Origin of the sequence: Streptomyces sp. JJ38 (assembly GCF_019303475.1) — a bacterium.
In the GTDB taxonomy this organism is placed as follows: Bacteria; Actinomycetota; Actinomycetes; order Streptomycetales; family Streptomycetaceae; genus Streptomyces.
Window position 1 is genome coordinate 1 of the sequence record NZ_JABLSI010000074.1, and the last position, 45,931, is coordinate 45,931.

40 protein-coding genes, 8 tRNA genes and 1 pseudogene are annotated in these 45,931 nt (G+C 73.2%); 24 read left to right on the top strand and 25 right to left on the bottom strand.

What is annotated here, in order from left to right:
- Positions 1–358, top strand: a pseudogene (locus HPT28_RS25315) (hypothetical protein); the annotation flags it as partial.
- Here HPT28_RS25315 and HPT28_RS25320 read toward each other — a convergent pair.
- A complete protein-coding gene (locus HPT28_RS25320) occupies positions 326–961 on the bottom strand; it encodes a MarR family transcriptional regulator (RefSeq protein ID WP_308119520.1) in 636 nt (211 codons plus the stop codon). The pseudogene HPT28_RS25315 and the gene HPT28_RS25320 overlap by 33 nt on opposite strands.
- A 98-nt stretch (positions 962–1,059) precedes the next feature.
- On the opposite strand from HPT28_RS25320, the gene HPT28_RS25325 reads away from it, so the two are divergent.
- The 6 genes from HPT28_RS25325 to HPT28_RS25350 all read left to right on the top strand — a co-directional run bounded on the left by HPT28_RS25325 (position 1,060) and on the right by HPT28_RS25350 (position 7,447).
- Positions 1,060–1,992, top strand: a complete 933-nt coding sequence (locus HPT28_RS25325) for an ABC transporter ATP-binding protein (RefSeq protein WP_219094113.1) — start codon at positions 1,060–1,062, stop codon at positions 1,990–1,992.
- Positions 1,989–3,665, top strand: a complete 1,677-nt coding sequence (locus HPT28_RS25330; protein ID WP_257579420.1) for an ABC transporter permease — start codon at positions 1,989–1,991, stop codon at positions 3,663–3,665. The genes HPT28_RS25325 and HPT28_RS25330 overlap by 4 nt, the downstream gene beginning before the upstream one ends.
- 235 nt (positions 3,666–3,900) lie before the next feature.
- The gene (locus tag HPT28_RS25335) at positions 3,901–4,548 is read left to right on the top strand and encodes a hypothetical protein (protein WP_219094115.1); all 648 of its coding nucleotides are present in this window, start codon (positions 3,901–3,903) and stop codon (positions 4,546–4,548) included.
- A gap of 26 nt (positions 4,549–4,574) precedes the next feature.
- Positions 4,575–5,249 carry a class F sortase gene (locus HPT28_RS25340; RefSeq protein WP_219094117.1) on the top strand — a complete coding sequence of 225 codons (675 nt, stop codon included), beginning with the start codon at positions 4,575–4,577 and terminating at the stop codon, positions 5,247–5,249.
- A 127-nt stretch (positions 5,250–5,376) separates the two neighbouring features.
- Entirely contained in the window at positions 5,377–6,747 is a 1,371-nt protein-coding gene (locus HPT28_RS25345) for an aspartate aminotransferase family protein (RefSeq protein WP_219094119.1), read from the top strand.
- Positions 6,748–6,757: 10 nt separating this feature from the next.
- On the top strand, positions 6,758–7,447 hold the full coding sequence (locus tag HPT28_RS25350) for a GntR family transcriptional regulator (protein ID WP_219094121.1): 690 nt from the start codon (positions 6,758–6,760) through the stop codon (positions 7,445–7,447).
- A 38-nt stretch (positions 7,448–7,485) separates the two neighbouring features.
- On the opposite strand, the gene HPT28_RS25355 is transcribed toward HPT28_RS25350, so the two are convergent.
- From HPT28_RS25355 to purD, 4 genes are all read right to left on the bottom strand, one after another.
- Positions 7,486–8,412: a phosphoribosylaminoimidazolesuccinocarboxamide synthase gene (locus HPT28_RS25355; RefSeq protein ID WP_219094123.1), complete on the bottom strand. Its 927-nt coding sequence runs from the start codon at positions 8,410–8,412 to the stop codon at positions 7,486–7,488.
- A gap of 130 nt (positions 8,413–8,542) precedes the next feature.
- Positions 8,543–10,033, bottom strand: a complete 1,491-nt coding sequence (locus HPT28_RS25360) for a N,N-dimethylformamidase beta subunit family domain-containing protein (RefSeq protein ID WP_219094125.1) — start codon at positions 10,031–10,033, stop codon at positions 8,543–8,545.
- Between the two features lie 183 nt (positions 10,034–10,216).
- Complete coding sequence (locus tag HPT28_RS25365) at positions 10,217–11,875, bottom strand: hypothetical protein (protein WP_219094127.1); 1,659 nt, start codon at positions 11,873–11,875, stop codon at positions 10,217–10,219.
- A gap of 410 nt (positions 11,876–12,285) precedes the next feature.
- Positions 12,286–13,557: a phosphoribosylamine--glycine ligase gene (gene purD, locus HPT28_RS25370; protein ID WP_219094129.1), complete on the bottom strand. Its 1,272-nt coding sequence runs from the start codon at positions 13,555–13,557 to the stop codon at positions 12,286–12,288.
- A gap of 310 nt (positions 13,558–13,867) precedes the next feature.
- On the opposite strand from purD, the gene HPT28_RS25375 reads away from it, so the two are divergent.
- Complete coding sequence (locus HPT28_RS25375) at positions 13,868–14,605, top strand: SLATT domain-containing protein (RefSeq protein ID WP_219094131.1); 738 nt, start codon at positions 13,868–13,870, stop codon at positions 14,603–14,605.
- Positions 14,606–14,662: 57 nt separating this feature from the next.
- Here the strand turns inward: HPT28_RS25375 and HPT28_RS25380 are convergent, their stop codons facing one another.
- The 7 genes from HPT28_RS25380 to HPT28_RS25410 form a co-directional block, all read right to left on the bottom strand.
- Positions 14,663–15,319: a hypothetical protein gene (locus HPT28_RS25380; RefSeq protein ID WP_219094133.1), complete on the bottom strand. Its 657-nt coding sequence runs from the start codon at positions 15,317–15,319 to the stop codon at positions 14,663–14,665.
- A gap of 131 nt (positions 15,320–15,450) precedes the next feature.
- A tRNA-Gly gene (locus HPT28_RS25385) sits at positions 15,451–15,523 on the bottom strand.
- A gap of 124 nt (positions 15,524–15,647) precedes the next feature.
- Positions 15,648–16,415 carry an ABC transporter permease gene (locus HPT28_RS25390; protein WP_219094135.1) on the bottom strand — a complete coding sequence of 256 codons (768 nt, stop codon included), beginning with the start codon at positions 16,413–16,415 and terminating at the stop codon, positions 15,648–15,650.
- Entirely contained in the window at positions 16,412–17,392 is a 981-nt protein-coding gene (locus HPT28_RS25395; RefSeq protein ID WP_219094137.1) for an ABC transporter ATP-binding protein, read from the bottom strand. The genes HPT28_RS25390 and HPT28_RS25395 overlap by 4 nt, the downstream gene beginning before the upstream one ends.
- A gap of 169 nt (positions 17,393–17,561) precedes the next feature.
- A tRNA-Gly gene (locus tag HPT28_RS25400) sits at positions 17,562–17,634 on the bottom strand.
- Between the two features lie 74 nt (positions 17,635–17,708).
- A tRNA-Gly gene (locus HPT28_RS25405) sits at positions 17,709–17,780 on the bottom strand.
- A gap of 178 nt (positions 17,781–17,958) precedes the next feature.
- Positions 17,959–18,276, bottom strand: a complete 318-nt coding sequence (locus HPT28_RS25410; RefSeq protein ID WP_219094139.1) for an Lsr2 family protein — start codon at positions 18,274–18,276, stop codon at positions 17,959–17,961.
- 385 nt (positions 18,277–18,661) lie between these two features.
- On the opposite strand from HPT28_RS25410, the gene purS reads away from it, so the two are divergent.
- The 3 genes from purS to purL are packed head-to-tail and all read left to right on the top strand — an operon-like array spanning position 18,662 to position 21,854.
- Positions 18,662–18,931 carry a phosphoribosylformylglycinamidine synthase subunit PurS gene (gene purS, locus HPT28_RS25415; protein WP_219094141.1) on the top strand — a complete coding sequence of 90 codons (270 nt, stop codon included), beginning with the start codon at positions 18,662–18,664 and terminating at the stop codon, positions 18,929–18,931.
- Positions 18,928–19,608 (top strand): phosphoribosylformylglycinamidine synthase subunit PurQ, encoded by a 681-nt coding sequence (purQ, locus tag HPT28_RS25420; RefSeq protein WP_219094143.1) that lies wholly within the window; start codon positions 18,928–18,930, stop codon positions 19,606–19,608. The genes purS and purQ overlap by 4 nt, the downstream gene beginning before the upstream one ends.
- Positions 19,605–21,854, top strand: a complete 2,250-nt coding sequence (purL, locus tag HPT28_RS25425; RefSeq protein WP_219094145.1) for a phosphoribosylformylglycinamidine synthase subunit PurL — start codon at positions 19,605–19,607, stop codon at positions 21,852–21,854. The genes purQ and purL overlap by 4 nt, the downstream gene beginning before the upstream one ends.
- 96 nt (positions 21,855–21,950) lie before the next feature.
- On the opposite strand, the gene HPT28_RS25430 is transcribed toward purL, so the two are convergent.
- Entirely contained in the window at positions 21,951–22,481 is a 531-nt protein-coding gene (locus HPT28_RS25430; RefSeq protein WP_257579422.1) for a PH domain-containing protein, read from the bottom strand.
- A 77-nt stretch (positions 22,482–22,558) separates the two neighbouring features.
- Between HPT28_RS25430 and HPT28_RS25435 the strand changes: the two genes are divergently transcribed.
- The 3 genes from HPT28_RS25435 (at position 22,559) to purM (ending at position 26,376) form a co-directional block, all read left to right on the top strand.
- Positions 22,559–23,374: a maleylpyruvate isomerase family mycothiol-dependent enzyme gene (locus HPT28_RS25435; RefSeq protein WP_219094147.1), complete on the top strand. Its 816-nt coding sequence runs from the start codon at positions 22,559–22,561 to the stop codon at positions 23,372–23,374.
- Between the two features lie 212 nt (positions 23,375–23,586).
- A complete protein-coding gene (gene purF / locus HPT28_RS25440; RefSeq protein ID WP_219094149.1) occupies positions 23,587–25,149 on the top strand; it encodes an amidophosphoribosyltransferase in 1,563 nt (520 codons plus the stop codon).
- A 105-nt stretch (positions 25,150–25,254) separates the two neighbouring features.
- Positions 25,255–26,376, top strand: coding sequence for a phosphoribosylformylglycinamidine cyclo-ligase (gene purM / locus HPT28_RS25445; protein WP_219094151.1), 1,122 nt, complete (start codon positions 25,255–25,257; stop codon positions 26,374–26,376).
- Positions 26,377–26,688: 312 nt separating this feature from the next.
- Here purM and HPT28_RS25450 read toward each other — a convergent pair whose 3' ends face one another.
- Both HPT28_RS25450 and HPT28_RS25455 read right to left on the bottom strand, forming a co-directional pair.
- Complete coding sequence (locus HPT28_RS25450; RefSeq protein WP_219094153.1) at positions 26,689–26,937, bottom strand: DUF3073 domain-containing protein; 249 nt, start codon at positions 26,935–26,937, stop codon at positions 26,689–26,691.
- 291 nt (positions 26,938–27,228) lie between these two features.
- A complete protein-coding gene (locus HPT28_RS25455) occupies positions 27,229–28,380 on the bottom strand; it encodes a Glu/Leu/Phe/Val dehydrogenase dimerization domain-containing protein (protein WP_219094155.1) in 1,152 nt (383 codons plus the stop codon).
- 354 nt (positions 28,381–28,734) lie between these two features.
- Between HPT28_RS25455 and HPT28_RS25460 the strand changes: the two genes are divergently transcribed.
- Positions 28,735–29,562, top strand: a complete 828-nt coding sequence (locus tag HPT28_RS25460; RefSeq protein ID WP_219094183.1) for a hypothetical protein — start codon at positions 28,735–28,737, stop codon at positions 29,560–29,562.
- A gap of 520 nt (positions 29,563–30,082) precedes the next feature.
- Positions 30,083–30,289: a developmental transcriptional regulator BldC gene (gene bldC, locus HPT28_RS25465; protein WP_027749187.1), complete on the top strand. Its 207-nt coding sequence runs from the start codon at positions 30,083–30,085 to the stop codon at positions 30,287–30,289.
- A gap of 460 nt (positions 30,290–30,749) precedes the next feature.
- On the opposite strand, the gene HPT28_RS25470 is transcribed toward bldC, so the two are convergent.
- From HPT28_RS25470 to HPT28_RS27255, 6 genes are all read right to left on the bottom strand, one after another.
- The gene (locus HPT28_RS25470) at positions 30,750–31,325 is read right to left on the bottom strand and encodes a DUF6274 family protein (RefSeq protein WP_219094157.1); all 576 of its coding nucleotides are present in this window, start codon (positions 31,323–31,325) and stop codon (positions 30,750–30,752) included.
- Between the two features lie 156 nt (positions 31,326–31,481).
- Positions 31,482–31,556 (bottom strand) — tRNA-Asp (locus HPT28_RS25475).
- A 118-nt stretch (positions 31,557–31,674) separates the two neighbouring features.
- A complete protein-coding gene (hrpA, locus tag HPT28_RS25480) occupies positions 31,675–35,826 on the bottom strand; it encodes an ATP-dependent RNA helicase HrpA (RefSeq protein ID WP_219094159.1) in 4,152 nt (1,383 codons plus the stop codon).
- Between the two features lie 186 nt (positions 35,827–36,012).
- Complete coding sequence (locus HPT28_RS25485) at positions 36,013–36,279, bottom strand: Txe/YoeB family addiction module toxin (RefSeq protein WP_219094161.1); 267 nt, start codon at positions 36,277–36,279, stop codon at positions 36,013–36,015.
- Positions 36,276–36,557: a type II toxin-antitoxin system Phd/YefM family antitoxin gene (locus HPT28_RS25490; protein WP_219094163.1), complete on the bottom strand. Its 282-nt coding sequence runs from the start codon at positions 36,555–36,557 to the stop codon at positions 36,276–36,278. The genes HPT28_RS25485 and HPT28_RS25490 overlap by 4 nt, the downstream gene beginning before the upstream one ends.
- 610 nt (positions 36,558–37,167) lie before the next feature.
- A complete protein-coding gene (locus tag HPT28_RS27255) occupies positions 37,168–37,290 on the bottom strand; it encodes a hypothetical protein (RefSeq protein WP_257579423.1) in 123 nt (40 codons plus the stop codon).
- Between the two features lie 429 nt (positions 37,291–37,719).
- On the opposite strand from HPT28_RS27255, the gene HPT28_RS25495 reads away from it, so the two are divergent.
- Complete coding sequence (locus HPT28_RS25495) at positions 37,720–37,881, top strand: hypothetical protein (protein WP_219094165.1); 162 nt, start codon at positions 37,720–37,722, stop codon at positions 37,879–37,881.
- 396 nt (positions 37,882–38,277) lie between these two features.
- On the top strand, positions 38,278–38,430 hold the full coding sequence (locus HPT28_RS25500; protein WP_219094167.1) for a hypothetical protein: 153 nt from the start codon (positions 38,278–38,280) through the stop codon (positions 38,428–38,430).
- A gap of 83 nt (positions 38,431–38,513) precedes the next feature.
- On the opposite strand, the gene HPT28_RS25505 is transcribed toward HPT28_RS25500, so the two are convergent.
- From HPT28_RS25505 to HPT28_RS25520, 4 genes are all read right to left on the bottom strand, one after another.
- Positions 38,514–38,590: transfer RNA gene (locus tag HPT28_RS25505), tRNA-Phe, on the bottom strand.
- A gap of 22 nt (positions 38,591–38,612) precedes the next feature.
- Positions 38,613–38,687, bottom strand: a tRNA-Asp gene (locus tag HPT28_RS25510).
- A gap of 38 nt (positions 38,688–38,725) precedes the next feature.
- Positions 38,726–38,798 (bottom strand) — tRNA-Glu (locus HPT28_RS25515).
- A 155-nt stretch (positions 38,799–38,953) separates the two neighbouring features.
- Positions 38,954–40,732 (bottom strand): metallophosphoesterase, encoded by a 1,779-nt coding sequence (locus tag HPT28_RS25520; protein WP_219094169.1) that lies wholly within the window; start codon positions 40,730–40,732, stop codon positions 38,954–38,956.
- Positions 40,733–40,807: 75 nt separating this feature from the next.
- Here HPT28_RS25520 and HPT28_RS25525 point away from each other — a divergent pair, with 75 nt between their 5' ends.
- The 6 genes from HPT28_RS25525 to HPT28_RS25550 all read left to right on the top strand — a co-directional run bounded on the left by HPT28_RS25525 (position 40,808) and on the right by HPT28_RS25550 (position 45,648).
- On the top strand, positions 40,808–41,161 hold the full coding sequence (locus tag HPT28_RS25525) for a metallopeptidase family protein (RefSeq protein WP_219094185.1): 354 nt from the start codon (positions 40,808–40,810) through the stop codon (positions 41,159–41,161).
- Positions 41,158–41,769 (top strand): CrcB family protein, encoded by a 612-nt coding sequence (locus tag HPT28_RS25530; protein ID WP_308119523.1) that lies wholly within the window; start codon positions 41,158–41,160, stop codon positions 41,767–41,769. Before HPT28_RS25525 ends, HPT28_RS25530 begins: the two co-directional genes overlap by 4 nt.
- On the top strand, positions 41,766–42,140 hold the full coding sequence (gene crcB / locus HPT28_RS25535; RefSeq protein WP_219094171.1) for a fluoride efflux transporter CrcB: 375 nt from the start codon (positions 41,766–41,768) through the stop codon (positions 42,138–42,140). Before HPT28_RS25530 ends, crcB begins: the two co-directional genes overlap by 4 nt.
- A 457-nt stretch (positions 42,141–42,597) precedes the next feature.
- Positions 42,598–43,197, top strand: coding sequence for a hypothetical protein (locus HPT28_RS25540; protein ID WP_219094173.1), 600 nt, complete (start codon positions 42,598–42,600; stop codon positions 43,195–43,197).
- A 290-nt stretch (positions 43,198–43,487) separates the two neighbouring features.
- Entirely contained in the window at positions 43,488–45,482 is a 1,995-nt protein-coding gene (locus HPT28_RS25545) for a DEAD/DEAH box helicase (RefSeq protein ID WP_219094175.1), read from the top strand.
- A gap of 93 nt (positions 45,483–45,575) precedes the next feature.
- Positions 45,576–45,648, top strand: a tRNA-Lys gene (locus HPT28_RS25550).
- The last annotated feature ends 283 nt before the right edge of the window (positions 45,649–45,931 follow it).

Here is a 45,931-nt window from a genome sequence, read left to right on the forward strand (position 1 = left end):
GGTCGCGGCCGGGGGGTCGGGGCGGGTGCTGGGCCCGCTCGGGCGGCGGGCGGCGCGAATGTGGCCGGGGCGGCGCGCCTCGGTGCCGCTGCCCCGGCTCCGGGTGGAGGCCGACGGCGTGCTGCTGGCCGATCCGGGGCGCCCTGTGGTGGAGGTCTCGGTGCGCACCGAGCCGGGCGGCGCGGGCGGTGGGCTGGCGGAGGTGGTGGTGCGGCCGGCGAACGCGGCCCGGGTGCCGTCGGGGGAGTCCCCGGTGCGGGCGCGGGCGCGGGCCGTGACCGTCTCGGGCCCGGAGTTCCGCACCCGGACGTGGACGGTGTCGCCGTCAGCCGTCCGCCTCACCCTCCCCGCGTCCTGACCCGGGCTCCGGACGGTCGGCGTCCTGCTGTTCGCGCCGCTCGCGCCACCGCTCCATGACGCCGTGCAGCTCGTCCCGCAGATAGGCGAGGAACTCACCGGTCTCGGCGACGCGGCGGCCCGCGGGGGAGCCGGGCTCCAGTGCGGCGAGGCCGCTCTCGAAGGTGTTCAGCCAGCGGTTCATGAGGGCTTCGCGGCTGGTCAACGACTCGTACCAGACGTCGGCGTGCAGCCGGTAGCGCTCGCGGCGGGAGCCGGGGACGCGCTCGCGGGTGAGCATGTGGAGCTGCCCCAGGTAGCGGACGGCGCCCGAGACGGCGGCGGGGGAGATCCGCAGCCGCCGGCCCAGCTCGGCGGAGCTGAGCGCGCCCTGTTCGGAGACGAGCAGGCAGGCGAAGACGCGGGCGGCCATGCGCTGCATGCCGGCCTCGGTCAGGTCGCCGGCCAGCCGCTCGACGAAGGCCGCCACCGGGGCGGAGTACTCGGCGTGCACCCCCGCGTCGTCGTCGGCGCCGGCGCGGTGGGCTTCACGAGGGCCTTCCTGCGGGTCCTCGCGTGGGTCCTCGCGTGGGTCCTTCGGGGCATCAGTGGATTCAGGGGACACGTAGATCATCTTCGCAGGTGAGTGGCGGTGGGGGCGAGGGCGTCTTTTGACGCTCTCCTAACTTCACAAATTTCTGAAACAAGCGTACCGTCGCAGCCATGGTGAACGCGATCTCCACATCCGGGCTCGTCAAGACCTTCGGTCGCACCCGTGCGCTGGACGGTCTCGACCTCACCGTGGCCAGGGGGGAGGTGCACGGCTTCCTCGGGCCCAACGGCGCCGGGAAGTCCACGACGATCCGCGTGTTGCTCGGGCTGCTGCGCGCCGACTCCGGGGCCGCACAGCTGCTCGGCCGCGACCCGTGGCGGGACGCCGTGGCCCTGCACCGCCGGCTGGCCTATGTGCCGGGCGACGTCGAGCTGTGGCCGAACCTCACCGGCGGAGAGGCGATCGACCTGCTGTCCTCGCTGCGCGGCGGCGTCGACCGGCGGCGCCGCGACGAGCTGCTCGAACGCTTCGACCTCGACCCGGCCAAGAAGGGCCGCAGCTACTCCAAGGGGAACCGGCAGAAGGTGGCCCTCGTCGCCGCGCTCGCCTCCGACGCCGAGCTGCTGCTGCTCGACGAGCCCACCGCCGGCCTCGACCCGCTGATGGAGGCCGTCTTCCAGGAGCTCATCGGGGAGGCGAAGGCGGCCGGCCGCACCGTCCTGCTCTCCAGTCACATCCTGGCGCAGGTCGAGAAGTTGTGTGACCGCGTCAGCATCGTCCGGCTCGGGCGGATCGTGCAGTCCGGGACGCTCGGCGAGCTGCGACACCTCACCCGCACCACCGTCGAGGCGGAGACGGAACGCCCCGTCCCCGGCCTCGCCGACCTGGAGGGCGTGCACCACCTGAGCGTCGAGGACGGCCGGGTGCGCTGCGCCGTCGACGGCGGCCGGCTCGACGAGGTCGTCCGGCTGCTCGCCGCCGCCGGGGTCCGCAGCCTCGTCAGCCACCCGCCCACGCTGGAGGAGCTGATGCTGCGCCACTACGGCGACCGCGTGCACGACACCGCCGCGGACGCCGCCGAAGCCTCGGAGAGCGGACGATGAACACGACGACCCATCCCGCCCGCGGCGCCCGCACGGAACCGGCGCGCCCCGAGCGCACCGGCACCCTCACCGGCACCGGCAGGCTGCTGCGCTTCGCGCTGCGCCGGGACCGGGTGCGGCTGCCGGTCTGGATCCTCGCCCTGTCCCTCGGCACCCTCCTCACCGCGACCAGCCTCCGCGACCTCTACACCACGCCCGCCTCCCGCCGCTCGGCCGCCGAGACGATGGGCAGCCCCGCGGCCCTGGCCACCTCGGGGCCGGAGCACTACCTCACCGACTACACCCACGGCGCCATGCTCGGGCACCAGATGCTCGGGTTCACCGCCGTCCTCGCCGCCCTCCTCGCCGTCCTGACCGTCACCCGGCACTCCCGCGCCGAGGAGGAGAGCGGGCGCGCCGAACTCGTCCGCTCCGCCGTCGTGGGCCGGCACGCGCCGCTCGCCGCCGCGCTGGGCACCGCCACCGTGGCCATGGTCGCCCTGGCAGCGGCCCTGGCCCTCGTCCTCGGTACGGCCGGCATCCCCGACATCGACTGGGGCGGTTCCCTGCTGTACGGCGCCGCGCACGCGGCCGTCGGGCTCGTCCTGGCCGCCGTCGCCGCCGTCACCGCGCAGGTCACGCCGCACTCCCGGGGCGCCTCCGGGCTCGCCTTCGCGGTGCTCGGCCTCGCCTACGCCCTGCGTGCCGTGGGCGACGTGAGCGGCGCCGACGGGGGCGGTGGCGCGCTGTCCTGGCTCTCGCCGATCGGCTGGGCCCAGCGCACCTACGTGTACGTCGACGACCGCTGGTGGCCGCTGCTGCTCGCGCTCGCCGTCGCCGTCGCCACCACGGCCCTGGCGGTACGGCTCAGCACCCGCCGCGACCTCGGCGCCGGGCTGCGGCCCGCCCGCGGCGGGCCCCCGCGCGCGGGGGCCGCGCTCCTCCACCCGCTCGGCCTCGCCTGGCGCCTGCAGCGCGGGCTGCTGCTCGGCTTCTGCGTGGCGCTGTTCCTGCTCGGCGCCTCCTACGGCTCCGTCCTCGGGGACGCCGAGGACATGCTCGACGACATCGCCGCGGTCGAGGACGTGCTGGCCGAGATCGGCGGCGCGAGCGTCGTGGAGTCCTTCGCCGCGATGGTCATGATCGTGCTCGCGGTGATCGCGGCCGTGCACGCCGTGCTGGCCGCCGCCCGGCCCCGGGCCGAGGAGACCGGCCGGCGCGCCGAACCCCTCCTGGCCACCCCGCTCTCCCGCGCCCGCTGGGCCGGGGGCCATCTGGCCGTCGCGCTGGCCGGTGGCACCCTCGTCCTGCTCGCGGCCGGGCTGGGCTTCGGCACGCTCGGCGCGGCCACGGCCGGGGACGCCGCTCTGGTGCCGGAGCTGACCGGCGCGGCCCTGGCGTACGCGCCCGCCCTGTGGGTGACCGTCGGCGTCAGCGCGGTGCTGTTCGGCTGGCTACCGCGCGCCCTGCCGCTGGCGTGGGCGGTGCCGCTGTGGGGCTTCGTCGTGGACTACCTCGGCCCGATCCTGCAGCTGCCCGACTGGCTGGCCCGGCTCTCGCCGTTCGGCCACGTGCCCAGCCTGCCCGCCGACCCCGTGGCCTGGACTCCGCTGCTGGTGCTGACGCTGCTGGCCGCCGCCCTCGTCGCCCTCGGGCTCGCCGGGCTGCGGCGCCGGGACCTGGACACGACCTGACGCGCCGTCCGCTCACCGGGTCCTCCCGCGCGGCCCCGGGGCGCGGGCCGAACTGACGAGCCGTCGGGCGGGTTTCCCGGGACGCGGCGCCCCCTGATGGCTCAAGGCGGCACCCGGCGGGAGGTATCCGGGGTGCGACGCGCCCGGGCCGCTGTTCGCATGGGGACCAGGCGCGCGGTCACCGCTCGGGAACGGCCCCTGCACGCGCGCCCTCAGACCGGAGGTCACACTCCTGATGCAGAAGATGCGAACCCTCGCCACAGCGGCCGCGTCCACCGCGCTCGTCCTCGGGATGGCCGCCCCGGCCTTCGCCGGCGGCGACACCGGCGGTCACGGCGGCCTCAAGCTCCACCCCTCGTCCGGCGGCCCGGGCACGGTCGTCAAGGTGAAGGCCCTGTGCCGGGACGGCGGGCACGGCACCGTCGCCTCGGACGCCTTCGAGTGGAGCCAGGCCCACACCGACGGCCGTCACCACCACCGACACCACCACGACCGGCGTCACCACGACGGCGAGAACAACATCGAGAACGACGTCGAGGTCAACGGCGACGACGGCAGGAACACCGGCGGCGACCCGCACCGCGACCACCGCCGCCACAAGGTCTTCGCCACCGCCAAGGTCATGCACGAGGGCCTGACGCCGGGCAAGAAGTACGAGGTGACCGGCTACTGCAAGAACCACAAGCGGCTCACCGGCACCTTCACCTTCACCGGTGGTGTCGGCGGCGCGGCCAACGCCGGCCTCGGCGGCCTTGCGGCCGAGTCGAAGTCCGCCGCTCCCAGCGCCACCACGGCCGCCGCCGTCGCCGGTGGCCTGGCCGTCACGGGAGCCGCCGGGTACTTCCTGGTCTGGCGTCGCCGCACCGGCGGGGACCAGGCGTGAGCCGCCCCCGGATATCCCGGATACCCATGACGACGCGTCAGCAGCGGATCGCGGCGGGCGGTCGCCGTCTGGAGACGGTGGCCGCCGCCGTGACCGTGCTCGTGGCAGGAGCACTGTGCGCGGCCGTGCCCGAGGGCGGCGGAGAAAAGCGGGACGCCGCCCGCGCTTCCGGGATCACGATGGTCGCCGAGGGCGTCTCGCGCCCCGGGGCCGTGGACGCCGAGTCGCCCGAGGCCGACTACCCCGTCATGCCCCGTTCGGCACCGACCCGGCTCTACCTTCCGCAGATCGGCGCCGACATCGAGGTCTTCGGTGCCGACGCCGAGCCGGACGGCACCCCACCCGTCCCGGACAAGGACGACGCCGACCGGGCCGCGTGGTGGCGCGGCGGGCCGTCGCCCGGCGAACAGGGGCCCGCGCTGCTCATCGGTCACCTCGACAGCAAGAAGGGGGCCGCGGCCTTCGCCGGGGTCGGCTCGCTCGAACCGGGAGCCGAGGTCGTCGTCGAGCGCAAGGACGGCTCCACGGTGATCTTCGCCGTGGACTCGGTCGAGCAGTACCCGAAGGACGACTTCCCCAACGAGCGGGTCTACGGCCCCACCGAGAACCCGCAGCTCCGCCTCATCACCTGCGGCGGAACCTGGACGAAGAAGGACGGCTATGACGCGAATATCGTCGCCTTCGCCAGCATCAAGGGCTGACACCCGCGAGCCCGGCCCGGACGCCGCCGGCCACCCCAGAGGTGACGGCGGCGTCCGCATGCCGGAAGACCGGCCGGATACGCTGAAGCCCCACACCCGGTGACGCGAGCTGTGAGGTACGCAGACCATGAGCAACACGCCCGCTGACAAGGCCACCGTGAAGGCGGCCGACCGCGCGCACGTCTTCCACTCGTGGTCCGCGCAGGCCCAGCTCGACCCGCTGCCCGTCCGCCGCGCCGCCGGCTCCTACTTCTGGGACTACGACGAGCACCGCTACCTCGACTTCGCCTCCCAGCTCGTCAACGCCAACATCGGCCACCAGCACCCCAAGGTCGTCGCCGCCATCCAGGAGCAGGCGGCCACGATGTGCACCGTCGCCCCCGGCTTCGCCGTCGACGTCCGCTCCGAGGCCGCCCGGCTCGTCGCCGAACGCATGCCGGGGGACCTGGACAAGATCTTCTTCACCAACGGCGGCGCCGAGGCCGTCGAGAACGCCGTACGCATGGCCCGTCTGCACACCGGGCGGCCCAAGCTGCTCAGCGCCTACCGCTCCTACCACGGCGCCACCAGCACCGCGATCAACCTCACCGGAGACCCGCGCCGCTGGGCCAGCGACACCGGCACCGCGGGCGTCGTCCACTTCCGCGGCCCCTATCTCTACCGCTCCTCCTTCCACGCCACCACCGAGCAGGAGGAGTGCGAGCGCGCCCTCGCGCACCTGGAGGAGACGATCGCCCTCGAAGGGCCGCAGACCATCGCCGCCGTCATCCTGGAGACGATCCCCGGCGGCTCCGGCATTCTCATCCCGCCGCCCGGCTACCTCCCCGGCGTGCGCGAGATCTGCGACCGCCACGGCATCGTCCTCATCCTGGACGAGGTGATGGCCGGATTCGGCCGGGCCGGCGCCTGGCTCGCCCTCGACCACTACGACGTCACCCCCGACCTCGTCACCTTCGCCAAGGGCGTGAACTCCGGCTACGTCCCGCTCGGTGGCGTCGCGATCTCCGCGAAGATCGCCGCCGACTTCGACGACCGCCCCTACCCCGGCGGCCTCACCTACTCCGGCCACCCGCTCGCCTGCGCCGCCGCCGTCGCCACCCTCGACGCCATGGCCGAGGAGGGCATCGTCGAGCACGCCGCCCACATCGGCGCCACCGCGCTCGGCCCCGGCCTGCGGGCGCTGGCCGAGCGCCACCCCGCCGTCGGCGAGGTCCGCGGCACCGGCGTCTTCTGGGCCGTCGAGCTCGTGCGCGACCGAGAGACGCGCGAACCGCTCATCCCCCTCCAGCCCACCGGCGACGCGGGCCGCCCCATGGCCGAGTTCACCGCCGCCTGCAAGCGGAACGGCCTGTGGCCGCTGGTCGTGGGCAACCGCCTGCACGTCGTCCCGCCCTGCACGATCAGCGAGGCCGAGGTGAAGGAGGGGCTCGCCGTCCTCGACGAGGCCCTCGCCCTCGCCGACGCCCACACCACGGCCGGGGCCGCGCCCGCCGCGTAGGGTGTCCGCCATGCCGCCCGCCCCCATCACCCGAAGCACCCTGCGCGAGCAGCTCGCCGAAGCCCTGCGCGACGAGGTGCTCGCCGGACGGCTCCCGGCCGGACGGTCCTTCACCGTCAAGGAGATCGCCGAGCAGTACGGCGTATCCGCCACCCCGGTACGGGAGGCCCTGGTGGACCTCTCCGCCCAGGGCCTCCTGGACACCGACCACCACCGCGGCTTCCGGGTGCGGGAGATCACGCTCGCCGACTTCACGGCCATGGTCGAGGCCCGCACCCTCGTCATCGAGGGTGTCTTCCGCGCCGCGGTGGCAGACGGTTCCCTCACCCGGACCGAGGCCGGAGCGGAGGCCGGGGCCGTCGCCTCCGTCCGGCGCCGCGCGGAAGCGGCCCGCCGGGCCGCCCTCGCTGGCGACCTCGACATCCTCATCGGCTACGACCTGCGGTTCTGGCGCGAGCTGGGCGAGTTCGTCGGCAACCGCTACGTCGCCGACTTCCTCGACCGGCTGCGCATCCAGACCTGGGTCTTCACCGTCCCGCTGCTGCGCGCCCGCGGCGAGCTGCGCGGCCTGCTGTGGGCCGGGCACCTGGACCTCGTCGCGGCCCTGGAGGCGGGCGACGCGACGACGGCGCGGCGCATCCTGGCCGAGTACAACACGCACGCCCTGGAGCTCGGGCGCTCCCTGGCCACGACGCCCTGACCCGCCCCGCCCCGCTCCGCGGCTCCCGGCGGAACCGGCTACGACCAGGGCAGGCCGGTGAGGCGCTCGTACGCCTCGACGTACTTGGCGCGCGTCTGCGCGACGACATCCTCCGGCAGCGGCGGCGGGGGCTGCTCACCACGCCGGTCCCACCCCGAGGCCGGAGAGGAGAGCCAGTTCCGCACGAACTGCTTGTCGTAGGAGGGCTGCGTCTGCCCCGGGCGCCAGGCGTCGGCCGGCCAGAACCGCGAGGAGTCCGGCGTCAGCACCTCGTCGGCCAGCACCAGCTCGCCGTCCCCACCGTCCGTGCCGCTCTCGCCCGCCGCGAAGCCGAACTCGAACTTGGTGTCCGCCAGGATGATCCCGCGCTCGCGCGCGGTGTCCCGGGCCCGGCCGTAGACGCCGAGGGTCAGCTGCCGCAGCCGGGCCGCCGTCTCCGCGCCCACTCGGTGCGCGACCTCCTCGTACGACACGTTCTCGTCGTGCTCGCCCACCTCCGCCTTCGTCGCGGGGGTGAAGATCGGCGCCGGCAGCTCGGAGCCGTCGACCAGGCCCTCGGGCAGCGCCAGCCCGCACACCGTCCGGGTGGCCTCGTACTCCACGAGACCCGAGCCGGTCAGATAGCCGCGCGCCACGCACTCCACCGGAACCATCCGCAGCGAACGGCACACCATGACCCGGCCCGCCCAGTCCGCCGGGGCGCCGGGCGGGACGTCCGTGGAGAGCACGTGGTTCGGCACCAGGTCGGCGAGCTGCTCGAACCACCACATCGAGAGCTGGGTGAGGATGCGGCCCTTGTCGGGGATCTCCGTCGGCAGCACCCAGTCGAAGGCGGAGATCCGGTCGCTGGCGACCATCACGAGGTTGCCCGCCCCGTCACGGTAGAGATCGCGCACCTTCCCGGTGTGCAGATGCTCCAGACCCGCTACCGCTACGGGTTCGGGCTTCTCGACGAATCCGGACACCAGTCCTCCATGGAGTGTGCGACGAACACCGGCGATTCTCCCGCACGCCGCGCCGTCCGGCGTGCGGGGGTGGGCCGGGCCGGGGAGCCGCCCCCGGCGACCGGCCACCGGGTACCCGGCGCCGGGGACGTCAGCCGCGCTTGCAGATGCGGTCCAGCAGATTCGCCGTCGCCCGCTGGACGCGCGGGTCCACATGGCCGGGGCGGTCCAGCGCGGGCGTCCACGCGAACGTCCCCGAGCTGAAGACCAGCGCCCCGCTGGCCGCCCGGTAGAGCGAGGTCTCCTGGTGCCGACGCGCCCCTCCGGCGTCCCGGTACGGGGAGTGCGCCAGCAGGATGCGGTCGGTGTGGGCGGGCAGCGGGGCCCGCGGGAAGTAGCGGTCCGCCTCGCCCGCCACCAGGCCGGCCAGCTCCTCGCCCTCGGCGGCCCCGGTGCCGCCCCACAGCCAGTGGTCCGCGTTCCGCACGACCAGCGGGGCCGGCGCGGGCACCGCCCCCGCGTACTGGATGCCCAGCAGCGCCTGCTCGGGCTCGCCCTGCTCGCGCCACAGCCAGGCCCGCCCCGGGCCCCGGCGCTTGCGGCAGCTCAGCAGCCGGTCCGGCTCACCGGAGGGCAGCCTGCCCAGCTCGACCCGCCAGTACATGGTGTTGGCGGACAGGAACACCAGGGACGTGCCGCAGTCCCGGGCGCGGGCCACGGCCCGGCGCATGGGCACCGTCCAGTACTCGTCGTGCCCGGCGAAGACGACGCCCCGGTAGTGGGCCGGATCGACCCGGCCCGCGTGCAGGTCCCGGGCCTCCGCGTACGCCAGGTCGTAGCCGTGGCGCTCGGCCCAGCGGACGAAGTCGTAGGAGTGGCCCACGTGCAGCGGCAGCCCGGCCCCGGCGTAGGGGCGGTCGAAGCTGACGGTGACGGCGGCCTCCCGCTCCCCGAGCAGCCGCCCCTGCTCGTCCCACGCGTGGTAGAGGCTCGCCCCGGTGCGGCCGTCCTCCGGGAAGAGGTTGTAGGCCTGCCAGGTGATGTCGGGCAGCACGAGCAGCAGCTCGGCCGGGCGGGTGTCGCGCACGGTGAACGGGATGTGGGAGCGGTGGCCGTCGGCCGTGGTGAGGACGGCGACGTGGGCGCCGGTGCTCCAGTCCGACGGGATCGGCAGCCGCCAGGACAGCCACCAGTGGTGGCACGAGACCGTCCGCTCGGCGACGAGCGGCGGCGGCTGGACCGTCCCGGACAGCCGCGGACTCGTGGTGATCTTGGTGGCGCCCGCGCCCCCGTAGTGTCCGATCCGGTAGACGTCCACGCCGAACGGCTGCGGCGGATTGACGGTGACCCGGAAGTCGACGGACTCGCCCGGCGCCACCGAGCCCGTCGACACGAAGCCCTTGATCTGGCACGCCACGTCGTCGACGCCCTGGGTGGCCCGCCCCGAGGAGCCCCGCTGGACGGGCAGGACGCGCCCGCTCGCGTCGAGCGTCTCGCGGTCCACGTACCAGGGCACGACCCGGCCGTTGTCGAAGTAGTGCTCGCCCTCCCGCAGCCACGGCAGGGGCCCCTTGCCGAAGGGGTCCGTCACCGCGTGCGCGAGCGCGCCCGACTCCCACCGCCGGATCTGCTCCACCGCCATGGGAATCCCCTCCCTCACCGGCTCCTGGCCACCAGCAAGCACATCACATCGTGCACCGGTGCGGTCACCGTTCGTCGCGATTGGTTGCGCCCAGCGGGCGCGTCCCCGGCCCGCGCCCCGGGCCCCGCGTCCCAGCCCCAGCGCGCGGGCGCGTCCACGGGCCGCCCGGCGGGCGCCGGTTGCTCAGCCCAGCCGGACCGGAGCGTCCGTCGGAATACCGGCCGCCGTCAGCCAGCCCCGCAGCGGGGCGCCGTCGCCCTCCTCGGCCAGCGCGAGCGCCGGCTGCCGCAGATCGGCGCGGCGTTCCCCCTCGATGAGCAGGGCCGGGCCGTCCAGCCAGTCGAGCCCGGGGGCGCCGCTGCCGCTGTCCACGGCGGCGCAGCACACCACGGCCACCACGTGGTCGGCCAGCAGCTCCCCGGCCCCGCGCACGGCGGGGGCCGGCAGCCCCAGCGGGGCGGAGTCACCGGTGGCGTCCGGTATCAGGCCCGCCGTCCCCGGGGGCGGCGGCGGGGGGCGGCGCTCCGCACGCGCCGTGTCCGCCGTGATCCGGGCGGCGACCATCCCCCGCGACTCCTCGTCCGCAAGCCGGGCCAGCACCCGCTCCAGCGTGGACCCGCACCCGTGTCCGCGCCCGCCGCCCCGCACCCGTCCGTCCCCGCCCGGGGGGCCCGCGCCCAGGGACGCCCGGTGGCCCGGCGCCCCGTACCGCTCGGCCGGGACAACGCTCGGGGTGCGCTCGGCCGGCTCCGGGCCCTCCGTGGCGTCCAGCGCCGAGAAGAGCCGGGCGGACTCGGTGCGCCAGATACGGTCCACCACCTCGCGCGGGTAGGCCGGCCAGTCCACCGGGGACCAGCCGGGGCCACCGGGGGCGGGCGCGCCGTAGAACAGCTCGGCGGCCAGCAGGGACACCTGCTCGTCGATCGCCCCGGGCTCCTCCAGCAGATCGCACGCGGGACGCTCGCCCAGCCTGGAGGCGAAACCCTCCGCCATCCGGTCCCGCCGGGACAGCTCCGTGAGCGCCGAGACCACGCCCACGTCCAGCCGCGAGGGCCAGCGGCCAGTGCGCCAGGCGGGCAGCGCCACCCGCGTCAGCAGCCGGTCCCAGCCCGCGTAGGCCAGACCCACCTGCTCCTGGGCGAGCATCCGCAGCCCGTGGTCGACGCTCTGCGCCCGGCCCGCGGCCGCCGCGGCCACCAGGCGCTCCATCTCCGCCGCGTGGCCGCCCGCCGCCCGCAGCAGCATGCGGGCGAGCCGCCCGATGCGGGGGTGGACCGCCGCGGCGTCGAGCGCGCGGACGAAGCGGCGGGCCGCGGCGATGTCGGGATGCGCGGCCGGGCCGGTGCCGGCGACGACGGGCGCGAGCAGCGCCCGCAGCTCGGAGATGCGCATCCACCACAGGAACGGCGAGCCGATCACCAGCACGGGCGGGGCGGACCCGGAGCGGCCGGGCTCCTCCAGCCAGCAGTCACAGTCGGGTGTCAGGGCGATGGCCGAGGGCACCGGAACGTCGAGCCGCCCGGCCAGCTCCCGCACCATGCGGTACAGCTCGGGTGCCGAGGACTCGACGACGGGCACGGCCGGCGCCGAGGCGGTGCGCGCCCGCGCGATGACCACCGTGACCGCGGCCCCGGCGATCGCGACCACCACGGCCAGCAGCACGGCGGGCAGCCGCAGCCCGGCCCAGCTCCCGCCCAGGTGACCCGTGCTCACCGCGGTGAGCAGCACGACGGCCGCCGCGGTGGGCAGCAGGGCGACGGCGAAGGCCGCGCCGCGGATGCGCAGGACGGCCAGCGCGTGCTCCCGCGCCGACCGGGCCCCGCCCGCTCCCACAACTGCCATGGACCGCTCACCCCCTGCCGGGACGACCTGGGTACCTCGGTATGCACCCACTGTCGCACCGGGCTCCGACATCGCAATGTGCGGTGGGCCAGTCGATCGACTGGCCCGGACGCCACGTGGATGTGCCACGTCGTCGAGCGTGCGGACGTGGCGCGACGTGCGGCGACGCTGTCGCGACGCCCACGGCGCGGCGGCGGCCGCGCGCCGACCACGAGGCTCCTGGCCGCGTGGCGGTCACGTGCCGACCACATGACGACCGAACGTCCGCGACGCTCGGTGCCCGCCGCGCGGAACCCTAGTGCGGGGTGCGTACCGGCGTCAGCAGGTCCTGGGTGACGGTCACTCGATGGAATGGCTTTGGGGAGAGGTATTGCCCATCGGGCGGTGCCGTGGGTGCCCCGATTGCCCCGTTATCGCACGTCCTGCTCCGCCGCCTTCCGGGCGATGTCCGTGCGGTGGTGGGAGCCCTCCAGCGTGATCCGGCCCACGGCGCGGTAGGCCCGCTCCCGGGCTGCGGCCAGGTCCGCGCCGGTCGCCGTCACCGACAGGACGCGCCCGCCGGCGCTCAGGACCCGCCCGTCCTCGGACCGCCGGGTCCCGGCGTGCAGCACGTAGGCGTCCGGCGCGTCCTCGGCCGCCACCTCGTCCAGGCCGCCGATCGGGTCCCCGGTGCGCGGAGAGGCCGGGTAGTCCTTCGCCGCGACGACGACGGTGACGGCCGCGCCGTCGTGCCAGGCCAACGGCGGGAACGCCGCCAGCTCGCCGGTGGCCGCGGCGTACAGCAGGCCGGACAGCGGCGTCCTCAGCCGGGCCAGGACCGCCTGCGTCTCCGGGTCGCCGAAGCGGGCGTTGAACTCGATGACCCGCACACCGCGCGAGGTCACCGCCAGACCGGCGTAGAGCAGGCCCGAGAACGGAGTGCCGCGGCGGCGCAGCTCGTCCACGGTGGGCTGGAGCACCGTCCGCCGCACCTCGTCGACCAGCCCCGGCTCGGCCCACGGCAGCGGGGAGTAGGCGCCCATACCGCCGGTGTTGGGGCCCTCGTCGGCGTCGTAGGCCCGCTTGAAGTCCTGCGCGGGCTGGAGGGGGACGACCGTCTCGCCGTCGGTCACCGCGAAGAGGGAGACCTCGGGACCGTCGAGGAACTCCTCGATGACGACCCGCTCGCAGGCCAGCGCGTGGGCCCGGGCGGCGGCCAGGTCCTCGGTGACGACGACGCCCTTGCCCGCGGCCAGGCCGTCGTCCTTGACCACGTAGGGCGGGCCGAAGGCGTCCAGCGCCTCGTCGACCTCCGCCTCGGTGGCGCACACGTAGGCCCGGGCGGTCGGGACCCCGGCCGCGGCCATGACGTCCTTCGCGAAGGCCTTGGACCCCTCCAGCTCCGCCGCCTCGGCGGAGGGCCCGAAGACGGGGATGCCACGGCGGCGCACGGCGTCCGCGACCCCGGCGACGAGCGGGGCCTCGGGGCCGACCACCACCAGGTCGCCGGAGCCGAGCCCGAGGGCACCGGCCAGCTCGGCGACGGCCGTGCCGTCGAGGACGTCGACCGTGTGCGCCATCGCCACCTCGGCGATGCCCGCGTTCCCGGGAGCGCAGTGCAGTTCGGTGACGTCGGGGTCGAGGGAGAGGGAGCGGCACAGGGCGTGTTCGCGGGCGCCGCCGCCGATGACGAGGACCTTCACGGGCCGAAGCCTAGTCGCCGCCCCCGCGCCCGGCGGCAGGCGGGCGGCCGCGAGGGCGGGCGGCACCCGGCGGGCGGGCGGACGGCCGCGCGGTCCGCGTGGCGCGCACCCGGCGACAGCGGTGGCCGTGGCGGCAAGCGGGGGGCCACGGCTTCACCCACCCTTTCGGGTGAGGCGCTGGGGGATGCCTTACCTGACCGCAAGCCACTTCCGGGCGGAAACGGCCGCGAGGCCCCTGATTGGCCCTGTCGCCCGCGATAGGAAGGGTGCCTCGTGAGGTGCGAGAGCGTCCTGTGGTTGGGAGTGGCGGGTGAGTCAGCCGGAAATGCAACCCGGGGGTGGCAGGCGGGAGGGCCGGGGCGAAGTGCTCGGGCGCACCTTCCCACTGGGGGACTGGGGGGAGCCGGCCGAGCGGCTCGACGAGCTGTACGAGTGGGTGGAGGAGGGCGCGCTCGCCGTCGTCGACTGGTACCTGGCCGACCGGGCGTGGAAGCGCCGCGGCGCGCGGGCCCTGCGGACGGGCGCCGCGCTCGGCGCCGCGGCGGGCGGGGTGCTGCCCGTGCTCGAACTGAGCGGCGTCCTCGCGGGGGTGGGAGCCTGGGGCTTCCTCGCCCTGCTGGGGGCCGCGCTCTGCCTCGGCGCCGACCGCTGGTTCGGCTGCACGGCCGGGTGGATGCGGGACCTGTGCGCCGCCCAGGCGGTGCAGCGCAGGCTGGAGACCCTCCAGTACGACTGGGCGGCGGAAGCGGTGCGCGAGGTGCTCGGCCCGACGGAGGGCTCGGCGGGCGAGGCGGCCGAGCGCTGCCTGACCATGCTGCGCCGCTTCACCGAGGACGTGACGGAGCTGGTCCGGGTCGAGACCGTCGACTGGATGGTGACGTTCCGGCCCGGGCCGGTCTCGCGGTTCACCCAGAGCCCGGCGTCGGCGGGATGGACGGCCCCCCGCAGTGAGCCGTCCGGCCCGGGCGGCCTCCCGCGCTTCCCGGTGCCGCCCCCGGGCGCCCGCCCCAACATGCCCCGCCAACGCCCCCCGGAGAACCCCCGCTGACCCTTCCCGGTCGCCGCGCGGCGGGCGAACACGCCAACGTGCCGGGGTGTTTGACGGTCAGGAGAACAGGATCATCGAGCCCTGGGCGAGGCTGCGGGTGGCGGCCGCGTGCAGGCCGAGCCAGACGTGGACCTCGCGGGCGAAGGGCCCGTCGGTGGAGCCGGGGGGCGGTGCGGCGGCGGGCTCGCTCAGCTCCGTCGGGCCCGCGGGCGGCGGCGGGGCGGGCGGCGGGTTGTCCGGGTCGAGCCCGAGGGCCGGGGCCACCGCGTGCAGTTCGCGCAGCAGCCCCTGGCTGGACCCGAGCGGCCCGCCTGACTCCTCCAGCTCCTCGCCGGTCAGCGGCTCCGCGAAGTCGACGGGGACGTAGGCGCCAGCGTGGTCGTAGTGCCACACCAGGTGTGACCGGCGGGCCGTGTCCTCGAACATCTCCAACAGCTGCTCGTAGTCCCCGCCGAGGGAGTCCACGGGCGTCACCTGGAGCCCGTGGAGCTGGAGCAGGTAGGCGCGGCGCAGGAAGTGCAGGGCGTCGTAGTCGAACCCGGCGACGGGCGCCACGTCCCCGGACAGCCCCGGCATGTACCCGTGCACGGGTACGGGGGGCAGCCCGGCGCGGTGCAGCGCCTGGTCAAAGACGGCGATCTCCTCGGCCAGCGGGTTGTCGGGGCTGTGGCACAGCACGTCGACGAGGGGGACCAACCAGAGATCACAGGCCAAGGTGACTCCAAGGGCGCTCAGATGCGGTGACGCCGGGTGTCGGTGGCGTCATCGGGCGTCGTCCCGCCAGCGTAGTGCCGAAGGCGATCACGGCGAAGGGCCCCGGCACAGCCGGAGCCCTTGACCTGCGGAGCGGACGACGAGGCTCGAACTCGCGACCTCAACCTTGGCAAGGTTGCGCTCTACCAACTGAGCTACGTCCGCCTGCGCCCCACGGCGCGCAGCCGAGTATATGCCATCGGCCACGCCCCGTGCCGCCCCGTTCCCGGTGGTCGGGCGAGCGCCGGACGCGCCGCCTCCGCGCGGGGCGCGGGCGGTCCGCCGTCGCTCAGCGGCGCGGCTCCCAGCGGAACCAGCGGCGGACGGCGAACACCGCGAACGCGGTCCAGGCCACCGCGAGGCCCACGGCGAGCGCGACGTCGCCGCCGGTGCCCTCGCCGAACCAGCCGTACCGGACCAGCTCCACGACCGGGGTGAGCGGCAGCAGCCGGGCGACGTCGGCGACGGCGTCCGGCATGACCTCCAGCGGCACCATCAGCCCGGAGCCGAGGAAGGAGAGCATCATCAGCGGCATGACCGTGATCTGCGCGCTCTCCGGGCTCCGGGTCAGGGCGGAGGTCGCGGCGGCCAGGCCGGTCATCATCACCGTCCCGAGCAGCAGCCCGAGGAGCAGCACGTCGGCGCGCCCGGGCAGCGGTATGTCGACCACCGCCACCCCGGCGGCGATCAGCAGCAGGCACTGCACGAGTCCGATGAGCACCGAGGGCAGCGCGGTGCCGCCGAGGATCTCCACGTCCGAGGACTCGCCCGTGCGCAGCCGCTTGAGCACCAGCTCCTCGCGCCGCGCGACGTACGCGGAGACCAGGTTCGCGTAGACGGCGATGACGAGGACGACGCCCAGGCCGCCGGAGAGCACCAGCCCGCCCGCGCTGAGCGCGGTCGCCTCCACGAGGGAGTCGGACAGGGACATCCGGAACGTGAAGACGAGCAGGAGGGGCACCAGCAGGGCGGTGAACACCGCGCTGCGGTTGCGCAGGAGCAGCGTCAGCTCGGCCCGGCCGAGGGCTCGCATCCGTCCCAGAGCGGCCGTGGTCATGCCGTCACCTCCGCCTTCTCCCGCCCGTCGGCGTGTCCGGATCCGCCGGCGGGAGGGGCCTCGTCCCGGCCGCGGGCGATGTCCAGGAACGCCTCCTCCAGCGAGGCCGACCGGGCGTCCAGGCCGGAGAGCGTGACATCCTCCCGCCGGGCCCACAGCAGCAGTTCGGTCAGCTCCTCCTGAAGGTGCCGGGTGCGGATCTCCACCCGGCCTTCCTCGACGGTGGCGGTCGCGGGCAGGGGCAGCCGCTCGGCCGCCACGTCCTCGGGCAGGGTGAAGCGGATGCGGGAGGGCCGGGCGGCGGTGACCTCGGCCGGGGTGCCCGTGACGACGATGCGTCCGCCCCGCATGATCGCCAGCCGGTCGGCCAACTCCTCGGCCTCGTCGAGGTAGTGGGTGGTGAGGACGACGGTGGTGCCGTCGGCCCGCAGCTCCCGCACGAGCCGCCACGTGTCGCGGCGGCCCTCCGGGTCCATGCCCGTCGTCGGCTCGTCCAGGAACAGCACCTCGGGGCTGCCGAGCAGGGCGAGGGCGAGGTCGAGGCGGCGCCGTTCGCCGCCGGAGAGCTGCTTGATCCGCACGCCCGCGCGCTGTTGGAGCCCGACGAGCTCCAGCGCCTCGGCTGGCGGACGTGCTCCGGTGGTGACGCCGGCCCACATGCGGGCCGTCTCGCGGACGGTCAGCTCCGCGGGGAAGCCGCCCTGCTGGAGCATGATGCCGATGCGCGGGCGGACGGCGCGGCGCTCGGCGTAGGGGTCGTGCCCGAGGACGCGGACGCGGCCCCGGGCCGGGCGTTCGAGGCCCTCCAGCAGTTCGACGGTGGACGTCTTGCCCGCGCCGTTGGTGCCGAGCAGGGCGAACAGCTCGCCGTGCGCCACCGTGAAGTCCAGCCCGCGCACGGCGTCGAAACCGCCCGCTCCCCTGGGGCCGTAGCGCCGCCAGAGCCCTTCCGCCTCGATCGCATGTTCCGCTCGCATCGAGCCAGCCTCCCCGTCGGCGGCGGGGGTGTGCAGTGCTGGACGTCACACCCGCCGAAAACCTGGACCTGGGGCGGGGAGGCTCGGGGAGGAGGGAGAGGGTGAAACCGGGTGCGACAATGCGAGAAGCCCCTGCCAGCTGTGAACTGGCCGGGGCTTCTCACTCCGGAGCGGACGACGAGGCTCGAACTCGCGACCTCAACCTTGGCAAGGTTGCGCTCTACCAACTGAGCTACGTCCGCACGCATCCACTCGGCTTTCACCGAGTGGCGCATCAGCTACTCTACCTGATCGCTTGGACCACTTGAGTACGCGGAGCGGGTGACAGGGATTGCACACTGCGCCTCCCTCTTGGAAAGAGGGCGCTCTACTACTGAGCTACACCCGCGTGACCTGCGATTTCGGGCCTTTCCGGCCCGCCCTCGCGGCGTGCTCCAGACTGTAGCGGATCACCCCGGGGATCGTGCAAGTCGAGGACGGGGTCCGGTTCCGGCGGTGCGCTCCCGCTCCCGTGCCGGGCGCCCGGCACCGGGCGGCGCCACCCGGCGTCGGCTGGGGGGCTCGGCTCAACTCGCCGCCGTGAACGCCTCGTAGACCTTCTTCGGGATGCGGCCGCGCGCGGGCACGTCGTACCCGTGGGACCGGGCCCAGGCGCGGACCGTCTGCGGGTTGGGTGCGACGGAGGTGCGCTGGTACGTCCTCCCCGACTTCGAGCGCTTGCGGCCGGCCCGCACATAGGGGGCGAGGGCGCCGCGCAGTTTCTTTGCGTTTGCCGTGTTGAGATCGATCTCGTACGACTTCCCGTCGAGCCCGAAGGCGACCGTCTCAGCGGCTTCACCGCCTTCCAGATCGTCGGAGAGTGTGACCACAACACGCTGTGCCACGGATATGGGTCCTTCCTCGTCATGAGTTCGGCAAGCGGTGTTCAAATCCGCGCTGACATGCGGGGACGTCGCGCGTGCGAGATGAGCGGATACCGCTTATTCCGTTGTCTGGCCGACATCATCGCATTGTGCGGGCCAGGAAAGAAGCCCGGGAAATTCGGTTCGCGTGTCCGGCCGCAATCGGACCCTACGTTTCTCCGCTCGGTGCGTGCAGGGTTTCCGCGCCCCGAGATGTGAACGTGATAAATGGGCACGGATATCTACTCGCGTAGATTCTCTCGCCCGGTACGCTGAACCTGCGGTCGCGCAGGAACCGAGGGGCTCACCGACGCCCCCGGCGGACGCGGCACCGGGCAGCCAAGCACCAACACCACCGGGAGTACCTGTGGCTCGCGTCGTAGTCGACGTCATGCTCAAGCCGGAGATCCTCGACCCCCAGGGACAGGCCGTGCAGCGCGCGCTGCCGCGGCTGGGATTCGAGGGCATCACGGACGTGCGTCAGGGGAAGCGTTTCGAGCTGGACGTGGAAGGGCCGGTGGACGACGCCGTCCTCGCCCGCGTCCGTGAAATGGCCGAGACCTTCCTGGCCAACACCGTGATCGAGGACTTCACCGTGCGTGTGGAGGAGCCCGCCGAGGAAGGTGCCCCGGCATGACGACGCGGATCGGGGTGGTGACCTTCCCCGGCTCCCTGGACGACACCGACGCGCTGCGGGCCGTCCGCATCGCCGGTGCCGAGCCGGTGAAGCTGTGGCACCGCGACACGAGCCTGCACCAGGTCGACGCCGTCGTCCTGCCGGGCGGCTTCTCCTACGGCGACTACCTGCGCTGCGGCGCCATCGCCCGCTTCTCGCCGGTGATGGAGACGGTCATCGAGCAGGCCCGTGACGGCATGCCCGTCCTCGGCATCTGCAACGGCTTCCAGGTGCTGTGCGAGTCGCACCTGCTGCCCGGCGCGCTCACCCGCAACGACCACCTGCACTTCGTCTGCCGCGACCAGCGGCTCCGGGTCGAGAACGCGGACACCGCCTGGACGCGCGACTACGCCGCCGGGCAGGAGATCACCGTCCCGCTGAAGAACGGCGAGGGCGGCTACGTCGCCGACGAGCGCACGCTCGACGCGCTGGAGGCGGAGGGCCGCGTCGTCTTCCGCTACCTGGACGGCAACCCCAACGGCTCGCGGCGCGACATCGCCGGGATCACCAACGAGGCCGGGAACGTGGTCGGCCTCATGCCGCACCCCGAGCACGCGGTCGAGGCCCTCACCGGCCCCACGACCGACGGCCTCGGTTTCTTCACCTCCGCCCTCAAGACGCTGGTGGACGCACGATGACCCTCGACACCGTCAAGCACGCGACCGAGACCCCCGACGCCGCCCAGCCCTGGGCCGAGCTGGGGCTCAAGGAGAACGAGTACGAGCGCGTCCGCGAGATCCTCGGCCGCCGCCCCACCGGCGCCGAGCTGGCGATGTACTCGGTGATGTGGTCCGAGCACTGCTCCTACAAGAGCAGCAAGGTCCACCTGAAGCAGTTCGGCGACAAGGCCTCGCACTCCGACGCGCTGCTCGTCGGCATCGGTGAGCAGGCGGGCGTCGTCGACGTCGGCGAGGGCTACGCGGTGACCTTCAAGGTCGAGTCGCACAACCACCCGTCCTACGTGGAGCCCTACCAGGGCGCCGCCACCGGCATCGGCGGCATCGTGCGCGACATCATCGCCATGGGCGCCCGACCCGTCGCCGTCATGGACCCGCTGCGCTTCGGCGCCGCCGACCACCCCGACACGCGGCGCGTGCTGCCCGGCGTCGTCGCCGGCATCGGCGGCTACGGCAACTGCCTGGGCCTGCCCAACATCGGCGGCGAGGTCGTCTTCGACTCCTGCTACCAGGGCAACCCGCTGGTCAACGCCCTGTGCGTGGGCGTGATGAAGCACGAGGACATCCACCTGGCCAAGGCCAGCGGCGTCGGCAACAAGGTCATCCTCTACGGCGCCCGCACCGGCGGCGACGGCATCGGCGGCGCCTCCATCCTGGCCTCCGAGACCTTCGACTCGTCCAAGCCCTCCAAGCGGCCCGCCGTGCAGGTCGGCGACCCGTTCCAGGAGAAGCTCCTCATCGAGTGCACCCTGGAGGCCTTCGCCGAGAAGCTCGTCGTCGGCATCCAGGACCTCGGCGCCGCGGGGCTCTCCTGCGCCACCTCCGAGCTGGCCTCCAACGGCACCGGCGGCATGCGCGTGGAGCTGGACGACGTGCCGCTGCGCGACGCGACCCTCTCGCCCGAGGAGATCCTCATGAGCGAGTCGCAGGAGCGCATGTGCGCGGTCGTCGAGCCGGAGAAGGTCGAGCGCTTCCTCGCGATCTGCGAGAAGTGGGACGTGACGGCCACCGTCATCGGCGAGGTCACCGACGGCGACCGGCTGGAGATCTTCTGGCACGGCGAGCAGATCGTCGATGTCCCGCCGCGCACCGTCGCCCACGACGGCCCGGTCTACGAGCGCCCGATGGCCCGCCCCGAGTGGCTGGACGCCCTCCAGGCCGACGCCGCCGAGGCGCTCGCCCGCCCGGCGAACGCCGAGGAGCTGCGCGAGCAGGTCCTCAGGCTCGTGGGTTCGCCCAACCAGGCCGACAAGTCCTGGATCACCTCGCAGTACGACAAGTACGTGCTCGGCAACACCGTCCTGGCCCAGCCCGAGGACTCCGGCATGATCCGCGTCGACGAGGAGTCCAACCTCGGCGTGGCCGTGTCCACCGACGGCAACGGCCGCTACGCCAAGCTCGACCCCTACGCGGGCGCCCAGCTCGCCCTGGCCGAGTCCTACCGCAACGTCGCCGCGACGGGCGCCACCCCGCTCGCCGTCACCGACTGCCTCAACTTCCCCTCGCCGGAGGACCCGGCGGGCATGTGGCAGTTCGCCGAGGCCTGCCGCGGGCTCGCCGACGCCTGCCAGACCCTCGGCACCCCGGTCACCGGCGGTAACGTCTCCCTCTACAACCAGACCGGCGACGTCGCCATCCACCCGACGCCCGTCGTCGGCGTGCTCGGCGTCATCGACGACGTCACCCGGCGCACCCCGATGGCCTTCGCCGAGGAGGGTCAGCTCGTCTACCTGCTCGGCGACACCCGGGAGGAGCTGGGCGGCTCCGCCTGGTCGCAGGTCGTGCACGACCACCTCGGCGGCCGGCCCCCGGCCGTCGACCTGGAGCGCGAGCGGCTGCTCGCCGAGATCCTCGTCTCCGCCTCGCGGGACGGCATGATCGACGCCGCCCACGACCTGAGCGACGGCGGGCTCGTCCAGGCGCTGGTCGAGTCCTGCCTGCGCGGCGGCACCGGCGCCCGGCTGGTCACGCCCGACGGCCTGGACCCGTTCGTGTTCCTGTTCTCGGAGTCGGCCGGGCGGGCCATCGTGTCCGTGCCGCGCAGCGAGGAACTGCGCTTCACCGACATGTGCGCCGCCCGCGGTCTGCCCGCGCTCCGGATCGGCGTCCTGGACGGCGACGCGATCGAGCTTCAGGGGCAGTTCACCCTGCCGCTGGCCGAGCTGCGCGCGGTGCACGAGGCCACCATCCCCGCGCTGTTCGGCTGACCCGGACGCGCGGACGCACGCGCAGGAGGGCCCGCCCGGCGTCCGGGCGGGCCCTCCGCGGCGTCTCGGGGCGAGCGGCGTCCCGGCGAAAGCGGCTCAGCGCAGGGGCGGCGGGAACGCGTCGGTGCCGCCGCGCTGCTCCTCGTCGACCTGCCGGTAGATCATCGCCTTCAGCCCCTCCGGGTCCGGCACGTGCCGCAGGGTCATCAGACCCTGCTCCGAGGCGGACTGGATGGTGAGCGTCCCGTAGCGCATGATCCGCTGCCACAGGTTCGCCCGGAAGGACACGTCGTTCACCCGGACCAGTGGAATCGAACGGCCGGACTTGGTCAGGAACCCCGAGCGCTTGTACATCCGCTTCGTCGTCAGGATGTACAGCGTCGAACGCCACTTCAGCAGCGGGATCAGCCACCACCACAGCGAGGCGAGCACCGCCGAGCCCAGGACGACGTAGACGGCGCCGTCGCTCCAGTCCTCCCCCGAGGGGACGGCCCACAGCAGCAGCCCCGCGACCAGCCACACCACGCACAGCAGCAGGAACTCGCTGACCATCTCCGTCCAGTGCTGACGGGTGACGTGCACCAGTTCCTCGTCTTCCGCCAGATGACGTTCCGCGATGCCTGCCATGCCGGAATCCTGGCACACGGCACCGGCTCTGCCTATGGCGACCGGGGAGCGGGGGCCCTGGCCGTTACGCTCCTGCCATGCCGTCAGCAGCCTCCCGTAAGCCCCGCGCCTACGATCCCCTCCGGGTGCGCAACGCGCTCGCCGCGCAGGCCGAGACGGTCCGCGCCGCAGCGCACGGCGTCACGGCCGAACAGCTCGCCCGCCCCACCGCGCTGCCCGGATGGGACGTCAGGCACCTCCTCGTCCACCTGGCCGGCCAGATCGACGCCGTGCCGCGGCTGCTGGCCGAACCCGCGCCGACGGCCCGACGGCCGGAGACGAGCCTCAGCGCCTGGGCGCTGTCCACGGCCGGAATCTCCGAGCAGCTGGACGCCCGCACCCGCGAGGCCACCGCCGGTATCACCACGCCGGAGGACGTCGCCGCCGCGATCGACGCGGCCACCGAGGAGCTGGAGCCGGTGCTGGAGATGGCCGTCCGGGAGGACGTCCTGCTGCCGCACCGCTTCGGGGCGATGCGGGCGGTGGACTTCGCGGTGACCCGGCTCGTCGAGCTGATCGTCCACTCCGACGACCTGGCCCGCGCCCTCGGCGCCCCCGTGACGCTCGACCGCTACGCCCTGGCCGCGACCGTCCGGGCGCTGGCCGACGCCCTGGCCGTGAAGGCGCCCGGCGGGGCGGTGGAGCTGCGGGTGCCGCCGTTCGCCGTCGTCCAGTGCGTGGAGGGCCCCCGGCACACCCGGGGCACGCCGCCGAACGTCGTCGAGACGGATCCGCTGACCTGGCTGCGGCTGGCCACCGGCCGGCTGGTGTGGAGCCGCGCGGTGGGCGCGCACGCGGTCAACGCGACCGGCGCCCGCGCCGATCTCTCCGCCCACCTGCCCGTCCTGGCCTGACGCCCCGGGCGACCGGGAGGGCCGCGCGGGGCAGAGGGAGCGGGGCGGAGGGAGCGGGGCCCGGAGGGCGCGGCCCTGCGGGCTCGGGCGTGGAGGATGTGACAGCCCGGCCGTGAGATCCGTCTCGTAGGATTCGATGTCCGCCCAGGTCAGCGTCTGCTTCTCCGTCGCCCGGTTCTCCGCCGCCGGGTGACGCCACTAGACTCGGTGTCGTGGCACGTGGCGATGGTCGACTCAATCACGATCTCCTCCCCGGCGAGAAGGGCCCGCAGGACGCCTGCGGGGTCTTCGGTGTCTGGGCACCCGGTGAAGAGGTCGCCAAGCTGAGCTATTTCGGGCTGTACGCGCTACAGCACCGAGGTCAGGAGTCCGCGGGCATCGCGGTGAGCAACGGCTCGCAGATCCTCGTCTTCAAGGACATGGGTCTGGTCTCCCAGGTCTTCGACGAGACGTCGCTGGGGTCGCTCCGCGGTCACATCGCCGTCGGGCACGCCCGGTACTCCACCACGGGCGCCTCGGTGTGGGAGAACGCCCAGCCTACCTTCCGCGCCACCGGCCACGGCTCGATCGCCCTCGGCCACAACGGCAACCTCGTGAACACCGCCGAGCTGGCCGAGATGGTCGCCGCGCTGGCCGACGGCCGCTCCGGCCGGGCCAACCAGGTCGCGGCCACCAACGACACCGACCTCGTCACCGCGCTCCTCGCGGGGCAGACCGACGAGGACGGCAAGCCGCTCACCGTCGAGGAGGCCGCCCCGCGCGTCCTGCCGCGTGTCAAGGGCGCCTACTCCTTCGTCTTCATGGACGAGCACACCCTCTACGCCGCCCGCGACCCGCAGGGCATCCGCCCGCTGGTCCTCGGCCGGCTGGAGCGCGGCTGGGTCGTGGCCAGCGAGACGGCCGCGCTGGACATCTGCGGCGCGTCCTTCATCCGGGAGATCGAGCCCGGCGAGCTGATCGCGATCGACGAGAACGGGCTGCGCAGCAGCCGGTTCGCCGAGGCGAAGCCCAAGGGCTGCGTCTTCGAGTACGTCTACCTGGCCCGCCCCGACACCGACATCGCGGGCCGCAACGTCTACCTCTCCCGGGTGGAGATGGGCCGGCGGCTGGCCGCCGAGGCACCGGCCGAGGCCGACCTGGTGATACCCACGCCCGAGTCCGGCACCCCCGCCGCGATCGGCTACGCGGAGGCCAGCGGCATCCCGTTCGGCGCGGGTCTGGTCAAGAACTCCTACGTGGGGCGTACCTTCATCCAGCCCTCGCAGACGATCCGCCAGCTCGGCATCCGGCTGAAGCTCAACCCGCTCAAGGAGGTCATCCGCGGCAAGCGGCTGGTCGTCGTGGACGACTCGATCGTCCGCGGCAACACGCAGCGGGCCCTGGTGCGGATGCTGCGCGAGGCGGGCGCCGCCGAGGTGCACGTGCGCATCTCCTCGCCGCCCATCAAGTGGCCCTGCTTCTTCGGCATCGACTTCGCGACGCGCGCCGAGCTGATCGCCAACGGGCTCAGCGTCGAGGAGATCGGGACGTCGCTCGGCGCCGACTCGCTGTCCTACATCTCCATCGACGGCATGATCGAGGCCACGAAGATCGCCAAGCCGAACCTGTGCCGGGCCTGCTTCGACGGGGAGTACCCCATGGAGCTGCCCGACCCGGAGCTGCTGGGCAAGCAGATCCTCGAGTCCGAGACCGAGACCACGGTGCGCCCGGACGCCGACGGCGTCCGCACCCTGCTGACCGGCCCCGGCGGCGCCGACGCCCTGCGCCGTCCCTGACCGCCGGGCGGCTCCGCTCCGGGCCACCCGTTTCCGAACCACCCCCGGCCCCCCCGGGGTCCGCACAACCCCGCGTGACCTCGCGCAATCCGCGTACGGAGAGACATGACTGAGGCTGCCGCCCACGAGAGCGCATCCACCGCGCCCGTTTCCTACAAGACCGCCGGGGTGGACATCGAGGCCGGGGACCACGCCGTCCGGCTCATGAAGGAGTGGGTGGGCAAGGCGCAGCGCCCCGAGTCGCTGGGCGGCCTCGGCGGCTTCGCCGGCCTCTTCGACGCCTCGGCGCTCAAGCGCTACGAGCGTCCGCTGCTCGCCTCCGCGACGGACGGCGTCGGCACGAAGGTCGCCGTCGCCCAGCGGATGGACGTCCACGACACGATCGGGCAGGACCTCGTCGCGATGGTCGTGGACGACATCGTCGTGTGCGGCGCCGAGCCGCTCTTCCTCACCGACTACATCTGCGCCGGCAAGGTCGTGCCCGAGCGGATCTCCGCCATCGTCAAGGGCATCGCGGAGGGCTGCGTGCTCGCCGGCTGCGCCCTGGTGGGCGGTGAGACGGCCGAGCACCCGGGGTTGCTCGGCCCGGACGAGTACGACGTCGCGGGCGCCGCCACCGGCGTCGTCGAGGCCGACCGGCTGCTGGGCGCGGAACGCATTCGATCGGGTGACGTCGTCATCGGCATGGCCGCCTCCGGCCTTCACTCCAACGGGTACTCGCTGGTGCGCCACGTCTTCCTGGAGCGGGCGGGCTGGGCGCTCGACCGCGAGGTGCCGGAGTTCGGCCGCACCCTGGGCGAGGAGCTCCTGGAGCCCACCCGCATCTACTCCCTGGACTGCCTGGCGCTGGCCCGCACCGTCGACGTGCACGCCTTCGCGCACATCACCGGCGGCGGCCTGGCGAACAACCTCGCCCGCGTCATCCCCGACGAGCTGCACGCCACCCTGGACCGCGGCACCTGGGCCCCCGCCCCGGTCTTCGGCACGGTGGGCGAGGTCGGCGGCGTGGCCCGGCCGGAGCTGGAGCGGACGCTGAACATGGGCGTCGGCATGGTGGCCGTCGTGGCCCGGGAGGCCGCCGACGCGGCCCTGAGCGTGCTGGCCGACCGCGGCGTCGACGCCTGGGTGGCCGGCGAGATCACGGACCGCGGGCCCGTCTCCACGGCGGCCACGGCCGCGAACGAGACGGACGCCGCCGTGACGCTGACCGGCTCCTACGCGAGCTGACGGCACCCGTGCGCCCCGGGCCTGCGGGCCCGGGGCGGCTGTCGGCCGGGGTCCGCAGGCCCGGCTGTCGGAGGACCCGGGTGGAGCGGGCGCCGGACGCCCCACGGAGAACGGCGTCCGGGCACGCCGAAGCGCCGGCCGGGATCGATGATCCCCACCGGCCGCGACGTCTCAGACGCCCGTACGCCGTACCGTCCGCGTGGAGCGGACTGCGCTCCACGCACGGAACGAGGGCACGCCTGAGGGCCCCGTTCACATGCGGGGCCCTTCACAGGCGAAAACCCTTACGCGGTGGTTACCCGAAGGTCGGTGTCACGCACGACGACGGCTGGAGGACTCGTCCGCTTCGGACTCCTCGTCCTCGTCGTCGTTGTACAGATCGGCGTACCGCGCGTACAGGTCGTCGTCCTCGTCGTCCTCGAACGGCTCACCGTTCGGCGGCTGCTGCGCCGGCGTTGCACCCAGCTCTTCGGCCAGACGTGAGAGATCGGTACCGCCGCTGTTGTACTTCAGCTGGCGGGCGACCTTCGTCTGCTTGGCCTTGGCCCGGCCGCGCCCCATGGCTCGACCCCCTCAACGACGGGGCTCGACGGCCCCAGAGTCTTGACACGCGTTCATGGTGGAGAGCGGACTCTCTGTCGAGAGACCGGCTCTTAGAGCTTCAACGGTACCTGCTTCCGCGCCCGTACGGTACGCCGTCCGCGCGACCGGGCAGGTCACCGGCACGCCCGGTGACCGATTCCTCGCTGGTCAGAGCGCATTTTACCCTCCTGCGAGCGGATGACCCGCCGGGGGGTGGTGAGGGAAATCTCCCCCACCACCCGTCACGGAAGGTGACCTCGGCGCTGCGGGTCAGCCCGTCGCGCCCGGCAGCCTGGTCCCGGCGGCGATGCGCTGCTCGGCGATCCGGTCGGCCGCGACGGCGGGCGGGACCCCGTCCGTCTCGGCGCGTTCGAAGATCGCCAGCGTGGTGTCGAAGATCTTCTCCGCCTTCGCCTTCGCACGTGCGAAGTCGAAGCCGTGGAGCTCGTCCGCGACCTGGATGACGCCACCGGCGTTCACCACGTAGTCCGGGGCGTACAGGACGCCGCGTTCGGCGAGGGCCTTCTCGACGCCCGGGTGGGCGAGCTGGTTGTTGGCCGCCCCGCAGACGATCGAGGCCGTGAGCGTCTTCACCGTCTCGTCGTCGAGGGCGCCACCGAGCGCGCACGGCGCGTACACGTCCAGCTCCGGCACCCGGACGAGGGCGTCCGCGTCGGCCACGGCGGTGACCTCCGGGTGGGCCGCGCGCACCCGGGCCACGGCCTCCTCGCGCACGTCGGTGATCACGACCTCGGCGCCATCCTCCAGCAGGTGCTCCACCAGGTGGTGGCCCACCTTGCCGACGCCGGCGATACCGACCCTCCGGCCGCGCAGGGTCGGGGCACCCCAGCGGTGCTGGGCGCTGGCCCGCATGCCCTGGAAGACGCCGAAGGCCGTCAGCACCGAGGAGTCGCCCGCGCCGCCGTTCTCGGGGGAGCGGCCCGTCGTCCAGCGGCACTCGCGGGCGATGACGTCCATGTCCCGCACGTAGGTGCCGACGTCGCAGGCCGTCACGTAGCGACCGCCGAGCGAGGCGACGAAGCGACCGTAGGCGAGCAGCAGCTCCTCGCTCTTGACCTTCTCCGGGTCACCGATGATGACGGCCTTGCCGCCACCGTGCTCCAGCCCGGCGAGCGCGTTCTTGTACGACATCCCACGGGCGAGGTTCAGAGCGTCCCGCGCCGCCGCGGCCTCGGGGAACTCCGCGTCCTCGTAGGCGTGGAACCGGGTGCCGCCGAGGGCCGGGCCCAGGGTGGTGGAGTGCAGGGCGATGACGGCCTTCAGGCCGGTCGTCGGGTCCTGGCAGAAGACGACCTGCTCGTGGCCGCCCAGCTCCGAGCGGAAGAGACCGGCCAGCACGGCGTCGGTCTGCTGTCCTGGCGCGCCGTCCTCGTTGACGGCGGCGCTCCGTACGTCAGTCACGGTGGTGACTCCTGTAGTCGCGGTGGACGCCCTCCTGGGGGTGGGGAGGGCCTGTAGTGCAGCACACTACGACCTCCCCGGGGGTGTGGGGCTGTCCGATCTTGGGGAGTGCCACTATGGCGTACCGGCGGGCGGTGACGGCGTCTCCGGCGTCGGCTTCCCCGGCTTCGGATGCGTGCCGTGGGCGGCGCGGGTCGGCCGGCGCGCGGTGCGCGTGGGCCGCGCGCGGTGCGTGGCTGCCGTGCGCCGGGTACCCGGCCGGGCGCGAGGCGGTGCGGCCGGGTGCGCGGGCCGCCCGGCCAGGCGCCCGGCAGGGGCCGAGGAGCGCGGGACAGGAGGGCGAACGTGGGTGACATGACGGGCCCGCCGGTCCCGTACGCGGCCTATCTGCGCGTCTACGAGCCGTTGGCGGCCTTCCCCGAGCCCGAGCGCACGTACTGGGCCCGCTACGCCCGGCGGGCCCGCCGTCCCGGTGCGCAGGACGAGCTGCGCCGCGCCCTGGCCGGGCTGCTCCCGGTGCCGCCGGTGGCCGTCCCGGAGCAGGAGAGCGGGGACGCCTTCGTGGCGGAGGTGGGCGGCGTGCTGTGCGTGTGCCCCTGGCGGACCCGGTTGCGTGCCTGGCTCGCCCTGGCCGAGGCCGACCGCGAGTTGCCGTCGCCGGTGCTGGAGGCGGCGATGCCGCCCGTCGTCCGCCGACAGGCCGAGGCCGACTACGAGCGCTGGCGGGAGCGCAACCCCGATGCCCGCCCATGGCTGCGCTCGGCCCTGTGGCACGTGCCGGTGCGCTGGTTCCTGCTCTTCTCCGAGGACGAGCGGGAGTACGACGAGACGGACGGCGAGCCGCTGCTGCGCTACCGCACGCCGATGGTCCAGGCCCGCCGTCGGCTCGCCCGCGGCCTGCGGGCTGTGCGCGCCGAGGTGCAGGAGGGGCCGCTCGTCGACGGTCTGGTGGACGTGGGGCGATGGCTGGAGGAATTCCACCCTCGTTCACTCGTAGAGCTGGACTATGGCGGCCTCGTGCATACGATCTCTCGGGAAGACCTCGCGGCGGACCACTCCGCCGCGGAGGCGGCCGAGGGTGTCGCCGCCCTGCGCGACGGCGACACCGAGCGCGCGGGCGAGGTCTTCGAGCGGCTCACGGAGCGCTGGCGTGCCGTGCAGGAGCGCCAGTTCGCGAGCTGACGGCCTGGTCGGGGCGCCGGGCTCCGGAGCGGCCGTCCGATCCGACGATGCTTCGGGACCAAGGTCCCGAACCGGGCCAATGGCTCAAGCGTGACGGATAGCACGTAAACCCGCGTAAAGAGCCCCTTGCCCGCAAGCCCACTCCTCGTGTCAAAATAGGACAAGGAGTCCGGGACGGTCTCCTTCCGTCCTCCTGGGGGCGGACACTTCGGATACTTCGGTACTGCGCTGCTTGTTCGCCTCGGTGGTGTCTCGTGACATCTTGTGACGTATCGTCACGTGGGTGTGACTGTCCGTTATGGGATAGTCCATCGCTGTCCGTTGGGGTTGCATACCCGAGGAGGCAATTCCGTCGGTTTGGCCGTCGTGGCTGGACAGATGGTGTAGTTGTAGTGCCGAGGACAAGCCGTTCGTCCTATAACCGACTCGACCCGCGTGCGCCATTTCGGGCGACGCGGGTCAAGGTGCAGAATTTAGAGGAAAGAACCGTGATGGTTCGGTTCTCCCGAGGAGGCCGCTCATGACCGCTCGCACCCCTGATGCCGAGCCGCTGCTGACCCCGGCTGAGGTCGCCACCATGTTCCGTGTCGACCCCAAGACGGTCACGCGCTGGGCAAAGGCGGGCAAGCTCACGTCGATCCGCACGCTTGGCGGGCACCGGCGCTATCGCGAGGCGGAGGTGCGCGCGCTTCTCGCGGGTATTCCGCAGCAGCGCAGCGAGGTCTGAATTACCCTATAACGGACATACCGGGCTGAGTCCCGGCACCGTTCCCTTCTGACGAAATCCCCCGGGCTGCTACCCCCTGACGCCCGGTCATGCTCGTCGACGTATCGCGTCGGACTCCGCCGGGTCCGGCGCGATACGTGCGTTCGGGCCCTGATCAGGGCCCTGTCCGGTCTCCGCGGGGTGCCTGGCGAGGATGGTGTGGGGGGCGCTCGGAGATAGGTGCAATTGCACATATTAAATCGAGTGGATGTAGGGGCGGCATAAAGTCGGCCGTTTTCGTAGTCATTTCGGTGACTCCCGTCACATGGCTGTGTCCTTGCCGCCCCAAGCCCGCTTGCTGTAGTGGAACTTGGGCGTCCGTCCCGCCGCGAGCGGGATCGACGTCATCCACCACCACCCACCATGGCACCTCGGGTGCCTCACCGGAGGCGGCTTTGGTCATGTCGTGCCGGGACTTTCGTCACCCGTCTCCACGCGTGGGTTCCGTCCGCGGAGGCGACGCCGGCGCCGGGCCCGCGTCCGGCGTCGGAACGTTGTCGGACACGGGGTCGGCCGCGGCGTCGGCTGCCGGGTCGGCCGCGGGGGCGACCGGCGGGGTGGCGGCCTGGGCTGCGGCCTGGGCCGCCGCCGGATCCGCCCCCCGGGAGAGATCGTTGCCGGACGGGGGTTCAGCCTCCTCCCGTGGTCGGTTCGTGTTCCGTGGGTCCTGCGGCCCGTTCCTCGCTCGTGGCCCCTCCGGGCTCTGCGGCAGGCCGCTCTCCCGTGTGGGACCCGCTGCCCGTGGCGGGTCCGCTTCCGGCGCCGGGGGCGACTGCCGCGCCTGCGCGCCGTCGTCCGTCGCCAGGACGGCCTCCCATGCCCGCTGGCTGCTCCCCTCCTGAGCGAGCAGCAGGATGCGGTGGCACACGGGGCAGAGTCGCGTCACGTGCCGGTAGTGCCGGTAGCGGGCCTCCGTGGACAGGCGGGCGGCGGCCGACAGATGGGCGCGCAGTAGCGCGGCCGTCTCGTGCCGCCGTCCTCCCTCCGTCAACCCCATCAGAGCCCCCCTTCGTTGTAGGCAGGGGTACTCGCGCTCCGTAGGGGCGTCAAGACGGCGCGTACGGATCAGGCCGGTCGCAGACGCCGGCACGGCAGGCGCGTGACACGACGAAGGGCCCGGATTCCGTGGGGAATCCGGGCCCTTCGACTCATGCGGTCCTGACGGGATTTGAACCCGCGGCCTCCACCTTGACAGGGTGGCGAGCACTCCAAACTGCTCCACAGGACCAGGAGTGCTTCCGGCTGTTCGACCGGCGCGAGATGAGACTCTACAGCAGCCCAGCCCACGTGTGCGAATCGCTCCCCGAGCCGGCACGACGGCCCTGGTCGGGCCGGGGCCGGAGGGGCTACGGGGCGGCGGCGTCGACCGCCTTCACGATCCGCTTGTCCGACACCGGATACGCCGTGCCCAGGGCGTGCGCGAAGTAGCTCACGCGCAGCTCCTCGATCATCCAGCGGATCTCGCGAGCCGCCGCCGGCACCGGCCGTCCCGGCGGGAACTGCTCCAGGAGCCAGGCGTACTCGTCCCGCATCTCCCGCACCTTGGCCGTCCGGCTGCGGTCGCGCTCCGCGTTCGTGGGCAGCTGCTGGAGCCGGCGGTCCACCGCCGTCAGGTACCGCAGCAGGTCCGGCAGCCGCCGCGCCCCGTGCCGGGTCACGAACCCCGGGCACACCAGCTCGCCGAGCTGCTCGCGGACGTCGGTCAGCGAGGGCAGCAGCGTCGCGCTCCGCGCCAGCTGTGGCGATTTCATCCGCCGCTCACACGACTGCCAGGCGACGAGGACCTCCTGCACCTGCCGCACCGTCTTGAGCGTCGCGTCGACGACGTCCGTGCGCACGGCGTCGAAGAGCTTGCGGAAGCCCTCCTCGTCCCAGGCCGGGCCGCCGTGCGCGGCGATCAGCAGGTCCGTGGCGGCGCTCACGCAGTCCTCGAAGAGCTCCTGCACGCTGCCGTGCGGCGAGGCCGCCAGCGCCAGCTTCTGTTGGTTGGAGAGCTTCGACTGCGCGAACTTCCCCGGATCAGAAGGCAGGTTGAGCCGGATGAGACGGCGCGTCCCGCGCCACATGGCCTCCCGCTGCTCCGCCTCGGTGTCGAAGAGCCGCACGGAGACCGACGTGCCGTCGTCCACCAGCGCCGGGTACGCCTTGACGGGCTGGCCCGAGCGACGCGTCTCGAAGGTGCGCTCCAGCGTGCCGATCGTCCAGGCCGTCAGGCCCGTGCGCGGCTGCGGCGCGGCGGCCTTGGGCGCGCCGTCGGCGCCGCTCGGGACCGTGCCCGGGCCCGTCCCGGCCGACGTCCCGCCGCGCCGTCCGCCACCGCCGCCCGCCGACGCCTCGAAGGCCCGTGAAAGCGCCGCCCGCGCCTGCGGCTTGAACCGCAGCCGCAGCACCTCCAGGTCCTTGTCCTCGGCCTCGGCCGCCGCCTTGCCGCGCACCGGCCGCCCGCGCTCGTCCACCACCCGGAACGTGATCCGCAGATGGCCGGGCACCTTGTCCCAGTCGAAGTCCTCCGGAGCCACCGGCACCGCCGTCATCCGGTGCAGGGCCTTGGCCAGGACCGCGGCGAGCGGCTGGTCCAGCGGGACGTCGGCCGGCGTCGCGAACTCGGCGAGGAACCGCTCGGCGAAGTTCGGTGCCGGCACGCAGTTGCGCCGGATCGGCTTCGGCAGCGAACGGATCAGCTCGGTGACGACGTCCAGCCGCAGCCCGGGGATCTGCCAGTCGAAGCCCTCACCCGTCACCTGGTTGAGGACCTGGAGCGGGACGTGGACCGTGACGCCGTCCGCGTCCGTCCCCGGCTCGAACTGGTACGTCACCTTGAGCCGCAGCCCGCCCTGCCGCCACACGTCGGGGTAGTCGGCCTTGGTGATCTGACCGGCCCGCTCGTTGATGAGCATCGACTTCTCGAAGCTCAGCAGATCCGGTTCCTCGCGCCGTTTGTGCTTCCACCAGGAGTCGAAGTGAGCCCCGGAGACGATGTGTTCGGGCAGCCGCTGGTCGTAGAAGTCGTACAGGGTCTCGTCGTCGACGAGGATGTCCCGGCGGCGCGCCCGGTGTTCCAGCTCCTCGACCTCGCCGAGCAGCTTGCGGTTGTCGTGGAAGAACTGGTGGTGCGTGCGCCAGTCGCCCTCGACGAGAGCGTTGCGGATGAACAGGTCGCGGCACGTCTCGGGGTCGATCCGGCCGTAGTTGACCTTGCGCCCGGCGACGATCGGCACGCCGTACAGCGTCACCTTCTCGTACGCCATCACCGCGGCCTGCTTCTGCTCCCAGTGCGGCTCGCCGTAGGTGCGCTTGACGAGGTGCTCGGCCAGTGGCTCGATCCAGTCCGGGTCGATCCTGGCGTTGACCCGCGCCCACAGCCGCGACGTCTCCACCAGCTCGGCCGACATCACCCACCGCGGCGGCTTCTTGAACAGGGCGGAACCCGGGAACACGGCGAACTTAGCGCTCCGCGCGCCCAGGTACTCGTTCTTCGCGCCCGGCTTTCCGCCCGTCTTCCCGGCGGGCTTGCCGCCCTCGGCCGTGCCCTCCTTGAGCCCGATGTGCGACAGCAGGCCCGCGAGCAGCGAGCGGTGGACGGCGTCCGGATGCGACTCGCCCTCCCCGATCGTCACGCCCAGCGACTTGGCCACCTGGCGCACCTGCGTGTAGATGTCCTGCCACTCCCGTATGCGCAGGTAGTTCAGGTACTCGGCGCGGCACATGCGGCGGAACGCGGACGAGGACAGCTCCTTCTGCCGCTCGCGGACGTACGTCCACAGGTTGAGGAAGGAGAGGAAGTCGCTGTTCTCGTCGCGGAACCGGGCGTGCTGCTGGTCCGCCTGCTGCTGCTTCTCGGCGGGACGCTCGCGCGGGTCCTGGATCGACAGCGCCGCGGCGATCACCATCACCTCGCGGACGCAGCCGTTGCGCTCGGCCTCCAGCACCATGCGCGCCAGCCGCGGGTCCACCGGCAGCTGCGCCAGCTTGCGGCCGGTGTCCGTCAGCCGCTTCTTCGGGTCCTTCGCCGCCGTGTCCAGCGCCCCCAGCTCCTCCAGGAGCTGCACGCCAGCCTTGACGCTGCGCTGGTCCGGCGGGTCGATGAACGGGAACCGCCCGACGTCGCCCAGCCCCGCCGCCGTCATCTGGAGGATGACCGAGGCCAGGTTCGTCCGCAGGATCTCCGCGTCCGTGAACTCGGGCCGGGAGAGGAAGTCCTCCTCCGAGTACAGCCGGACGCAGATGCCGTCCGACGTCCGGCCGCAGCGGCCCTTGCGCTGGTTGGCGCTCGCCTGGGAGATCCGCTCGATCGGCAGCCGCTGCACCTTCGTGCGGTGGCTGTAGCGCGAGATGCGGGCCGTGCCCGGGTCGATGACGTACTTGATGCCGGGCACCGTCAACGACGTCTCGGCCACGTTCGTCGCCAGCACGATCCGACGGCCCGCGTGCGGCTGGAACACCCGGTGCTGCTCGGCGTGCGAGAGCCGCGCGTACAGCGGCAGCACCTCCGTGTTCCGCAGCTTCTGCTTGGTCAGGGCGTCCGCCGTGTCCCGGATCTCCCGCTCTCCGGAGAGGAACACCAGGATGTCTCCGGGCCCCTCGGCCTGCAGCTCGTCCACCGCGTCGCAGATGGCCGTGACCTGGTCCCGGTCGCCCTCGTCGCCGTCCTCCTCCAGCAGCGGCCGGTACCGCACCTCCACCGGGTACGTCCGCCCGCTCACCTCGACGATCGGCGCGGCCCGATCCGCCCCGTCCGCGTCGCCGTCCGCGTGGTCGACGGAGGCGAAGCGGCCGAAGTGCCGGGAGAACCGCTCCGGGTCGATCGTCGCGGAGGTGATGATCACCTTCAGGTCCGGCCGCCGGGGCAGCAGTTGCGCCAGGTAGCCGAGCAGGAAGTCGATGTTCAGGCTGCGCTCGTGCGCCTCGTCGATGATGATCGTGTCGTACTGCCGCAGCTCGCGGTCCGTCTGGATCTCGGCGAGCAGGATGCCGTCCGTCATCAGCTTGACGAGTGTGGTGTCCCTCACCTGGTCGGTGAAGCGGACCTTCCAGCCCACCGCCTCGCCCAGCGACGTCCCGAGTTCCTCCGCCACCCGCTCGGCCACCGTGCGCGCCGCGATCCGCCGCGGCTGCGTGTGGCCGATCAGCCCCCTGACGCCCCGCCCGAGCTCCAGACAGATCTTCGGGATCTGCGTCGTCTTGCCGGACCCCGTCTCACCGGCGATGATCACCACCTGGTGATCGCGGATGGCCGCCAGGATCTCGTCCTTCTTCTGGCTGACCGGGAGTGCCTCGGGGTACGTCACGCGCGGCACCGCCGCTCGCCGCGCCGCGATCCGCGCCTCCGCGCGCTCGACGTCACCGGCGATCTCGGCCAGCACGGCGGCCCTCGCCTCCGGCTTGCGGATACGCCGGACACCGTCGAGACGACGGCCCAGCCGCCGCTCGTCGCGCGGCATCAGTTCGGAGACCCGCTCCAGCAGGGCGGGCAGGGTGAGGTCAGGCGCAGTGGACATACGTCCTCCAGCATCCCACCCGCGCCGGATTTCCCGCGACCGAGTTCCGGCGGGGAAGACGCGGCCTCCGGGGGCCGGGGGTTCTCGGAGTTCTACGAGCGGCCGGGCTCCTGCGGGCTGTGGACACGTGGCCTCCCGGTCGGCCTGCGGCCGACCGCGCAACACCGAGGGCGAACCGAGCCGCCTCTATAGGCGTTCGTAGTGGAAGCGGCATGCCACGACGTGGACGACGTCGTCCTCGTCGATGCGGTACACCAGCCGGTGCTCGGAGTTGATGCGCCGCGACCAGTAGCCGGAGAGGTCGTTCCGCAGCGGCTCGGGCTTGCCGATCCCCTCATGGCCGTTCCGGTCGATGTCGGCGATCAGTTGGTTGACCCGTTTCAGCAGCTTGCGGTCGTTCGCCTGCCACCACAGGTAGTCGCTCCAAGCGTCGTCGAGGAAGAGGACCTTCACGCAGCGCCCTTCCCGGCGTCGTCGTCGGGATCCACCAGGTCGCGGACCGTGCCTCGCCCAGCCCGGTCCTGCTCGATCGACCTGCGCAGACGTTCGGCCATCGCGGGTGACCGCAGCAGGTAGTCGGTCTCCTTCAGCGCCTCATACTCGGCAAGCGAGACGATGACCATCGGCTCGTGGCCGGCGCGGGTGATGACCAGCTCCTCGGCGTCGTCCTCCACCGCGTCGAGGGCGTCGGCGATGCTGGCGCGCAGATCGGTGACACTCATCGTCTTCATGATGTACACGATAACGTACAGAGGTGTGGTGGGTGGCCGGCTGGCCGCGGATGGCGACGGAGAACTGGACCCTCCCCAGCCCGGTCGAGGGCTCAGGTCGTGGCCGACTGAACGGGGAGCGTTCCTGGCTTGTTCGGGCCTTCACTGTCCAGCGTTGTGGCTGGGGCCGGGGTCGAGTCGGCGGCCTTCCACTCTTCAGGTCGCAACTGGCCGCGTGCGTGCAACCCGCTGAGGTGCTGGCACCCAGGTTTCGCGGCCCGCAGGGTAACTGGCGGCACTGACACTCGTTGGCCGGTCTGTGGCTGCCCCACGTTCCGGATTTCCTCGTGATTGAGATCACAAATATGTTAGCCCAACCGGACTACGCAGGACATCTGGCGCAACATGGCTTGGCGAAACGGGGATTGCGCTCGCCATGGCTTCCTAAATTAGGCAGTATGGAGGAGCTACCCTCGTGGAGCACGTGACGTGTTTCACATCATGCTAGTGCGCAAGCATGGGTGGCAGCTGCGCGCACGCGGGAACCCCACCCCCGGAGCTTGGAAACTGACAGGGGTGAGGCGTCCTACCGCGACAGAAGCCTCGGCCTTGCAGGGCCGGGGCTTTCTGCTTACAGGTGGGAGAGGAGCTCCCGGATGACCCGGAAGATCGTCCAGCTCAGGCTCAGCCACTGAAGCCGCTCCTTGAGCTTCTTCCACCTATCGCGGCCGTCTCCATTGTTCGGATCGGCCACTGCCAACCTCCATTATCTGGGCCGACGTTCGCGAGCCCCGCGGGTGGCTCGCGACTCCTCTGACTCAGCGTTAGGTTGTTGGCGGAGCTACGCTACCCGGCCCCGGGTGTGACTCGCTGGTAACCATGGCGTCCTGCCGGACTGCCGAGGCCTGGCACGGTGTGCCTCTCCCGCTCCGGTGCTGATTTTGAAGGAGGCGTGCCAGGGTCCCGACCAGCGACCTTGCAATCCAAGGTGTGTGCATGCAGTGCCGTCCAGGGTGTGGGACTCGGGTCAGTCCAGGTGGGGGACGTCACATCGCACTCACCTTTTACGCAGGTGATTTCTGCATCGCGGAAACGTGTTTCCCTCCGCTTAAGGTCCCTTCGAATTCAAGGGGGATGGTGCAGGGTTCCCTAGTTGATCGAGACTCGAAGTTAAGCATTCTCGATGATGTCAAGAGAGCAGGAACCCCAGGGTGGCCTGCCCCGTATCCCTCGAGCGGTCGAGGTGCTCCCTTCCTGCGGCTCGTCCACGCCGACGTACGACACCGGGAAGGGCCTCAGCGTCGCGCAGGCGCGGCTGCTTCTCAAGGAGGCCGCCGAGGGCTGACTGGGCCGGCTGTGCGCGCTGTACCTGCTCGCCCTCGTCATGGGCATGAGGCGCGGCGGACTGCTCTCCGCTGGGCTGCGGTCGACGTGGAGCGTGGGTCGCTCGTCGTGGAACGCTCGCTTCAGCGCGTCGACGGGACGCTGACGCTCGTGCGGCCGAAGACCCTCTCTTCGGTGAGGACGATTCCCCCGGCCCGTATAGTCCGGGCCCTCACGAAGCACGGGGAGCGGCAGGCTCAGGAGGGAGCTGCGGCCGGTGGCACGTGGACGGAGGCCAGTCTCGTCTTCACGTCGCGCGGGGGGACCCCTGCCGAGCCGGACAACCTGCGGCGGAGTCGGCGCGATCCGCCGCGGGCGCGGGCTCGAACTCCGCTTTCATCGCCTGTGCCACTCCTGTGTGACTGTGCCGTTGGACCTGGGCGTCCCGCCGCTCGTCGTTCGGCGGATCGCGGGGCACAGCGACATCGGGGTGACGATGAAGGTCCACGCGCACGCGTCATTGGGCGAGCGGCGGAAGGTGCTGGGGACGCTCGGGGACCGGCTGAGCTGACCCCGTTGGCGTACGCGTTGGCGCAACAACCAGAAACGGCCCGATCAAGTGGTCTTGATCGGGCCGTTCTCGCTGTTCAGCGATGGTGGCTGGGGCCGGGGTCGAACCGGCGACCTTCCGCTTTTCAGGCGGACGCTCGTACCAACTGAGCTACCCAGCCACGCAACCCCGAGGGGCTGCAGCGGTCCTGACGGGATTTGAACCCGCGGCCTCCACCTTGACAGGGTGGCGAGCACTCCAAACTGCTCCACAGGACCAAGCGTGTGCGAGAGCCAGTCTCGCACAGGGTGTTGCGTGCCCCCAACGGGATTCGAACCCGTGCTACCGCCTTGAAAGGGCGGCGTCCTGGGCCACTAGACGATGAGGGCTGATGGCCCACCTGGGCGCTTCGTCAGCGCGTCGGGGACGTGAGAAGCATATGGGATACCGCGACGGTTCGCCAAAACGGATTTCCGGTGGTCGTCGCCGGGCCGGTGGCCGGCCGGTCGCGGGCCCGGTCACCGGCCCGGCCGGACTCCGGCGGTCAGCGGGGCGGCGCCCTCGTGTCCGAGGGCTCGTCGGGTTCCGCGGGCTCTGCCCGGTCCGGCGGGCCCTCGGTGGGGCTGGTTGGCCCTGGGGGGCTCTCGGCCGGTCCTGTGGGCCCTGTGGGACTCGTGGGTCCGGTGGGGGTTTCCGAGGGTTCGTCCGCGGGCTCGTCCATGTACTGGCGGTTGATCTCGGCGGAGGTCAGACCGAGGCCGCCGAGGGTGATCTCGTCCCAGGCCTGCAGCTTCCGGGTCTCCTGGTCGAGGTACAGGACGGAGGCGGTGACCTCCTCGGGGGCCTCGCCCTCGACCGCGCGCAGGCCCGAGCCGCCGCTGGAGCCCTCGACCATGAGGCGGGTCCCGCGCGGCAGGTCGTGCTGCTTGCGGTTGTGGGTGTGCCCGGCGAGGGCGAGCGGGACGGTGCCGTCGGTCTGCTCGGCCAGCACGGGGTTGTGCGCGATGGCGATGTCCACGGGCTCGCCGGCCGCGGCACGGGCGCGCAGGACGTCGGCCAGGGCGCGGCCCGCGGCCCGCTCGGCCGGGTCACCGGCGGCCACGACGGAGCGGTCCGGTGTGAACTGGGGGTCTCCCATTCCGGCGATCCGCAGCCCCGCGACCTCGACGGGCACCCCGTTGTCGAGGACGTGCACGTTGTCCAGGCCCCGCAGGTACTCCTGGGTGGTGAGCGAGTCGTGGTTGCCGCGCACCCAGACGTAGGGGGCGCCCAGGCGGGAGGCCGGGTCGAGGAAGCCGTTCTCGGCGGCCGTCCCGTGGTCCATGGTGTCGCCGGTGTCGATGACGACGTCGATGTCGTACTGCTCGACGAGCGAGTCGATGATCGACCAGGACGCCGGGTTGAGATGGATGTCGGAGACGTGCAGGACGCGGATGGTGTCCGGGTCGGGCGTATACGTCGGCAGGGTGGAGACGGCCTCGTAGAGCCGGGTCATGTTGGTGACGAGCCGGGCCAGCTCCTTCTGGTAGACGTCGAAGTCGGAGGCGATGTTGCGCGCGTTGCCGACGAGGCTGGGGGCGCCCGCGAGCAGCCCGGAGAACTTCGGCTCCAGGACGGACTTCGGGTTCCAGGTGGCCGCCGCCGAGGCCGCGGACCCGGCCAGCAGGACGAGGGCGAGCCCGCCCGCCGCCAGGGCGCGGGGCGGGCGCCGGTAGACGGCGAGCCCCAGCGCCGTCGCCCCGAGGACGACGGCGAGGCTGGAGCGCAGCGCCAGGTCCCGGGTGCCGGACCGCACGTCGGCCGCCACCTGGTCCTGGAGGCCGCTGAAGCGCTCGGGGCGGTCCACCAGGACGCCGACCCGCTCCGGGTCGAGGCGGGTGACGTCCACGTCGAGGCGCAGGGGGGCGCGGTGGCTCTCCAGCTCCAGCGCCCCGAGCGGCGCGACGTTGATGCGGGTGCCGCCGTCGAAGGAGGGCCGCAGCGTCATGGTCGTGTCCATGGGGCCGACGGGCTTGTGCACGTTGCCGACGGTCAGCAGGCCGAGCCAGGCGCCGAGCACGGTCACGAGCACCAGGCCGAGGGCGCGCACCCAGCGGCGCTCACCGGAGGCCGCGACCAGCTCGGGGACGAAGGCCGAACCCTGGCCTGGGCGGCCCCCCGGGCGGAGCCGGAGCGGAAGGCGGGAACGGAGACGGGTTCGGGAGTGGAGACGGGGACGGGGGCGGGGACGGGGCAGGCCACGGACGGCGGCGCCGAGGCGGCGGGCGGCGATGCCGATGCTGCGGGCGGCGGTGCCGAGGGGCCTGAGCGATGCACGGGCCATGCCGCCCATCTGCCCGCCCGGGGCGCGAGTATGCGGCCCGGAGGTTCGATACCCGACAATGGCCCAGTGTTGGAGATGACGCGCGAGGAGTTCGAGGAACTGGTCGCCGAGGCGCTCGACCGGATTCCGCCGGAGCTGACCCGGCTGATGGACAACGTGGCGGTCTTCGTCGAGGACGAGCCCTCTCCCGACGACCCCGAGCTGCTGGGCCTGTACGAGGGCACGCCGCTGACCGAGCGCGGCGAGTGGTACGCGGGCGTCCTGCCCGACCGCATCTCCGTCTACATGGGGCCCACGCTGCGGCTGTGCGAGCGCGAGGGCGGAGGGCGTGAACTGGTCGTCGAGGAGGTGGAGATCACCGTCGTGCACGAGATCGCCCACCATTTCGGCATCGACGACGACCGGTTGCACGCCCTGGGCTACGGGTGAGCGGCGGAGCGGACCGTCCGGAGGACAGCGGCCCCGGCGGCGGGGACGGTGGTGTCGGCGGCGCGCGGGGTGCGGGTTCGCGCGGTGCCACCGGGCTCGGGGCGGACGTCATGGCCGTCGACCCGGACGTCGATCTCCAGCTCGCCGCCGACCGCGCGGAGGTGTCCGCGCCGCGGCGGTGGCGGGTGCTCGCGGCCGTCGCCCTGGGCGGCGTGCTCGGCGGGCTCGGACGCCACGGCGCCGCCCGGCTGTGGCCGACGGACGAGGCGGGGTTCCCGTTCGCGCTGTTCGCGGTCAACGTGCTCGGCTGCGCGCTCATCGCGGTGCTGATGGCCTGGATCGCCTCCCGGCACGCGCCGCCGCTGCTGCGGCCGTTCCTGGGCGTCGGCGTGCTGGGCGGATTCACCAGCTTCTCCGCGTACGCCCTCGACGGGACGCTGCTGTTCGACGCCGACGAGCCCGGGGTGGGCCTGCTCTACCTCGGCGGGACGCTGCTGGCCGCTCTGGTCGCCGTCTGGGCCGGGGCCGTGGCCGGGCGGTGGGCGTTCCCGCCCCGCACACCTCGTGCGGGCCGCACGGGCCCCGGGCAAGCGGGGGCGGCCCGGTGACGTGGCTCGTGGTGGCGCTGGGCGCCGCGGTGGGAGCCCCCCTGAGATACCTGCTCGACCGCGCGGTGCAGGCCCGGCACGCGTCCGCGTTCCCGTGGGGCACGTTCGCGGTGAACGCCGTCGGGTGCGTGGCGCTGGGCGTCCTCGCGGGCGCGGTGCGGGGCGGCGCGGTCGGCCCGGTGCCGGAAGCGCTCCTCGGGACGGGGCTCTGTGGCGCTCTCACCACGTACTCCACGTTCTCCTACGAGAGCCTGCGCCTGGTCGAGACCGGTCGCTCGGGACTGGCCCTGGCCAACGTTCTCGGCACGCTCACCGTGGGGCTGGCGGCGCTGGGCGCCGGGTTCACGGTGACGCGGGGCCTGGTGGGCTGAGCCGCACGCTTCGCGGCGCCGAGGGCGGTACGCCGTTCCGAGAGAGCGGTTCGCGGCCCTGGGGAGGCCGCTCGCGGTGCCGGGGAGGCGGTACGCGGTTCCGGGGGCGGCCACGCTCGGCTCAGGTGCGCCGTCGTGCGAGGTCGGGCGTGTCCTCGCGCCGGTCCCGGGAGTTGGGCAGGGGGCCCGCCCGCCACCGGCCGACCGGTCCGTGGCGTCCACCCGCCACCCGCGGCCGTTCGTCCTGTGGGCCGACGTCCGTCCGCAGCCCGGCCCCACGCCCTCCGCCGCCCCCGGCGAGGCCGACCTCCGGCTCCACACCGCGTCCGGACGCCGGTCGCCGCATGCCCGGGTGCCCGGGGCGCCGCTCGCGCGGTCGCCCGGCGGGGCGCTCGGACCGGGTGCCGTCCGCCCGTCACCGGCCAGCGTGCCGCCGCGCCCCGGAGGTGTCCGACCCGTGCAGCCCGACTCCGCCGCCCCCGCTCGTCCCCGTCCCCGCCCCCGCCCCACCCGCGCCGTGCGGTCGGCCGCCGCCCGGATCACCGTGACGGCCTGCGCCCTGTTCGGAGTGGGCGGCTGCATGACGGTGGGCGGTGAGGCCCAGCCGCCGGCCACGGAACCGGTGGGCCACTCGTCCTCGGCGACCCCGCCCGCCACCGTCGCGGCAGGGGGTACGGGGGAGAGCGGTCGGCGGCCCCCGGTCGAGGGGGCGCGGGAGCCGGGCGGTGACGCGGACGGCCGCACCCCCTCACCCGGGGCCGCCGACCCCCCGGCGAGCGGCGAGGCCACGGACCGGCCCGGCCCCGGTGAGCCGACGGCACGCCCCTCGGGGCCGTCGGGGCCGGAGCCGTCGGGCGCCCCCGGCCCCGGGCAGCCCTCCGGTGAGCCGGACGACGGCCACGGCGGCCCCGGCGGCCCGGGCGACCAGGACCCCGGGCCCAGCCCGACACCGGACCCCACCCCAACGGCCACCCCGACCTCGTCCCCCGCCCCGGACCCCACGCCCACCACGTCTCCGGGGACGTCCGGCGGTGCGGGGGGCGCGGGCGAGGGGTAGGGCGTCACCGGGCAGGCGCGCGGGGTGGGCGCCGGGCGTGGGGGGTGGGCGCCGGGTGTGTGGGTGGGGAAGCCCACGTTCCCTCCGGCGTGGAGGCGTTTGCACGAAGCGGCGCCGGGTGCGTATGGTGGTAGATCGTTTGATCCCATTTGACCCGGCGCCCGATCGAAGCGCGCCGTGTGGCGCGTTCCGTTGCTTAGCCGTGGGCTTGACCGCAAAGGCGGTCGTGTGCGAATTCACGGAAGTTTGTGGCGCGTGCCGATGAACTCCGGAAGAGGTTTCGCACCCGCATGTCTGTTTCCACGCCCGAAAACGTCGCCGTGCCCGTTGACGACGTCGAGCGTTCCCCCGAGATGACCGAGACGCCCGAGGTCACCGAGACGGCCGAGGCTGTCACCGACGAGCCCACGACGACGTTCGCCGACCTCGGCCTCCCCGAGGCCGTCGTGCGCAAGCTCGCGCAGAACGGCGTCACCACCCCGTTCCCCATCCAGGCCGCGACGATCCCGGACGCCCTGGCCGGCAAGGACATCCTCGGCCGTGGCCGCACCGGCTCGGGCAAGACCCTCAGCTTCGGCCTGCCCACCCTGACCCGGCTCGCCGGCGGCCGCACCGCCCGGCACCGGCCCCGCGCGGTCCTGCTCACCCCGACCCGTGAGCTGGCCATGCAGGTCTCCGACGCACTCCAGCCCTACGGCGACGTCCTCGGCCTCAAGCTGAAGGTCGTCTGCGGCGGCACCTCCATGGGCAACCAGATCGGCGCCCTGGAGCGCGGCGTGGACATCCTCGTCGCCACCCCGGGCCGTCTGCGCGACCTGATCAACCGTGGCGCCTGCTCGCTGGACGACGTCGAGGTCGCCGTCCTCGACGAGGCCGACCAGATGGCCGACCTCGGCTTCCTGCCCGAGGTCACCGAGCTCCTCGACCTCGTCCCCGACGGCGGTCAGCGGATGCTGTTCTCCGCCACGCTGGAGCGCGAGATCGACACCCTGGTCAAGCGCTACCTCGTCGACCCGGTGAGCCACGAGGTCGACGCCGCCCAGGGCGCCGTCACGACGATGACGCACCACATCCTCATCGTGAAGCCCCAGGACAAGGCGCCCGTCACCGCCGCCATCGCCGCCCGCAAGGGCCGCACCATCGCGTTCGTCCGCACCCAGATGGGCGCGGACCGCGTCGCCGAGCAGCTCCGCGAGGCCGGGGTGCGCGCCGACGCGCTGCACGGCGGCATGACCCAGGGCTCCCGTACCCGCACGCTCGCCGACTTCAAGGACGGCCGCGTCAACGTGCTCGTCGCCACCGACGTCGCCGCCCGCGGCATCCACGTCGACGGCATCGACCTCGTCCTGAACGTCGACCCGGCCGGGGACCACAAGGACTACCTGCACCGCTCGGGCCGTACCGCCCGCGCGGGCCAGTCCGGCACCGTCGTCTCGCTCGCCCTGCCGCACCAGCGGCGGCAGACGTTCCGGCTCATGGAGGACGCCGGCGTCGACGCGACCCGCCACCTCATCGGCCGCGGTGACGTCTTCGACGACGACGTGGCCGCCATCACCGGCGCCCGCTCCCTGAGCGAGGTCCAGGCCGAGGCCGCCGCCAACTCCGCCCGTCAGGCGGAGCGCGAGGTCGCCGGGCTCGCCCGGAAGCTGGAGGAGGCCAAGCGCCGCGCGGTGGAACTCCGCGACGAGGCAGGCCGCCTGACCGCCCGTGCCGCCCGCGACCGCGGCGCCGACGCGGACGAGGCCGTCGCCCACCTCACCGAGGAGATGGACCGCGTCGCCGCCGAGGAGGCCGAGCGGCTCGCCAGGGCCGCCGCCCGCGCGGCCGAGCAGGAGCGCAAGGCCGCCCAGCAGGCCCGCGAGGACCGCAAGCGCGAGGGCTCCGGTTTCCAGCGTCGCGACGACCGCCGTGGCGGCTTCAACCGCGACCGCGACCGTCGGGACGACCGGGGCGGCTTCCGCCGCTCCGACGACCGGGACCGGGACCGCGGCGACCGCGGTGGCGACCGTGGCGGCTTCCGCCGCTCGGACGACCGCCCGTACGGCCGCCGCGACGACCGGGGCGGCTACCCCCGCCGCGACGGCGGCTTCAACCGCGACCGTCGGGACGACCGGGGCGGCTTCCGCCGCTCCGACGACCGCCCCTTCAACCGCGACCACCGCGACCGCCGCGGCGACGACCGCCGTCCCTACGGCCGCCGCGACGACCACCGCGGCGCCTCCGGCACCGGCAACCGCTCCTTCGGCCGCCGCGCCGACAAGCCCCGCTGGAAGCACAACGGCTGACGCGCCAGGGCCCGGGCGACACCGCACGCCCGGGCCCGATACCCGCTCGGCCCCCACGGCCCCCTCCGGCTATGCTCAACCCAGCACAACCCCGGGCCGTTAGCTCAATTGGCAGAGCAGTGGACTTTTAATCCATTGGTTGTGGGTTCGAGTCCCACACGGCCTACCGCCCGTGGGTCGGGGGTAGCCCCCGCTGACCTGCTACGCAGCGTCCGGATCGGCTTCGGCCGACTCGGGCGCTGCTCCGTTTTCCGGCTCCTGGGTGAGCGGAGGTGCTCTCCTCCGCGTCCTCAGGGGTCTCCCGCCGCTTTTTGGGAACGAGTCCTGTGGCCTTCTCGGCGATGTCGCGGTCGAGTTCGGGCAACAGGCTCGTGTAGGTGTCCGCGTGAGCGCGAGTCCTGACGTGTCCTCTGCCGCCGGCGGCATCGCGACGTTCGTGCTGCCGAGGG

What these genes read in the sequence shown, in the direction of transcription:
- HPT28_RS25335 (WP_219094115.1), top strand. Translation starts at nt 3,901, where the DNA reads ATGCAGAAGATGCGAACCCTCGCCACAGCGGCCGCGTCCACCGCGCTC.
- purQ (WP_219094143.1), top strand. Translation starts at nt 18,928, where the DNA reads ATGACGACGCGGATCGGGGTGGTGACCTTCCCCGGCTCCCTGGACGAC.
- HPT28_RS25520 (WP_219094169.1), bottom strand. Translation starts at nt 40,732, where the DNA reads ATGGCCCGTGCATCGCTCAGGCCCCTCGGCACCGCCGCCCGCAGCATC.
- HPT28_RS25330 (WP_257579420.1), top strand. Translation starts at nt 1,989, where the DNA reads ATGAACACGACGACCCATCCCGCCCGCGGCGCCCGCACGGAACCGGCG.
- HPT28_RS25525 (WP_219094185.1), top strand. Translation starts at nt 40,808, where the DNA reads ATGACGCGCGAGGAGTTCGAGGAACTGGTCGCCGAGGCGCTCGACCGG.
- HPT28_RS25395 (WP_219094137.1), bottom strand. Translation starts at nt 17,392, where the DNA reads ATGCGAGCGGAACATGCGATCGAGGCGGAAGGGCTCTGGCGGCGCTAC.
- HPT28_RS25350 (WP_219094121.1), top strand. Translation starts at nt 6,758, where the DNA reads ATGCCGCCCGCCCCCATCACCCGAAGCACCCTGCGCGAGCAGCTCGCC.
- purM (WP_219094151.1), top strand. Translation starts at nt 25,255, where the DNA reads ATGACTGAGGCTGCCGCCCACGAGAGCGCATCCACCGCGCCCGTTTCC.
- HPT28_RS25390 (WP_219094135.1), bottom strand. Translation starts at nt 16,415, where the DNA reads ATGACCACGGCCGCTCTGGGACGGATGCGAGCCCTCGGCCGGGCCGAG.
- HPT28_RS25430 (WP_257579422.1), bottom strand. Translation starts at nt 22,481, where the DNA reads ATGGCAGGCATCGCGGAACGTCATCTGGCGGAAGACGAGGAACTGGTG.
- HPT28_RS25470 (WP_219094157.1), bottom strand. Translation starts at nt 31,325, where the DNA reads ATGGGGTTGACGGAGGGAGGACGGCGGCACGAGACGGCCGCGCTACTG.
- HPT28_RS25450 (WP_219094153.1), bottom strand. Translation starts at nt 26,937, where the DNA reads ATGGGGCGCGGCCGGGCCAAGGCCAAGCAGACGAAGGTCGCCCGCCAG.
- hrpA (WP_219094159.1), bottom strand. Translation starts at nt 35,826, where the DNA reads ATGTCCACTGCGCCTGACCTCACCCTGCCCGCCCTGCTGGAGCGGGTC.
- HPT28_RS25365 (WP_219094127.1), bottom strand. Translation starts at nt 11,875, where the DNA reads ATGGCAGTTGTGGGAGCGGGCGGGGCCCGGTCGGCGCGGGAGCACGCG.
- bldC (WP_027749187.1), top strand. Translation starts at nt 30,083, where the DNA reads ATGACCGCTCGCACCCCTGATGCCGAGCCGCTGCTGACCCCGGCTGAG.
- purL (WP_219094145.1), top strand. Translation starts at nt 19,605, where the DNA reads ATGACCCTCGACACCGTCAAGCACGCGACCGAGACCCCCGACGCCGCC.
- HPT28_RS25435 (WP_219094147.1), top strand. Translation starts at nt 22,559, where the DNA reads ATGCCGTCAGCAGCCTCCCGTAAGCCCCGCGCCTACGATCCCCTCCGG.
- HPT28_RS25360 (WP_219094125.1), bottom strand. Translation starts at nt 10,033, where the DNA reads ATGGCGGTGGAGCAGATCCGGCGGTGGGAGTCGGGCGCGCTCGCGCAC.
- HPT28_RS25345 (WP_219094119.1), top strand. Translation starts at nt 5,377, where the DNA reads ATGAGCAACACGCCCGCTGACAAGGCCACCGTGAAGGCGGCCGACCGC.
- HPT28_RS25460 (WP_219094183.1), top strand. Translation starts at nt 28,735, where the DNA reads ATGACGGGCCCGCCGGTCCCGTACGCGGCCTATCTGCGCGTCTACGAG.
- HPT28_RS25325 (WP_219094113.1), top strand. Translation starts at nt 1,060, where the DNA reads ATGGTGAACGCGATCTCCACATCCGGGCTCGTCAAGACCTTCGGTCGC.
- HPT28_RS25490 (WP_219094163.1), bottom strand. Translation starts at nt 36,557, where the DNA reads ATGAAGACGATGAGTGTCACCGATCTGCGCGCCAGCATCGCCGACGCC.
- HPT28_RS25545 (WP_219094175.1), top strand. Translation starts at nt 43,488, where the DNA reads ATGTCTGTTTCCACGCCCGAAAACGTCGCCGTGCCCGTTGACGACGTC.
- HPT28_RS25495 (WP_219094165.1), top strand. Translation starts at nt 37,720, where the DNA reads ATGATGTCAAGAGAGCAGGAACCCCAGGGTGGCCTGCCCCGTATCCCT.
- HPT28_RS25340 (WP_219094117.1), top strand. Translation starts at nt 4,575, where the DNA reads ATGACGACGCGTCAGCAGCGGATCGCGGCGGGCGGTCGCCGTCTGGAG.